At 64.8% G+C, this 53,417-nt stretch carries 62 protein-coding genes (1 of these 62 only partly in view); 28 read left to right on the forward strand and 34 right to left on the reverse strand.

Features of this window, described 5'->3' with window-relative positions:
• The 4 genes from U9R80_RS12700 to U9R80_RS12715 form a co-directional block, all read right to left on the reverse strand.
• A protein-coding gene (locus tag U9R80_RS12700) for an MFS transporter (RefSeq protein ID WP_301842390.1) crosses the window boundary here: on the reverse strand, positions 1–59 show its beginning. 1,492 nt of this gene lie to the left of the window's left edge; the window shows 59 of its 1,551 coding nt (coding positions 1–59); its start codon is at positions 57–59; its stop codon lies beyond the left edge, outside the window.
• A gap of 26 nt (positions 60–85) precedes the next feature.
• Positions 86–1,177 (reverse strand): HlyD family secretion protein, encoded by a 1,092-nt coding sequence (locus U9R80_RS12705; RefSeq protein ID WP_301842355.1) that lies wholly within the window; start codon positions 1,175–1,177, stop codon positions 86–88.
• Positions 1,178–1,249: 72 nt separating this feature from the next.
• Positions 1,250–1,663: a cupin domain-containing protein gene (locus tag U9R80_RS12710; protein WP_301842356.1), complete on the reverse strand. Its 414-nt coding sequence runs from the start codon at positions 1,661–1,663 to the stop codon at positions 1,250–1,252.
• 35 nt (positions 1,664–1,698) lie between these two features.
• Positions 1,699–2,454: an SDR family oxidoreductase gene (locus U9R80_RS12715; RefSeq protein WP_301842358.1), complete on the reverse strand. Its 756-nt coding sequence runs from the start codon at positions 2,452–2,454 to the stop codon at positions 1,699–1,701.
• A gap of 241 nt (positions 2,455–2,695) precedes the next feature.
• On the opposite strand from U9R80_RS12715, the gene U9R80_RS12720 reads away from it, so the two are divergent.
• The 4 genes from U9R80_RS12720 to U9R80_RS12735 all read left to right on the forward strand — a co-directional run bounded on the left by U9R80_RS12720 (position 2,696) and on the right by U9R80_RS12735 (position 6,208).
• Positions 2,696–4,261, forward strand: a complete 1,566-nt coding sequence (locus U9R80_RS12720) for a winged helix-turn-helix domain-containing tetratricopeptide repeat protein (protein WP_301842359.1) — start codon at positions 2,696–2,698, stop codon at positions 4,259–4,261.
• Positions 4,262–4,487: 226 nt separating this feature from the next.
• Positions 4,488–5,006: a cysteine hydrolase family protein gene (locus tag U9R80_RS12725; RefSeq protein WP_301842360.1), complete on the forward strand. Its 519-nt coding sequence runs from the start codon at positions 4,488–4,490 to the stop codon at positions 5,004–5,006.
• 167 nt (positions 5,007–5,173) lie between these two features.
• Positions 5,174–5,641 (forward strand): GNAT family N-acetyltransferase, encoded by a 468-nt coding sequence (locus U9R80_RS12730; protein ID WP_301842362.1) that lies wholly within the window; start codon positions 5,174–5,176, stop codon positions 5,639–5,641.
• A gap of 213 nt (positions 5,642–5,854) precedes the next feature.
• A complete protein-coding gene (locus U9R80_RS12735; protein ID WP_301842364.1) occupies positions 5,855–6,208 on the forward strand; it encodes a DUF1428 domain-containing protein in 354 nt (117 codons plus the stop codon).
• A 42-nt stretch (positions 6,209–6,250) separates the two neighbouring features.
• On the opposite strand, the gene U9R80_RS12740 is transcribed toward U9R80_RS12735, so the two are convergent.
• Both U9R80_RS12740 and U9R80_RS12745 read right to left on the reverse strand, forming a co-directional pair.
• The gene (locus U9R80_RS12740; RefSeq protein WP_301842366.1) at positions 6,251–7,876 is read right to left on the reverse strand and encodes a methyl-accepting chemotaxis protein; all 1,626 of its coding nucleotides are present in this window, start codon (positions 7,874–7,876) and stop codon (positions 6,251–6,253) included.
• Between the two features lie 140 nt (positions 7,877–8,016).
• Entirely contained in the window at positions 8,017–8,928 is a 912-nt protein-coding gene (locus U9R80_RS12745) for an AraC family transcriptional regulator (RefSeq protein WP_301842368.1), read from the reverse strand.
• A 105-nt stretch (positions 8,929–9,033) separates the two neighbouring features.
• Here U9R80_RS12745 and U9R80_RS12750 point away from each other — a divergent pair, with 105 nt between their 5' ends.
• From U9R80_RS12750 to U9R80_RS12775, 6 genes are all read left to right on the forward strand, one after another.
• Positions 9,034–9,591 carry a carboxymuconolactone decarboxylase family protein gene (locus U9R80_RS12750; RefSeq protein WP_301842369.1) on the forward strand — a complete coding sequence of 186 codons (558 nt, stop codon included), beginning with the start codon at positions 9,034–9,036 and terminating at the stop codon, positions 9,589–9,591.
• A 50-nt stretch (positions 9,592–9,641) separates the two neighbouring features.
• Entirely contained in the window at positions 9,642–10,703 is a 1,062-nt protein-coding gene (locus tag U9R80_RS12755; protein WP_301842370.1) for an acyl-CoA dehydrogenase family protein, read from the forward strand.
• Entirely contained in the window at positions 10,700–11,545 is an 846-nt protein-coding gene (locus U9R80_RS12760) for an ABC transporter ATP-binding protein (RefSeq protein ID WP_301842371.1), read from the forward strand. The genes U9R80_RS12755 and U9R80_RS12760 overlap by 4 nt, the downstream gene beginning before the upstream one ends.
• Positions 11,511–12,710: an ABC transporter substrate-binding protein gene (locus tag U9R80_RS12765; RefSeq protein WP_301842372.1), complete on the forward strand. Its 1,200-nt coding sequence runs from the start codon at positions 11,511–11,513 to the stop codon at positions 12,708–12,710. Before U9R80_RS12760 ends, U9R80_RS12765 begins: the two co-directional genes overlap by 35 nt.
• The gene (locus U9R80_RS12770) at positions 12,710–13,465 is read left to right on the forward strand and encodes an ABC transporter permease (protein ID WP_301842373.1); all 756 of its coding nucleotides are present in this window, start codon (positions 12,710–12,712) and stop codon (positions 13,463–13,465) included. The genes U9R80_RS12765 and U9R80_RS12770 overlap by 1 nt, the downstream gene beginning before the upstream one ends.
• Before the next feature lie 188 nt (positions 13,466–13,653).
• Positions 13,654–13,842, forward strand: coding sequence for a hypothetical protein (locus U9R80_RS12775; protein ID WP_301842374.1), 189 nt, complete (start codon positions 13,654–13,656; stop codon positions 13,840–13,842).
• A gap of 4 nt (positions 13,843–13,846) precedes the next feature.
• Here U9R80_RS12775 and U9R80_RS12780 read toward each other — a convergent pair whose 3' ends face one another.
• The 3 genes from U9R80_RS12780 to U9R80_RS12790 all read right to left on the reverse strand — a co-directional run bounded on the left by U9R80_RS12780 (position 13,847) and on the right by U9R80_RS12790 (position 16,128).
• A complete protein-coding gene (locus tag U9R80_RS12780; RefSeq protein ID WP_301842376.1) occupies positions 13,847–14,893 on the reverse strand; it encodes a class I SAM-dependent methyltransferase in 1,047 nt (348 codons plus the stop codon).
• 97 nt (positions 14,894–14,990) lie between these two features.
• The gene (locus tag U9R80_RS12785; protein ID WP_301842377.1) at positions 14,991–15,587 is read right to left on the reverse strand and encodes an eCIS core domain-containing protein; all 597 of its coding nucleotides are present in this window, start codon (positions 15,585–15,587) and stop codon (positions 14,991–14,993) included.
• Positions 15,574–16,128 (reverse strand): TetR/AcrR family transcriptional regulator, encoded by a 555-nt coding sequence (locus U9R80_RS12790; RefSeq protein WP_301842379.1) that lies wholly within the window; start codon positions 16,126–16,128, stop codon positions 15,574–15,576. The genes U9R80_RS12785 and U9R80_RS12790 overlap by 14 nt, the downstream gene beginning before the upstream one ends.
• A 90-nt stretch (positions 16,129–16,218) precedes the next feature.
• Here U9R80_RS12790 and U9R80_RS12795 point away from each other — a divergent pair, with 90 nt between their 5' ends.
• From U9R80_RS12795 to U9R80_RS12810, 4 genes are all read left to right on the forward strand, one after another.
• Positions 16,219–16,950: an SDR family oxidoreductase gene (locus tag U9R80_RS12795; protein ID WP_301842381.1), complete on the forward strand. Its 732-nt coding sequence runs from the start codon at positions 16,219–16,221 to the stop codon at positions 16,948–16,950.
• 33 nt (positions 16,951–16,983) lie between these two features.
• Positions 16,984–17,574: a 2-hydroxychromene-2-carboxylate isomerase gene (locus U9R80_RS12800; RefSeq protein ID WP_301842382.1), complete on the forward strand. Its 591-nt coding sequence runs from the start codon at positions 16,984–16,986 to the stop codon at positions 17,572–17,574.
• A 106-nt stretch (positions 17,575–17,680) separates the two neighbouring features.
• Positions 17,681–18,301 carry a LysE family translocator gene (locus tag U9R80_RS12805; protein WP_301842384.1) on the forward strand — a complete coding sequence of 207 codons (621 nt, stop codon included), beginning with the start codon at positions 17,681–17,683 and terminating at the stop codon, positions 18,299–18,301.
• 17 nt (positions 18,302–18,318) lie between these two features.
• Positions 18,319–19,188, forward strand: coding sequence for an alpha/beta fold hydrolase (locus U9R80_RS12810; RefSeq protein WP_301842385.1), 870 nt, complete (start codon positions 18,319–18,321; stop codon positions 19,186–19,188).
• Positions 19,189–19,299: 111 nt separating this feature from the next.
• Here the strand turns inward: U9R80_RS12810 and U9R80_RS12815 are convergent, their stop codons facing one another.
• Positions 19,300–20,208: a LysR family transcriptional regulator gene (locus U9R80_RS12815; RefSeq protein ID WP_301842392.1), complete on the reverse strand. Its 909-nt coding sequence runs from the start codon at positions 20,206–20,208 to the stop codon at positions 19,300–19,302.
• 96 nt (positions 20,209–20,304) lie between these two features.
• Here U9R80_RS12815 and U9R80_RS12820 point away from each other — a divergent pair, with 96 nt between their 5' ends.
• From U9R80_RS12820 to ycaC, 3 genes are all read left to right on the forward strand, one after another.
• On the forward strand, positions 20,305–21,195 hold the full coding sequence (locus U9R80_RS12820; RefSeq protein ID WP_301842386.1) for a pirin family protein: 891 nt from the start codon (positions 20,305–20,307) through the stop codon (positions 21,193–21,195).
• Between the two features lie 88 nt (positions 21,196–21,283).
• The gene (locus tag U9R80_RS12825; protein ID WP_324805090.1) at positions 21,284–21,970 is read left to right on the forward strand and encodes a hydrolase; all 687 of its coding nucleotides are present in this window, start codon (positions 21,284–21,286) and stop codon (positions 21,968–21,970) included.
• Between the two features lie 55 nt (positions 21,971–22,025).
• Entirely contained in the window at positions 22,026–22,652 is a 627-nt protein-coding gene (gene ycaC / locus U9R80_RS12830; protein ID WP_038611574.1) for an isochorismate family cysteine hydrolase YcaC, read from the forward strand.
• Positions 22,653–22,658: 6 nt separating this feature from the next.
• Here the strand turns inward: ycaC and U9R80_RS12835 are convergent, their stop codons facing one another.
• Entirely contained in the window at positions 22,659–23,075 is a 417-nt protein-coding gene (locus U9R80_RS12835) for a low affinity iron permease family protein (protein ID WP_301837987.1), read from the reverse strand.
• 102 nt (positions 23,076–23,177) lie between these two features.
• On the opposite strand from U9R80_RS12835, the gene U9R80_RS12840 reads away from it, so the two are divergent.
• The gene (locus U9R80_RS12840; protein ID WP_301837985.1) at positions 23,178–24,101 is read left to right on the forward strand and encodes a DNA-3-methyladenine glycosylase family protein; all 924 of its coding nucleotides are present in this window, start codon (positions 23,178–23,180) and stop codon (positions 24,099–24,101) included.
• On the opposite strand, the gene U9R80_RS12845 is transcribed toward U9R80_RS12840, so the two are convergent.
• From U9R80_RS12845 to U9R80_RS12855, 3 genes are all read right to left on the reverse strand, one after another.
• Positions 24,098–24,325 (reverse strand): DUF6555 family protein, encoded by a 228-nt coding sequence (locus tag U9R80_RS12845; protein ID WP_301837984.1) that lies wholly within the window; start codon positions 24,323–24,325, stop codon positions 24,098–24,100. The two genes, U9R80_RS12840 and U9R80_RS12845, sit on opposite strands and share 4 nt — an antisense overlap.
• A 92-nt stretch (positions 24,326–24,417) precedes the next feature.
• Complete coding sequence (locus U9R80_RS12850) at positions 24,418–24,978, reverse strand: ATP-dependent Clp protease proteolytic subunit (protein ID WP_301837983.1); 561 nt, start codon at positions 24,976–24,978, stop codon at positions 24,418–24,420.
• A 49-nt stretch (positions 24,979–25,027) separates the two neighbouring features.
• Positions 25,028–25,219: a KGG domain-containing protein gene (locus U9R80_RS12855; RefSeq protein WP_301837981.1), complete on the reverse strand. Its 192-nt coding sequence runs from the start codon at positions 25,217–25,219 to the stop codon at positions 25,028–25,030.
• 308 nt (positions 25,220–25,527) lie between these two features.
• Between U9R80_RS12855 and U9R80_RS12860 the strand changes: the two genes are divergently transcribed.
• Positions 25,528–25,788: a DUF1652 domain-containing protein gene (locus U9R80_RS12860; RefSeq protein ID WP_301837978.1), complete on the forward strand. Its 261-nt coding sequence runs from the start codon at positions 25,528–25,530 to the stop codon at positions 25,786–25,788.
• Between the two features lie 22 nt (positions 25,789–25,810).
• On the opposite strand, the gene U9R80_RS12865 is transcribed toward U9R80_RS12860, so the two are convergent.
• Positions 25,811–26,425 carry a Yip1 family protein gene (locus U9R80_RS12865; RefSeq protein ID WP_301837976.1) on the reverse strand — a complete coding sequence of 205 codons (615 nt, stop codon included), beginning with the start codon at positions 26,423–26,425 and terminating at the stop codon, positions 25,811–25,813.
• Positions 26,426–26,631: 206 nt separating this feature from the next.
• Between U9R80_RS12865 and U9R80_RS27325 the strand changes: the two genes are divergently transcribed.
• Positions 26,632–26,739 (forward strand): hypothetical protein, encoded by a 108-nt coding sequence (locus tag U9R80_RS27325; protein ID WP_442964973.1) that lies wholly within the window; start codon positions 26,632–26,634, stop codon positions 26,737–26,739.
• 300 nt (positions 26,740–27,039) lie between these two features.
• Here U9R80_RS27325 and U9R80_RS12875 read toward each other — a convergent pair whose 3' ends face one another.
• Both U9R80_RS12875 and U9R80_RS12880 read right to left on the reverse strand, forming a co-directional pair.
• The gene (locus U9R80_RS12875; RefSeq protein ID WP_301837974.1) at positions 27,040–27,333 is read right to left on the reverse strand and encodes a hypothetical protein; all 294 of its coding nucleotides are present in this window, start codon (positions 27,331–27,333) and stop codon (positions 27,040–27,042) included.
• 14 nt (positions 27,334–27,347) lie between these two features.
• Positions 27,348–27,851: a DUF4142 domain-containing protein gene (locus U9R80_RS12880; RefSeq protein WP_301837973.1), complete on the reverse strand. Its 504-nt coding sequence runs from the start codon at positions 27,849–27,851 to the stop codon at positions 27,348–27,350.
• Between the two features lie 194 nt (positions 27,852–28,045).
• Between U9R80_RS12880 and U9R80_RS12885 the strand changes: the two genes are divergently transcribed.
• Both U9R80_RS12885 and ku read left to right on the forward strand, forming a co-directional pair.
• Positions 28,046–28,954, forward strand: coding sequence for an SDR family oxidoreductase (locus U9R80_RS12885; protein WP_301837972.1), 909 nt, complete (start codon positions 28,046–28,048; stop codon positions 28,952–28,954).
• Positions 28,955–29,025: 71 nt separating this feature from the next.
• Complete coding sequence (gene ku / locus U9R80_RS12890) at positions 29,026–29,892, forward strand: non-homologous end joining protein Ku (RefSeq protein ID WP_301837971.1); 867 nt, start codon at positions 29,026–29,028, stop codon at positions 29,890–29,892.
• A gap of 3 nt (positions 29,893–29,895) precedes the next feature.
• Here ku and U9R80_RS12895 read toward each other — a convergent pair whose 3' ends face one another.
• Positions 29,896–30,291, reverse strand: a complete 396-nt coding sequence (locus U9R80_RS12895; RefSeq protein WP_301837970.1) for a DUF4440 domain-containing protein — start codon at positions 30,289–30,291, stop codon at positions 29,896–29,898.
• Positions 30,292–30,293: 2 nt separating this feature from the next.
• Positions 30,294–31,496, reverse strand: a complete 1,203-nt coding sequence (locus U9R80_RS12900; protein WP_301837968.1) for an MFS transporter — start codon at positions 31,494–31,496, stop codon at positions 30,294–30,296.
• Positions 31,497–31,607: 111 nt separating this feature from the next.
• Between U9R80_RS12900 and U9R80_RS12905 the strand changes: the two genes are divergently transcribed.
• Complete coding sequence (locus U9R80_RS12905) at positions 31,608–32,528, forward strand: LysR family transcriptional regulator (RefSeq protein ID WP_301837967.1); 921 nt, start codon at positions 31,608–31,610, stop codon at positions 32,526–32,528.
• Here U9R80_RS12905 and U9R80_RS12910 read toward each other — a convergent pair.
• From U9R80_RS12910 to fusA, 7 genes are all read right to left on the reverse strand, one after another.
• A complete protein-coding gene (locus U9R80_RS12910; protein WP_301837966.1) occupies positions 32,482–33,162 on the reverse strand; it encodes a glycosyltransferase in 681 nt (226 codons plus the stop codon). The two genes, U9R80_RS12905 and U9R80_RS12910, sit on opposite strands and share 47 nt — an antisense overlap.
• Positions 33,159–33,758: a class I SAM-dependent methyltransferase gene (locus tag U9R80_RS12915; protein ID WP_301837965.1), complete on the reverse strand. Its 600-nt coding sequence runs from the start codon at positions 33,756–33,758 to the stop codon at positions 33,159–33,161. The genes U9R80_RS12910 and U9R80_RS12915 overlap by 4 nt, the downstream gene beginning before the upstream one ends.
• Positions 33,755–34,507: a PIG-L deacetylase family protein gene (locus U9R80_RS12920; RefSeq protein WP_301837964.1), complete on the reverse strand. Its 753-nt coding sequence runs from the start codon at positions 34,505–34,507 to the stop codon at positions 33,755–33,757. The genes U9R80_RS12915 and U9R80_RS12920 overlap by 4 nt, the downstream gene beginning before the upstream one ends.
• A complete protein-coding gene (locus U9R80_RS12925; protein WP_301837963.1) occupies positions 34,504–35,544 on the reverse strand; it encodes an acyl-CoA dehydrogenase in 1,041 nt (346 codons plus the stop codon). The genes U9R80_RS12920 and U9R80_RS12925 overlap by 4 nt, the downstream gene beginning before the upstream one ends.
• On the reverse strand, positions 35,541–35,801 hold the full coding sequence (locus U9R80_RS12930; protein WP_301837962.1) for a hypothetical protein: 261 nt from the start codon (positions 35,799–35,801) through the stop codon (positions 35,541–35,543). The genes U9R80_RS12925 and U9R80_RS12930 overlap by 4 nt, the downstream gene beginning before the upstream one ends.
• Positions 35,798–38,242 (reverse strand): DNA ligase D, encoded by a 2,445-nt coding sequence (gene ligD, locus U9R80_RS12935; RefSeq protein ID WP_301837960.1) that lies wholly within the window; start codon positions 38,240–38,242, stop codon positions 35,798–35,800. Before ligD ends, U9R80_RS12930 begins: the two co-directional genes overlap by 4 nt.
• A gap of 257 nt (positions 38,243–38,499) precedes the next feature.
• Positions 38,500–40,605, reverse strand: a complete 2,106-nt coding sequence (gene fusA, locus U9R80_RS12940) for an elongation factor G (protein ID WP_301837958.1) — start codon at positions 40,603–40,605, stop codon at positions 38,500–38,502.
• Between the two features lie 179 nt (positions 40,606–40,784).
• On the opposite strand from fusA, the gene dsdA reads away from it, so the two are divergent.
• Both dsdA and dsdC read left to right on the forward strand, forming a co-directional pair.
• The gene (gene dsdA, locus U9R80_RS12945; protein WP_301837957.1) at positions 40,785–42,137 is read left to right on the forward strand and encodes a D-serine ammonia-lyase; all 1,353 of its coding nucleotides are present in this window, start codon (positions 40,785–40,787) and stop codon (positions 42,135–42,137) included.
• A 2-nt stretch (positions 42,138–42,139) separates the two neighbouring features.
• The gene (gene dsdC / locus U9R80_RS12950; RefSeq protein ID WP_301837954.1) at positions 42,140–43,102 is read left to right on the forward strand and encodes a DNA-binding transcriptional regulator DsdC; all 963 of its coding nucleotides are present in this window, start codon (positions 42,140–42,142) and stop codon (positions 43,100–43,102) included.
• On the opposite strand, the gene U9R80_RS12955 is transcribed toward dsdC, so the two are convergent.
• The 4 genes from U9R80_RS12955 to ppnN all read right to left on the reverse strand — a co-directional run bounded on the left by U9R80_RS12955 (position 43,063) and on the right by ppnN (position 46,149).
• Positions 43,063–43,302 carry an Ada metal-binding domain-containing protein gene (locus tag U9R80_RS12955; protein ID WP_301837952.1) on the reverse strand — a complete coding sequence of 80 codons (240 nt, stop codon included), beginning with the start codon at positions 43,300–43,302 and terminating at the stop codon, positions 43,063–43,065. The genes dsdC and U9R80_RS12955 overlap by 40 nt on opposite strands.
• Positions 43,299–43,820 carry a methylated-DNA--[protein]-cysteine S-methyltransferase gene (locus U9R80_RS12960; RefSeq protein WP_301837951.1) on the reverse strand — a complete coding sequence of 174 codons (522 nt, stop codon included), beginning with the start codon at positions 43,818–43,820 and terminating at the stop codon, positions 43,299–43,301. The genes U9R80_RS12955 and U9R80_RS12960 overlap by 4 nt, the downstream gene beginning before the upstream one ends.
• A gap of 95 nt (positions 43,821–43,915) precedes the next feature.
• Positions 43,916–44,599 carry a TIGR04211 family SH3 domain-containing protein gene (locus U9R80_RS12965; RefSeq protein ID WP_301837950.1) on the reverse strand — a complete coding sequence of 228 codons (684 nt, stop codon included), beginning with the start codon at positions 44,597–44,599 and terminating at the stop codon, positions 43,916–43,918.
• 176 nt (positions 44,600–44,775) lie between these two features.
• Positions 44,776–46,149, reverse strand: a complete 1,374-nt coding sequence (gene ppnN / locus U9R80_RS12970; RefSeq protein WP_301837949.1) for a nucleotide 5'-monophosphate nucleosidase PpnN — start codon at positions 46,147–46,149, stop codon at positions 44,776–44,778.
• A 222-nt stretch (positions 46,150–46,371) separates the two neighbouring features.
• On the opposite strand from ppnN, the gene U9R80_RS12975 reads away from it, so the two are divergent.
• A complete protein-coding gene (locus U9R80_RS12975; protein WP_301837948.1) occupies positions 46,372–46,995 on the forward strand; it encodes a glutathione S-transferase family protein in 624 nt (207 codons plus the stop codon).
• A 4-nt stretch (positions 46,996–46,999) separates the two neighbouring features.
• On the opposite strand, the gene ampC is transcribed toward U9R80_RS12975, so the two are convergent.
• Together ampC and U9R80_RS12985 are read right to left on the reverse strand one after the other, a co-directional pair.
• A complete protein-coding gene (gene ampC / locus U9R80_RS12980; protein ID WP_301837946.1) occupies positions 47,000–48,169 on the reverse strand; it encodes a class C beta-lactamase in 1,170 nt (389 codons plus the stop codon).
• Positions 48,156–48,998: an AraC family transcriptional regulator gene (locus U9R80_RS12985; RefSeq protein ID WP_301837945.1), complete on the reverse strand. Its 843-nt coding sequence runs from the start codon at positions 48,996–48,998 to the stop codon at positions 48,156–48,158. The genes ampC and U9R80_RS12985 overlap by 14 nt, the downstream gene beginning before the upstream one ends.
• A gap of 79 nt (positions 48,999–49,077) precedes the next feature.
• Here U9R80_RS12985 and U9R80_RS12990 point away from each other — a divergent pair, with 79 nt between their 5' ends.
• Together U9R80_RS12990 and U9R80_RS12995 are read left to right on the forward strand one after the other, a co-directional pair.
• On the forward strand, positions 49,078–50,079 hold the full coding sequence (locus U9R80_RS12990) for a bile acid:sodium symporter family protein (RefSeq protein WP_301837944.1): 1,002 nt from the start codon (positions 49,078–49,080) through the stop codon (positions 50,077–50,079).
• Positions 50,080–50,127: 48 nt separating this feature from the next.
• Positions 50,128–51,297: a DUF1624 domain-containing protein gene (locus U9R80_RS12995; RefSeq protein ID WP_324805105.1), complete on the forward strand. Its 1,170-nt coding sequence runs from the start codon at positions 50,128–50,130 to the stop codon at positions 51,295–51,297.
• 7 nt (positions 51,298–51,304) lie between these two features.
• Here U9R80_RS12995 and U9R80_RS13000 read toward each other — a convergent pair whose 3' ends face one another.
• Both U9R80_RS13000 and srmL read right to left on the reverse strand, forming a co-directional pair.
• Positions 51,305–52,030, reverse strand: a complete 726-nt coding sequence (locus U9R80_RS13000) for a DUF899 domain-containing protein (protein WP_301837942.1) — start codon at positions 52,028–52,030, stop codon at positions 51,305–51,307.
• 129 nt (positions 52,031–52,159) lie between these two features.
• On the reverse strand, positions 52,160–53,290 hold the full coding sequence (gene srmL / locus U9R80_RS13005) for a PheS-related mystery ligase SrmL (protein ID WP_301837941.1): 1,131 nt from the start codon (positions 53,288–53,290) through the stop codon (positions 52,160–52,162).
• Between the last annotated feature and the right edge of the window lie 127 nt (positions 53,291–53,417).

Below are 53,417 nucleotides of genomic sequence, written 5' to 3' on the forward strand. Positions count from 1 at the left end.
CCCAGGGCCAACACGGTGCTGGCGATTGCCTCGGTGAGCGCGGCAAGGACGATGCCCATCAGCAGCAGGGCACTGGCAACCCGGTTCACGATCCACCCCCAAGGGCCACCTCGACCCGCGCCGACAGCCCCGGCACGATACGCCCCGGCAGCGGGTTATTGGCCAGGGTGATCTTGACCGGCACCCGCTGCACCACCCGGACGAAGTTGCCGGTGGCGTTGTCGGTGGGTAGCAGGCTGAACGCCGAGCCGCTACCCGGAGCAAAGCTGTCCACCACCCCTTCAAGCCGGTCGTCGGGGAAGCCATCGACGGTGATGCGCACGCGCTGGCCGGGTTGCAGCTGTTCAAGCTGGGTTTCCTTGAAATTGGCCACCACCCACACCTCGTGAACCGGCACGATGTCGAGCAAGGCAGCACCGGTTGTCACGTAGCGGCCCACCCGTACCTGGCGGTTGCCGACAACGCCGTCCACCGGCGCCCGGACCACCGTGCTGTCCAGGTCGATCCGGGCCAGCTCCCGTGCAGCCTGCGCCTGCATCACGGCGGCCACGGCGGCGTCGCGCTGGGCCATCAGCACGGCAACGGTCTGCTGCTGCGCATCGACAGACGCCGAGGTGGCCGACACGCTCGCCACCGCCTTGGAGCGTGCTGCGCCCGTTTCATCGACCAGGGCCTGGCTGACCGCATGGCTGACGATCAGCTTGCGGCTGCGGTCATGGGTCTTGCTGGCCAGGCTCATGTCGGCGGCGGCCGAGCGGTGCTGCGCCTGTGCCTGGCGTATCAGGGCATGCTGCAAGCGGGTCTGGGCATCGATATGGCTCAAGCGCGCCTGGGCAGCACTGACATTGGCCTCGGCCTGGGCCAGGTGCGCTCGGTAATCCTTGTCATCAATGCGAAACAGCACCTCCCCGGCGCGCACGGCCTGGTTGTCCCTGACGTCCACCGTGGTGACATAACCGGCCACCTTGGCGGCAAGCGAGGTGACGTCGCCGCGTACATAGGCGTTGTCGGTCGAGAGGCTGCTGCTGGCGAACCCCATCACCCAGCCGCCCACCAGCACAGCCAGGGCACTGGCGCATAACAACAGGCCGACGGCCTTGCGCTTGCCCGGGCGCGGTGGGGCAGGTGCCACCTGGGCGCGGGGGGCGCTGTCGACACTGTCAGGGGCGGCGTTCATGTTCGTGTGTCCTGTGCAAGGCCGGCGCCCTCGGCAACGCTGGGTTGGCGAGGGTCGCGCGGTGAGTGGGGGTCAGGGCTTGACCGGCTTGACCAGCTCCTTCTCGCTGCTGTCGAGCACGAACACCGCCAGCAGGCGGGCAGGCTCGGTGGTGCTGGCGTTGGCGCTGACGGCATGGAAGGCGCCAGGCTCTTCGACAAAGTTTTCGCCGGCCTTGTAGACCTTCTCTGGCGCGTCGCCGACCTTGCTGCGCACCGCACCCTCCAGCACCGTGGCATAGATAAAGGCCGACTTCGGATGCAGGTGGGCCGGGGAGGCGCCCCCGGGGGCGTATTCCACCAGCACACCCTTCATGCTCTTGCCCGGCACATTGGGCAGGGCGCGGTCGAATACCACCGTGACCTTGCCCGGCTGCGGCTCGGCGGCCCAGGCGGTGCTGAGGGTCCAGGCCGCAAAGGCGGCGACCAGTACAGTTCGGCTAAACATGGCAATGCTCCTGTTCAGGTAGATGAGAGGGCGACTCAGCGCCCGGCCTGGGCTGCGAGCCAGTCCTCGAAACGGATGGCACCCAGGCGCGGATTGTTGCTGCCCGGGGTCAGCGATTGGTCGTCAAGCTCCGAACCGAAGTAGCGCGCATGGACGTCCGGAACCACCTTGCGGGTGTCCTGGGTGGCGCGGAAAAAGCGCCGTACCAGCTCGTCCATCGGCATGGCCTCGGGGCCTGCGACTTCTGCCGTGCCGTTGAGCGGTGCGGCCAGGGTGACGTCGGCCAGCGCCGCGACGACGTCATCCGATGCCAGCGGCTGGATCAGCGCCGGTGACAGGTGGACCTCTTCGCCCACCGTGGCTGACTCGGCGATGCCGCCGACAAACTCGAAGAACTGCGTGGCGCGCAGGATGCTGTACGGCATGCCGGCGGCCTTGATGAGGTTCTCCTGGGCGACCTTGGCGCGGAAGTAGCCGTTCTCGGGCTGGCGTTCACAGCTGACGATCGACAGCGCCACGTGATGGCGCACACCCGCGGCGGCTTCGGCGGCCAACAGGTTACGGGTCGAGGTTTGAAAAAATTCCATGACCGCCTGGTCGTCCCAGGCGGGGGCGTTGGCGACGTCGACGACAATGTCGGCGCCATCCATCGCCTCGGCCAGCCCTTCACGGGTGATGCTGTTCACACCTGTATTGGGGGAGGCGGCGAGCGCCTCGTGGCCGCGTTGGCGCAGGGTGTTGACCAGTTTCGAGCCGATGAGGCCGGTGCCTCCGATAACGACGATCTTCATGGCGTTTCTCCGCTTGCCGACGGCAACGGTTGCTGTCGATGTACAGAGCGTGCGCCCGTGGCGGGGGGAAGTCCTTGTGCCGGCCTTGGGTTTGTCTTCGGGTGCGCTTGGTTTTCTGTCCAATTTCGCTGGCAGCCTTGCTGGACGGTGCAGCGGCAGGCAGGCTGCCGTATCATCGAAAGCACCCACCAATGCCCGCTCGGACACGGAGTCGAGAGCACTCGACCAAAGGATCCGTACCTTGCAATTCGTGTTTGAAGACTACGTGCTCGACCAACAGCGCCGGGAGCTGACCTTGCGCGGGCACGTCGTGGCCGTCGGCCCTCAGGTGTTCGACCTGCTGCTGCAGCTGGTCAGCAACGGCGAGCGTGTCATGAGCAAGGACGAGTTGCTCAAGGCGGTGTGGGGCGATCGCATCGTTTCCGAATCCACCATCACCAGCCACATCAATGCGGTGCGCAAGGCCATCGGCGACACCGGCGAGGAGCAACGCCTGGTGCGCACGGTGGCGCGCAAGGGCTACCGCTTTGTCGGCCAGCTCAAGGTCGAGGAGGGCGAGCCGCTGAGCCTCGAATTGCCTGCACCGACCGTGGCGTTGGCGCTGGCGCTGCCAGACAAACCCTCGATCACCGTGCTGCCGTTTCACAACCTCTGCGGCGACCCGCAACAGGACTATTTCGCCGATGGCGTGGTGGAAGACATCATCGCGGCCCTGTCGCGCTTGCGCTGGCTGTTCGTCATTGCCCGCAACACCAGTTTTACCTACAAGGGCCGGGCGGTGGACGCGCGCGACGTCGGCCAGGAGCTGGGCGTGCGTTACGTGCTCGAAGGCAGCGTGCGCAAAGCCGGCAACAAGGTGCGCATCACCGGCCAGCTGATTGATGCAAGCACCGGCACGCACCTGTGGGCCGAGCGCTTCGAGGGCCTGCTCGATGACATCTTCGAGTTGCAGGACCAGGTCACCGAAAGCGTGGTGGGCGCCATTGCGCCGCAGCTGGAGCGTGCGGAGATCGAGCGGGCCAAGCGCAAACCCACCGACAGCCTGGACGCCTACGACTACTACCTGCAAGGCGTCGCCAAGCTGCACAACGGCACCCGCGAGGCCATCGACCAGGCCTTGCTGCTGTTCTACAAAGCCATCGAACTGGACCCTGAATATGCCTCGGCCTACGGCATGGCTGCCTGGTGTCACTTCTGGCGCAAGCTCAATGGCTGGATGAGCGAGCGCAGCGTGGAGATTGCCGAGGGCGCACGGCTGGCGCGCCTGGCCGTGACCCTTGGCCGCGATGATGCCGTGGCGCTGACGCGCGGCGGTCATGCACTGGCTCACCTGGCCGGTGATGTCGATGGCGGCATCGCCTTGCTCGACCGGGCCCGGCTGCTCAATCCCAACCTGGCGCCGGCCTGGTTCCTGGGCGGGATCTTGCGGGCGTTCCGGGGTGAAACCGATGCCGCCATCGCCAACCTCACCCATGCGGTGCGCCTGAGCCCGCTGGACCCGGAAATGTTCCGGATGCAGATCGGCATGGCGCTGGCGCAGTTCTTCGCCGGGCACTTCGATGCCGCCTGCACCTGGGCGGAAAAGGCCCTGGGCAACCTGCCCAACCTGCTCGCGCCGGTTGCCCTGGCGGCGGCCAGCTACGCGCTCAGCGGGCGGATGGACAAGGCGCAGCAGGCCGCCGAGCGCCTGCGCCAGCTGGACCCGTCGATGCGCGTGTCGAACCTGAGGGAGTGGCTGCCGATCCAGCGCCCGGAAGACCTGGCGCGGTTTGCCGAGGGGTTGCGGCTGGCGGGGTTGCCGGAGTAGGGCGCAGGTCCCGCCCCGGGATGTTGCCAGCGTTCGTCCACGCAGTTATTGTCAACGCCATGAACGATTTCCGCCTGGCCTCGACCACCACCCCGACCATGACCGCCACAGGCGGGCCGTGAGCGGTGTCGTGAGCCAGTAACGCACGAACCCAAAGGCCCGCCCATGATGGACAGGGCCTTTTTCTTTGCCCTGGCGTCACGGGCTCCACAGCAAGGAAAGCAGCATGTACGCACTGTTGATTCTCGATATGCAGGTCGGCTTGTTCCACGGCCCGGAAAAGCCCTGGCACGGTGAAGCGTTGCTCGGCACCGTCAACACCCTGATGAGCAAGGCACGCACGGCGGGAGCGCCGGTCTTCCTGGTTCGCCATGTTGGCCCGGTGGGTTCGCCCATTGAGCCTGGCAGCCCGCTTACCGCGTTTGAGCCAGCACTCGCTGTAGAGGGGCAGGACATCATCATCGAGAAAACCCGCCCCAACGCCTTCGCCCACACCGACCTTGCATCGCAGTTGCAGGCACGGGGTGTCGAGGGGGTGGTGATTGTCGGCATGAAGACCCAGTACTGCGTCGACAGCACCTGCCGTGCTGCGCGGGATTTGGGGTTTGAAGCGGTCTTGATTGCCGATGGGCATACCTGTGCCGACACCCCGCAGTTTACAGCCGAATCAATCGTCGCCCACCACAACGCGACCCTGGCGGGCGCGTTCTGCCGCGTACTCCCCGCCCACGACTGGACCTTCTGACACCTCCGGTAGGAGCGGGCTTGCCCCGCGATAGCGATCTACCTGACCCACCGCTATCGCGAGGCAAGCCCGCTCCTGCAGTCTGTATGCCGTGTATGGCCTCGATCTGTATCTACTCGGCTGGACTCACCCGGCTTAGCATCAAACGCTCCGCCCAGGTGCTGGCCATGAACATTCCCGCTTTGACGACCCGTCGGCTGCTGCCGAGCGACCTTGAAATGATCTGCACGCATCGCCAAGCGATGTTCCTGGAAGCGGGCGGTGACCCTGCGCAGTTGCGGCTGATGAGCGAACACTTCCGGCCCTGGCTCGAACCACGCCTGCGCGATGGCCGCTACTTCGGCTTTGCCTTGATGGACGCCCACCAGGCTGTGGCGGCGATCGGCCTGATGTCCCTCGATTGGCCACCGCATCCCTCTCACCCGACCCAAGGTGAGCGGGGTTACGTGCTCAACGTGTTTATCGAGCCTGCCTACCGGCGTCGGGGCCTGGCCACAGCATTGATGCAACTGGCGCAGGCTGAATTCACTCAGCGCGGCATCAGCTTCGCCGTACTGCACGCGACCGAGGCGGGCAGGCCGGTGTATGAAGGGCTGGGGTGGAGGCCGACGGCGGAAATGGCGAAGGCGTTCTGAGCACCTGCCGGGTAATCCCCGCCCAGCGCCGGACCTTCTGACACCCCCCGGTAGGAGCGGGCTTGCCCCGCGATAGCGATCTGCCTGACCCACCGCTATCGCGGGGCAAGCCCGCTCCTACAGCCGTTGGTCGAGGATCGACAGGTGATGTCGATTCCACCGCCGCCAGTTCGACTACTTCGCAGACCACCCCCCACTGCAGGAGTAATCACCATGGCTTACGTCGAAGGTTTTGTAATCGCAGTCCCCACCGCCAACCGCGATGTATTCAAGGAGCACGCCGAAAAAGCAGCCGTCGTGTTCAAGGAGGCCGGCGCCCTGAAGGTCATCGAGTGCTGGGGCGATGATGTGCCGGACGGTAAGGTCACTTCGTTCCCGATGGCGGTGAAGTGCAAGCCCGATGAAACGGTGGTGTTTTCCTGGATTCTCTGGCCTTCGCGAGAAGCGCGTGATGCCGGGTTCAAACAGGTGATGGAAGATCCGCGCTTGCAGCCGGACAAGAATCCGATGCCGTTCGATGGGCAGCGGATGATCTTCGGGGGCTTCGAGGTGCTGGTGGATGTCTGAGGCCCCTTGCGGGGCAAGCGCCACCTTGCCCCGCAACCCGGGTCAAACCCTGAAGCGCCCCACCAATCCGGTCAACTCTTGCGCCAGCCGCGACAATCCCTGGCTGGCCTCCCGCGTTTGCTGGGCACCCGAGGCCGAACGGCTCGACAGTTCACGGATGTTCAGCAGGTTCCGGTCCACTTCCCGCGCCACCTGGGCCTGTTCTTCGGCTGCACTGGCAATCACCAGGTTACGTTCGTTGATTTCGCCGATGGCGCTGTAGATGCCTTCGAGCACCTGGCCCGAGGCCTGGGTGATGTCCAGGGTCGACTGGGCTCGCAGGGTGCTGGTTTGCATCGACGTCACCGCCGCTTCGGTGCCCTGCTTGACGTCGGCGATCATCTGTTCGATTTCCTGGGTCGATTGCTGGGTGCGATAGGCGAGGGTGCGCACCTCGTCGGCCACCACGGCAAAGCCTCGCCCGGCCTCACCGGCGCGGGCAGCCTCGATGGCGGCGTTGAGGGCCAGCAGATTGGTTTGCTCCGACACTGAGCGGATCACTTCCAGCACCTGGCCGATGTCACGAATCTGTCCGGCCAGTTGCTGCAGGCGCTCGCTGCTGGTGTGCACCTCGGCGGCCATGGCGCGGGTGCCGTCCAGGTTCTCGCCCACTTGCTGGCGGCTCTGTTCGGCCAGTTGGTTGGAGGCGTTGGCCGCCTGTGAGGTGGACACGGCGTTGCGCGCCACTTCCTCCACGGCGGTGGTCATTTCAGTCACGGCGGTGGCGGCCTGCTCCAGCTCCTGATCCTGCTGGCGCAGGCTGTGGGTGCTCTGTTCGGTGATGTTGTCCAGTACCTGTGCCGCCTGCTCCACTTGCACGGCATAGGCGGTGAACTGGGCCAGGGTGGCACGCTGGCTGTTCTGCATGTGGGCGAGGTTGGCGAACAGTTGGCCGATCTCGTCGCGGGTGGTGACTTGCACGGTGACGCTCAGGTCATCCTGGGCGAAACGCTGGAAGTGCCCACTGGCCTCGAGCAGCGGGCGCAACACGCGGCGGGCGATAAACCCCCAGCACAGCACGGCCAGCAACAGCGTGACCACCACCAGGGCGACACTCAGTGCCTTGGCAGCCTGCAGGCGGCGGTCGGATTCGCGCATGATCTGCTGGCTGCGCTCGCTCAAGGCCGCCACCAACTGCTGACGCAAGGCCTGCAGGCGGGCCATGGCAGTGCCGGCGTCGGTGTTGACGCTGAAGTAGCGCTGCAAGTCGTTCATGCGCATCGCTTCGCGCTGGCCGGCCACGGCCTGGGCGTATCCATCGAAGGTGCGCTGAAGCTCCAGGGCCAGGGCGTTGAAGGCAGGTTCCCGGGCATTGGCGACCAGCTCGGCAAACAGCCCACGGCTGTTGTCGATCAGTTGCTCGGACATCGCCATGCGCTTGGAGGCGCTCTCCACGTGGCCGCCGCTCTGCTCGATAAAGCCCGAAGACACGTTGGCACTGGCGCGGATTGCCATCAGCAGGGCGTTGTTCAACCGGTCCGACTGGTGTGCGGTCTGGTCCAGTTCGGTGATCTGCTGATCGCTGCCCACCGCCGCGCGCCAGGCGCTCAGGGTGGAAAACAGCAAGGTGAGGGTGAACAGCGACAGCACCCAGAACATGCCGGTGCGGATTTTCAAGTCGGCGAACATGCAGGCAGTACTCCTTTGTAGTTGTTATCAGCGCCACCCCGCGCCGGCATTTCGGCACGGGGTGGTCTGCTATCGGAGTGGCTGCAGGGGGACTTGAGGGCTGAACTGCGCTTGTGTTCGATTACCGCACGGTGTTTGTTTCAGCGCCCCTCATGCTGGCGACGATAGGCGCCGGGCTGCACGCCCACGGCCTTGCTGAAGGCGCGGGTGAAGGCGGCGATGGACTGATAGCCAACAGCGGCGCACACCTGCTCGACGGTGTTGTGGGCCTTGAGCAATTGGCAGGCGTGACGCATGCGCAGGGCCAGTAGCACTTGCCCTGGGGACTGCCCGGCAAGCTCGGTGAAGCGCTTGAAGAAGGCCGAACGGGAAAGCCCCGTGCAGGCCGCCATGCTTTCCAGCGGCCAGGGGTGTTCGGGGTGGGCGATCAGTTGTTCGACCAGGGGGGCGAATTGCGGGTGACGGGCCAGGGCCACCAGGCCGTGCATGCCGGTGTCGCCTTGCACCTGTTGGCGCAGCACGTAGAGGAACAGCAGGTGGCTCAGGCGCTCGAGCAACGCCGAGGACGGCGCCGGCTGGCGCTGGCACTCGGCAAGGATCAGCTCGAACAGCGCGGTGGCGGCGCTCAGGGCAGGGTCGCCGGCGCGCAGGATGATCCAGTCGGCCAGGCCTTCGATGATCAGAGACGACAGCCCCGGCTGAAAATGAAAGAACCCGCACACCAGGCCCACGCCGTCATTGGCGTCGATGTCCAGGGGCAGCATGGCCCGGCGCGGTTGCGCGCGGGCAAGCTCGTCGTCAGCGGTGCCGGCCAGGCGATAGGGCAGGTCGCGGAGCAGGAACACCGCGTCACCGGCTTCAAGGGCAATGGCCTCGGGGTGGCCGTCGATGTGCAGCCAGCAATGACCCTGCACGATCAAGTGAAAACTGGCCCGCGCCAGGCCCTGGGTGCTGGCGTGCCAGCCCCCGCAATAACGCCCGACATGGAACAGCGTGGCGTCTAGCTCAAGGCTTTCTAATAACCAATCGACAAGTGGGCTGGATGAAATCATCTAATGGAAAGACTCAGAAGCAAGTAATAGCGACTCTAGAATATGGAAGGTATTTCTTATAACCAACAGACTGGCGGCACACCCTAGTATGCAGGAGTCCACTCCATGTCGCGCGTCACTCTCCACACCGTGCAAAGCGCCCCCGAGGCTGCCCGTCCATTCCTTGAAAACGCCCAGAAGAATTCCGGGTTCATCCCCAACCTGCTCGGCGTGCTGGCCAACGCCCCGGCGGCGCTGGAAACCTACGTGACGGTATCGGCGCTCAACGGCAAGGCCGAACTGAGCCTGGCCGAGCGTGAAGTGGTGCAACTGATCGCCGCGACCAACCACGGTTGCGACTTCTGCGTGGCCGGCCACACCGCCGTTGCCCTGAACAAGGCCAAGCTGCCGCAAGAGGTGGTCGACGCCCTGCGTGCACGCGGCGAACTGCCGCAGGAAAAACTCGAAGCCCTGGCGGCGTTCACCCGTGAGGTGATCGCGACCCGAGGCAATGTCAGCGATGCCGGTTACAACGCCTTCCGCGAAGCGGGTTACAGCGAAGGGCATGCCCTTGAAGTGATTTTGGGCGTGAGCCTCGCGACGTTGTGCAACTTTGCTAATGTGTTCGCCCAAACCCCGCTCAATGACGAGCTGAGCAAGTACCGCTGGCAGCCTTCGGCATAACGATTCGATGGCGCCAGTGTTCACTGGCGCATTTTTAAAGGAGTAAACCCATGCTCGATCCCGCATTTGCTCAGTGGCTCGATGCCCAGGCCGAAGCGCTCGACCAGGGTCAGTGCGACCCGCAGGCCGTCCTGGGTCAATTGGCGTCGGCCCACGTGCTGCGCATCGGCATCGACCGGAACCTCGGCGGCAGCGCAGGCACAGTTGCCGACGCGATCGAAGCCGTGGCCCAGGTGGCCAGCCACTCGCTGGCGGCGGCCTTTGTGTTCTGGGGCCAGCGCGCCTTTATCGAGTACCTGCTGCAAAGCCCCAACGCCGCCTTGCGCGAGCGCTTGCTGCCGCCCTTGCTCAGCGGCGAGCTGGCCGGCGCCACGGGCCTGTCCAACGCGATGAAATTCCTTTCGGGTATCGAGGCGCTGCAGGTCAAGGCCAGCCCCGAGGCGGCCGGCTGGACCCTGGACGGTCGCCTGCACTGGGTGACCAACCTGCGCAAGGGCGGCTTTGTGGTGGCGGCGGCCATCGACGAGGAGGGCGCACCGCCCTTCGTGCTGGCCATCCCCGACGACGCGGCGGGCCTGACGCGTTCCGACGACCTTCAACTGATGGGCCTGCAGTCGAGCAACACGGCAGCGCTTGCGTTCGAGCAGGTGGCCGTCAGCCGTGACTGGTTGCTGCACGAAAACGCCAAGCAGTTCTTGCCGGCGGTACGCCCTGCGTTCCTTGGGTTGCAGTGCGGCATGGCGATCGGGTTGGCGCGGCGCTCCTTGCGCGAAGTCGAGGCGCACTTGCAAGGCGCGCGCTCGTTCCTGGCCGACGCCTTGAACCTGCTCGACGAGCGTCTGGAAACCACCGTGCGCGAGCTCAAGGACGGTGTGCTCGATGGCCGCTTCCTGGCGCAGCCGGCTGCCTTGTTCAAGCTGCGTATCCTGCTGGCCGAAACGGCTGCCGACGCGGTGCAATTGGAATTGCAGGCCAGCGGCGGCAAGGCTTACCTCACCGCCTTCGGTGCAGGCTTTGCCCGGCGCTGGCGTGAGTCGGCGTTTGTGCCGATTGTCACCCCGAGCCTGGTGCAACTGCGCGCCGAGCTGCATCGCCAGGCGTCGGTAGCATGACCAAGGTGTTACTCGAAGCACGCGCAATCAGCCTCGGCTATCCGCGTGAGCAAGGCTGGCAGAGCGTGCTGGAAGACTTTGACCTGCAGTTGGCGCCGGGGGAGGTGATTACCATCCTCGGTCCCAGCGGGGTCGGCAAATCCAGCCTGCTGCGGGTGCTGGCCGGGTTGCAGCAGGCGCGCGGGGGCAGTGTCAGCCTGCTCGGTGAGCCATTGCACGGGCCACACCCGAGGCTCGCGGTGGCCTTCCAGGACCCGAGCCTGCTGCCCTGGCTCAGCCTTGAGAAGAATGTCGCCTTCGGCCTGGACTTTGCCCGTCAGCCCAAGCTTGCCGCCAGCGAACGCCGTGCCCGCATCGATCACGCCATCGAGGCGGTCGGCCTGCAGCATGCCCGCGATCAGTACCCGGCGCAGCTGTCCGGCGGCATGGCCCAGCGCACCGCGCTGGCCCGCTGCCTGGCGCGCCAGCCCCAGGTGTTGTTGCTCGATGAGCCTTTCGGCGCCCTGGATGAAGTGACACGCGCCGACATGCAGCAACTGCTGCTGCAATTGATCGCCCGGCACAATACCGCGGCGATCCTGATTACCCACGATATCGACGAAGCCTTGCTGTTGTCTGACCGGGTACTGCTACTGGGCAACCACCCGGCGCGTACCCTGGGCCAATGGCACATCGACCTGGCGCACCCTCGCGAACAGCGGGTCGAGGAGCTGGGCGCGTTGCGTATCGACATCCTCAAAACCCTTCGGCGGGCCAGCCGCACCGAACCCACTCCTGAACCATTGCCGCTGCCGTCGGAGACTGCCCATGTGCCTGGACGACTTCACCCACACTCGTCGTGATTTCATCAAACTCAGCGCCTTGCTGACGGCGGGCGGCGCCATGCCGCTGCTCAATAGCCTGCAGGCGCGCGCTGCCAGCGACCCCGATGCGCCGGTGCGTATCGGCTACCTGCCGATCACCGATGCCACGCCGTTGCTGGTGGCCCACAACAACGGCCTGTTCGAGGCCGAAGGCATCAAGGCCGAGCGCCCGGTGCTGCTGCGCAGCTGGGCCCAGGTGATCGAGGCGTTCATCTCCGGGCAGGTCAACGTCATTCACCTGCTCTCGCCGATGACGGTGTGGGCGCGCTATGGCAGCAAGGTCCCGGCCAAGGTGGTCGCCTGGAACCATGTCGGCGGCTCGGGCCTGACCGTGGCGCCGGGCATCAGCGAGGTCAAGCAGCTGGGTGGGCAGACCGTGGCGATTCCGTTCTGGTACTCGATCCACAACGTGGTGGTGCAGCAGTTGTTCCGCGACCATGGCTTGCAGCCGGTGTCCAGGCCGGCAACGGCGCCGCTTGCGGCCAATGAGGTGAACCTGCTGGTACTGCCGCCGTCCGACATGCCGCCGGCGTTGGCCAGCAAGCGCATTGCCGGCTACATCGTCGCTGAACCCTTCAATGCCCTGGCCGAAGACTTGAAGGTGGGTCGGGTTCAGCGCTTTACCGGGGACATCTGGCGCAACCACGCCTGCTGCGTGGTGTTCATGCACGAGCATGACTTGAACAATCGTCCGGAGTGGTCGCAGAAAGTCGTCAACGCCATCGTCAAGGCCCAGCTCTGGACCCGCGACCACCGTGCCGAGGCGGCGGCGCTGCTGTCCAAGGCCGGCCCCAACCGTTACACGCCGCACACCCCGCAGGTGCTGAGCAAAGTGCTGGCGCCGTCTGCCGACGACCGTGCGGCCTATATCGCCAGCGGTGCGATCGAGCATGCGCAGTGGGACGAGAAGCGCATCGACTTTCAGCCTTACCCGTTCCCCAGCTACACCGAGGAGCTGGTGCGTCGTCTGCAGAACACCCTGATCGAGGGCGACAAGGGCTTTTTGGCCGGGCTGGACCCGCAGCAGACTGCGCGTGACCTGGTCGATGACCGTTTTGTCCGCAAGAGCATCGAGGCGGTCGGTGGGCTCAAGGCGTTCGGCTTGCCGGACAGTTTCGAGCGCAGTGAGGAGTTCGCGATCTGATGGGCAAGCATGTAGTTCATGGCGCGCTGGGCGCCGCCGGCTTGCTCGGCTTGTTGCTGTTGTGGTGGCTGGGTGTGCACCTGTTCGGTGAGGCCGATGGCCTGTCGGCGCGCTTCTCGCCACAGGCCACCCTGAGTAGCCTGATCGAGCTGCTGGGCCAGCATGAGGTGTACGAACATGCGTGGGTGAGCCTCAAGCGCATCCTTGTCGGCTTGTTGCTCGCGCTGCTGATCGGCGTGCCGCTGGGGTTGCTGGTGGGCAGCTACCGTCATCTGGAGGCGGCGACCACACCGGCCTTCCAGTTCTTGCGGATGATCTCGCCGCTGTCGTGGATGCCGGTGGTGGTGATGCTGATGGGCGTGGGTGACCAGCCGATCTATTTCCTGCTGGCCTTTGCCGCGTTGTGGCCGATCTTGCTCAACACCGCAGCCGGCGTGCGCCAGCTCGATCCGCGCTGGCTGCAACTGAGTCGCAGCTTGAGTGCTACACGCTGGGAAACCCTGCGCAAAGTGATCATTCCGGGGGTGCTGGGGCATGTATTGACCGGCGTGCGCCTGGCGATCGGCATTTTGTGGATCGTGCTGGTGCCGTGCGAAATGCTTGGGGTCAGTGCCGGGCTTGGCTACTTCATTCTCGACACCCGTGACCGCCTGGCGTATTCGGAGTTGATGGCCATGGTGCTGTTGATTGGCGTGCTGGGCTACATGCTCGATGCACTGGCGCGGGGGCTGCATAGACGCTGGGTGCATGCCTGATGCGCAGGATGCTGAAGGCGGGGGAGATCCCGCGTTCGTAGCCGCTGGCGCCAGCCTGCGATCGGCCGCGCAGCGGTCGTGGTTCAGGCTGAGGGGCCTCTCGCGGGGCAAGCCCGCTCCTACCCGTAGGAGCGGGCTTGCCCCGCGAGCGGTCTATAGTGAGGACATAATCGCCTCGGACTCCGCCCATGCAACTGATCAGTCGAGAACCCTGGTGGCGCGAGCCGCCCAAGCCCGGTCAACGTGAGCAGGACCTGCACTGGGGCTACCTGGAAATCTACAAGGACGGCCACGCCGTGTTCGTCGACCAGCGCCCCAGTGACAGGGAGCTGGCCGAACGCAAGAGTTGCCGCAATTTCCCCGACGCCGAAGACTGACGCGCTATTTGCGCGCCTCAAGGATCAGGTTGAACGGGGTTTCCGTCGCCCGCCTGAAATGGCTGAAACCGGCTTCCTGGAACACCGCCCGCAACCGTGCTTCCCCCGCCTGGGCACCCAGCCCCAACCCCACCTCCTGGGACAGTGAGTTGGGGGTGCAGATAAAGGTCGACGCTGCGTAGAACAACCTCCCGACCGGGGTGCTGTTCTCATCGAGGCTGTCGTTGGCGAAGGGTTCGACCAGCATCACCGTCCCACCGGGCTTGAGCGCCTCGAAGGCATGGCGGGCAGCGCCCACCGGGTCGCCCATGTCGTGCAGGCAGTCGAAATAGCAGATCAGGTCATAGTCATCGCCGGGAAAGTCCTTGGCACTGGCCTGGAAGAACTGCGCGCGCTCTGCCACCCCACCTTCGGCAGCGCGCTGGGTGGCCACGGTGATTGACGGGGCGTGGTAGTCGAACCCGAGAAACCGCGACGCCGGGAAGGCCTGGGCCATGATCACTGTCGAGGCGCCGTGGCCGCAGCCAATGTCGGCGACCTTGGCGCCGGCCTGGAGCTTGTCGACTACGCCTGCCAGGGTCGGCAACCATTGCGCCACCAGGTGCGCACGGTAGCCGGGGCGAAAGAAACGCTCGGTGCCGCTGAACATGCACGGGTGGTGATCGCCCCAGGGCAGGGCGCCGTCATCGCGCATGGCGGCGACCAGTTTGTCCTTGTCGTGGTAGAGGGCGGCGATGACCGATGCGCCGCCGGCGACATACACCGGCGAGTCTTCGATGGCCAGGGCCATGGCCTGCTCCTCGGGCAGGCGAAAGCGGCCATCCTGGTGTTCCATGTAGCCCGACGCCGCCTGGGCGCTGAGCCATTCGCGCAGCAGGCGGGCATTGCAGCCGGTCTTGTGCGCGAGTTCGTCGGGGGTGATGAATTGACTGTCGGCCATGGCCCGGTACAGGCCCAGTTCATCGCCGAGGATCAGGTTGGCCAGCATGGCAGCGGCGCCCATGTCGTTGACCAGCTTACCCATGAAGTCATTGAGCTTGGCTTCGTCCATTGCGTGTTCTCCTGCAAGAAGTCCAACGTCAACGGGGTCGTCACAGCAATCGGCAACCTCGGGCCATTTCCCGTGAGGGGGGACCTTTAAGTGTAGTTCAGCGCGCCTGCCCGGACGCGCGCTCGCGCAGGGCCTTGCTGACCTTGGCCTGCACCTCGTAGGCCGGTGCTTCCACGGCGTCGAAGTCGCGGCTGTAGCGCCGGGCGAATTCCTCCACCCCCCATTGCTGGTATTGCTGGACATGGTGCAGTTCGTGGGCCCAGAGCGCGACGTTGTCCTGGGCATCGGCCTCGTTGCGAAAGACGATGATGTCGATCAGGGTCACGGCGTTGACGTCCGGGTTCTGCAGCAGGGCGTTGGCGCTGTCCAGGGCCTGCTGGTCGCCGACCTTGTAGCGCGCGGCGTCGAGGACCTGAAAGTCGTAATAGGCTTCGAGTTGGGCGCGGATGTGCAAGGGGATCGGCAGTACCTCGCCCGCCGCAGCCGTGTTGCGCGCCTGCTGCAAGGCCAGGGCCAGGGAGCTGCTGGCCATGCGCCCGAGGTCATCGAGCACGGTACCGGCCTGGCCCGGGTCGAACGGCGAGCAGATGCAGGTGCCCAGGCAGATTTCGTACTGCCCGGCGGGGCAGGCGGCCAGGGCATTCAGGGGCAAGAGCAGGGCGAGGCCAAGCAAAAAGGCATCACGGGTGTTCATGCAGGGCCCCGGCAAGAAACTCACGGGAGGCCTTGAGCACGTCCTGCTGGCGGCTTTCGCTGGCCAGCATGCGCGCGATCACCAGCGCACCGACGCACTGGCTGAGCAGGGCCCAGGCCAGGGCCGGGTCTTCGAGGGTCTCGGCCCAGGCGTGCTGCAGGGCACTCAGCCAGTGCTCGGCTTCTTCACGCACGGGCAACGGCGCCTGGGCGATTTCGGCGCCCAGGGCCGGAATGGCGCAACCGCCTTCGCGGTTGTGGACATGGGCGAGGGTCAGGTACTGGTCCAGGCAACGCTCGAGCCGCGCGCGGTTCATCGGCTGCTGGGCCATGGGGCTGTGGGACAGCTCGCGGCGTACCACTTCGGTGAACAGGTCGTCCTTGGAGGCAAAGTGGTTGTAGAACGCGCCGCCCGTCAGGCCGATGGCTTTCATCAGGCCGGCAACGCCGGTGGCATTGAAGCCCCCGCGCTTGGCCAGGGCGCCGCTGCTTTCCAGCAGTTTTTGCCGGGTTTGTTCTTTGTGGGTGGTGGAGTAGCGCACGCTGGCGGGTCCCGTTTTCTACCTTGACGAAGCCTGGATCATAGCATAGCGTTCGTTAACTAAATGATCGTTTACCAATGGAGGCGATGGATGACTCAGGGCAAGAAAGTGGTGCTGGTGGTAGGGGCCGGTGATGCGACCGGCGGGGCGATTGCCAAGCGTTTTGCCCGCGAGGGTTATGTCGCCTGCGTAACCCGGCGCAGCGCCGACAAGCTGCAGCCGTTGGTGGACGAGATCCGCGCTCGCGGTGGCGAGGCCCATGGCTTTGGCTCCGATGCGCGCAAGGAAGAGGAGGTGACCGCGCTGGTGGAGCAGATCGAGAGCGATATCGGCCCGATCGAAGCCTTTGTGTTCAATATCGGCGCCAACGTGCCGTGCAGCATTCTTGAGGAAACCGCGCGCAAGTACTTCAAGATCTGGGAAATGGCCTGCTTCGCGGGCTTCCTGACCAGCCAGGCGGTGGTGCGCCGCATGGTTACCCGCGAGCGCGGCACTGTGCTGTTCACCGGCGCCACCGCCGGCCTGCGCGGCGCTGCCGGCTTTGCCGCCTTTGCCGGCGCCAAGCACGGTATCCGGGCCCTGGCCCAGAGCATGGCGCGTGAACTGGGGCCCCGAAACATCCATGTCGCCCACGTGGTGGTGGACGGTGCCATTGATACCGCGTTCATTCGCGACACCTTCCCCGAGCGTTACGCGCTCAAGGACCAGGACGGTATCCTCGACCCTGCGCACATCGCCGACAGCTACTGGTACCTGCACAGCCAGCCGCGGGACGCCTGGACTTTCGAGCTGGACCTGCGGCCGTGGATGGAGCGCTGGTAAGTCCCCTACAACAACAAAAAAGGAAGCTGAGCCATGAGCAAGACCGTTGAGTTTTACTTTGACCTGGGCAGCCCTGCCAGTTATCTGGCCTGGACCCAACTGCCGGCCCTCTGTGCCCGTCACGGGGCGCGACTGGTGTACCGGCCGATGCTGCTGGGCGGGGTGTTCCAGGCCACCGGCAATGCGTCACCGGCGATGGTGCCGGCCAAGGCCCGCCATGTGTTTATCGACATGCAGCGCTTTGCCCGGCGCTACGGCGTGACCCTGGCGTTCCCGCCGGGCTTTCCGATCAACACCCTCAATCTGATGCGTGGCGCGGTGGCGGTGCAGCTGCACCAGCCGCAGCATTTTGATGCCTACGTCACGGCCATGTTCCAGGCCCTGTGGGTGCAGCAGCGCAACCTGGCCGACCCGGCAGTGGTGGCATCGGTGCTGCGGGAGGCGGGTTTTGATCCGGAGCAGTTCCTGGCCTGGACGACCGATGCCCAGGTCAAGACAGCCCTGAAGGAGGCTACCGAAGAAGCCGTGCGCCGGGGCGTTTTCGGTGCGCCTAGCTGCTTTGTCGGCGAGCAGATGTTCTTCGGCCAGGACCGCCTGGACTTCATCGCCGAGGCGCTGGCGTAAACAGAACAGTCAAGTGTAGCGGCGATATTTTCGCCAACTGTATGGTGGGGGCAGGGCGGAGCTCCGTTAGTGTCAATACAGCCCTGATCCCCTTGGAATACCTGCCATGCTCAGCTCACTCGACCTGATAACCGCCTTCGTGCTGTTCGCCTTCGTGTCCTCGATCACCCCGGGGCCCAACAACACCATGCTGTTGGCCTCCGGGGTGAACTTCGGCGTACGCCGCTCGATTCCCCACGCCCTGGGTATCAGCGTGGGTTTCATGGTCATGGTGCTGGCGGTGGGCTTTGGCCTGGGCGAGGTGTTCAAGGCCTACCCGCCGATCTATACCGTTTTGCGCTACGTGGGGGCGGCGTACCTGCTGTACCTGGCGTGGAAGATCGCCACCTCCGGACCGTTGTCGGTCAGCAATTCCGAGAGTCGCAAACCCTTGGGCTTCTGGGGCGCAGCGGCATTCCAGTGGGTCAATCCCAAGGCCTGGGTGATGGCGGTCGGGGCGATCACCACCTACACACCCGCCCAGGGCTATGTCACCAACGTGATCGTCATTGCCACCGTGTTTGCCTTGGTCAACCTGCCCAGCGTCTGTGTGTGGGTGATGTTCGGCAGCGCCTTGCGCAGCGTTTTGCAGAAACCGCGCTGGCTGATGCTGTTCAATGTCCTGATGGCCGCGTTGCTGGTGATATCCCTGTACCCGCTGCTCTTTGTAGAATCGAGCTTTTCCTGACAAGAGCAAGCGGGCACATGCAGCTGATTCCCTGGTCCCATGACACAAGTGCCGGCTTTACCTTGCGCGGCTGGCGCTCACCCGCCAGCGGCAAACCCCTGCTGCACTTTCTCCACGGCAACGGCTTTTGCAGCCTGGTCTACCAGCCCTTGCTGGCGCGCCTGGCCGAACAGTTCGACCTCTGGTTGTGCGATGTGCAAGGCCATGGCGACAGCGATCACGGTGGCCCCTTCGTGGGCTGGAATCGTACGGCCGAGCTGGCCATCGAGGCCTTCGAGGCCGGGCGCGGCGAGTATGGCGAGGTTGCACGCTTTGCCGTCGGCCACAGCTTTGGCGGCGTGCTCACGGGGCTGATCCTGGCGCTGAAACCTCAGTTGTTCCAGCGCGCCGTGCTGCTGGACCCGGTGTTGTTCAGCCGCCGGATGATGGGGCTGATGGGCGCTGCCAGGCTGGTGGGTTTGCACGAGCGTCACGCCCTGGCGCGCAAGGCGGCGACACGACGCAGTCACTGGCCGGATCGTACGGCGGCGCGGGCGTCGCTGGAGGGCAGGGGGATTTTCAAGGGCTGGAGCGAGCCTGCGCTCCAGTCCTATATCGAACACGCCCTTGGCGATTGTGGCGAGGGTGTGGTGCTCAAGTGCCGGCCGAGTCGCGAAGTTGAAATCTTCAGCTCGTTTCCGCGGCGGATGTGGGCGTCGCTGTCGCGGGTGCAGACGCCGTGCCTGGTGGTGTATGGCGAGGATACCTATCCGTTTGTGCCGCAGTCGGTGCAGCGTTGGGCGCAGAGTAATCGTCAGGTCACGGCGGTACAGGTGCCGGGTGGTCATTGCTTCATGCAGGAAGATCCTGCCGCCAGCAGCGAACGCATACAGACATTCCTCCTGTAGAAGCGGGCTGTTGCAGGGGCTGGACGTGCGCAACCGGGATTTCCGGTAGGAGCGGGCTTGCCCCGCGATAGCGGTGTATCCGTCACATCGCATCGCGGGGCAAGCCCGCTCCTACGCGATATCGCTGGCTTCAAATTCCGCCGCCAGGAAGTCCAGCAAGCTGCGCACCGACGGCAGCAACCCCCGCCGCGACGCAAACACCGCATGCACCACGCCACATTCCGGCGCCCAATTCGGAGTGGCGCGCACCAGGCGGCCGGCATCGATGTCTTCGCGTACCACCACCAGCGGCAGGTGTACCACGCCCACGCCGGCTACCGCCGCCTGGCGCAGTACCACCAGGTCGTCGGTCACCAGCCGCGGGGTGTGGCGAATGCTCGCGCTGGCGCCATCCGGGCCCAGCAGGCTCCACTGGTAATCACGTTGCGGGTTGCCCCAGTGCAGGCTGGGCAGGGCGCTCAGGTCGGCCGGGACCGGGCGCTCCGGCAGTTGCTTCATCAATTCGGGTGCGGCCACCAGGTGCTGGGTGCTGCGCGCCAGTACCTTCATTACCAGGTCGCTGCTTTCCAGCGGCGGCACCCGCACGCGCAAGGCGATGTCGATGCCTTCCTGGATCAGGTCGACATGGCGGTTGGTGCTTTCGATGTGCAACTGCACCAGCGGGCACTGGACCATGAAGCGGGTCAGCATGGGCCCCACCCAGAAGTCCAGCAGGGCCGTCGGGCAACTCAGGCGTACCACGCCCTGGGGCTCGGCACGGTTGCGCTCGATCAGCTCGGCTGCGCCCTCGGCTTCCACCAGCATGGCCACGCAATGGCGGTAATAGGCCTGGCCGATTTCGGTGACCGAAAAGTGCCGGGTCGAGCGCTGGATCAGGCGCACGCCCAGGCGTTCTTCCAGGCCGGCAATACGCCGGCTGAGTTTTGACTTGGGCATATCCAGGGCGCGGCCAGCGGGGGCAAAGCCGCCGTGATCGACCACCTGGGCAAAGTAGTAAAGGTCGTTGAGGTCTTCCACCAGTGTTCTCCATATGGAACGCTGAGGGCAGTTTAACTGATCTACCGCGGATGTCGTTGCGCTCGTAAGGTATATCCATACACGAGAGGAGGCATTCTCATGAAAAAGATCCAAGGCGTTTACAGCAGCCCCAATCCACATTGGGTCGGTGATGGCTTTCCAGTCCGTAGCTTGTTCACCTACGACAACCTGGCCCAGCACATCAGCCCGTTCCTGTTGCTGGACTACGCAGGCCCCCACGATTTCACCCCGACCACGGCCCGTCGTGGCGTTGGCCAGCACCCCCATCGCGGTTTCGAGACCGTGACCATCGTCTACCAGGGCGAACTGGAGCACCGCGACTCCACCGGTGCCGGCGGCCAGATCGGCCCGGGCGATGTGCAGTGGATGACGGCGGCCAACGGCATTCTGCATGAAGAGTTCCATTCGCCCGCGTTCGCAAAATCGGGCGGCACCCTGGAGATGGTGCAGCTGTGGGTCAACCTGCCTGCCAAGGACAAATCGGCACCTGCCGGCTACCAGACCTTGCTGGCCAGCGACATCCCCACCGTGCCCCTGGGCGCCGGCAGCGGCAGCCTGCGGGTGATTGCCGGTGAGTACCGTGGCCACAAAGGCCCGGCACACACCTTCACGCCAATGGATGTCTGGGACCTGCAACTCAAGCCGGGTGCTCCGGTGCGCCTGCCCAGCGCGGCAGGGCGCAGCACGGCACTGGTGGTGCTGCGCGGCAAGGTGCTGGTCAACGGTGAGCGTGCGGTAGGCCCGGCGCAGCTGGTGCTGTTCGACCGTGCCGGTGACGAGCTGTTGCTCGAAGCGCAAACCGAATCCCTGGTGCTGCTGCTCAGCGGCGAGCCGCTGGATGAGCCGATCGTGGGCTACGGCCCGTTCGTGATGAACAGCGAAGCCGAGATCGCCGAGGCATTCGAGGATTTTCGCGCCGGGCGTTTTGGCCAGATGAACGGCCCGAGCGGTCCGCGACACGACAGCTAGTCTCATTAACCCGAAGGCCGCCCCTCGGGGCGGCCTTTGACCCGGAAGGCAGGCACAACCTGCACTCCAACCTCAAGGAGAATGTGTCATGAGTACATTTGCCAACGTTGCCAATTTCAATGGCCAGGTCCCGCGTATCGATCCTGATAACGCTGCAATGCTGCTGATCGATCACCAGAGTGGTCTGTTCCAGACGGTCAAGGACATGCCCATGACCGAGCTGCGGGCCAATGCCATTACCCTGGCCAAGATCGCCAGCCTGGCGAAGATCCCGGTGATCACCACCGCCTCCGTTCCTCAGGGTCCCAACGGCCCGCTGATTCCGGAAATCCACGAAGCGGCGCCACACGCCAAATACGTCGCACGCAAAGGTGAAATCAACGCCTGGGACAATCCCGAGTTTGTCGCCGCCGTTGAAGCCACCGGTAAAAAGCAGCTGATCATTGCCGGCACCATCACCAGCGTGTGCATGGCCTTCCCGAGCATCAGCGCCGTCAATGCCGGCTATCAGGTCTTTGCCGTGATCGATGCCAGCGGCACCTATTCGAAGATGGCCCAGGAAGTGACCCTGGCCCGTGTGATGCAGGCAGGTGTGGTGCCGATGGACACCGCTGCCGTCTGCTCGGAAGTACAACGCACCTGGAACCGTCCGGATGCCCAACAGTGGGCCGAGGCCTACAGCGCCGTGTTCCCGCACTACCAACTGCTGATCGAGAGCTACCTCAAGGCGCAACAAGTCGCCAAGGAAAACGAACAACTGGATTCGTCCCGCTGATCCCTCATGTCGGATGCCCGAACGGCATCGACTTACCCACGCAAGGAGTTAGACCATGAGCAAGCCCTACGTCCGCCTGGACAAGAACAACGCCGCGGTCCTGCTGGTCGACCACCAGACCGGCCTGCTGTCGCTGGTGCGTGATATCGACCCGGACAAGTTCAAGAACAACGTGCTGGCCGTCGGTGACCTGGCCAAGTACTTCAACCTGCCAACCATCCTCACCACCAGCTTCGAAACCGGCCCCAACGGCCCGCTGGTGCCCGAGCTGAAGGCGCAGTTCCCAGAGGCGCCGTACATTGCCCGTCCTGGCCAGATCAACGCCTGGGACAACGAAGACTTCGTCAAGGCCGTCAAGGCCACCGGCAAGAAGCAACTGATCATCGCCGGCGTGGTAACTGAAGTCTGCGTGGCTTTCCCGGCACTGTCGGCCCTGGCCGAAGGTTTTGAGGTGTTCGTGGTGACCGACGCCTCGGGGACCTTCAACGCCCTGACCCGTGACTCGGCCTGGGACCGCATGTCGCAAGCCGGCGCGCAACTGATGACCTGGTTTGGCCTGGCGTGCGAGCTGCACCGCGACTGGCGCAACGACATCGAAGGCCTGGGTACACTGTTCTCCAACCACATCCCGGACTACCGCAACCTGATCACCAGCTACAACACCCTCACCAACGGTAAGTAACACCGTTCACTGCTCTGCAGCCGGACGCTCACGGCGTCCGGCTGCAGTGTCTTGTCCAGGCTCCAGCGCTTTATCGCCATTGGCGCCGATATTCTTGTATTCCTGCAACAGGCTCTTGAGCTGCCGGGCGTCCAGGTCGTCCAGGTTGAGCATGGCCTTGTGCGCCGCCTGGGTGGCGCGCAGCAATTCGTCGATCTTCAGGTGCAGCACATCGTTGTCGCGGTTCTGGGTGTTCTGGATCAGGAAGACCATCAGGAACGTGACGATGGTGGTCGAGGTATTGATGATCAGTTGCCAGGTGTCGTTGTAATCGAACCAGGGCCCGGTGAACGCCCAGACGACAATCAGCAGCAACGCCAGGACGAACGTGTGCGAACTGCCGGTGCGCCGTGACATGGCCTGGGCGAAACGCTCGAATTTCATGGTGGCAGCTCCAGCAGACGGTTACCGAATAGACACCGGCGCAAGCTTGAAATTCTTTGTAACATCACAGTCGACTCCCAGTTTCCACAACCGGCACGGCCAATGACCCAGACGACTGCCCTCCATGCCTATCGCTGCAACGTACGCGGCCAGCCGGTGCTCACGGTCTGGCTCAAGTACCGCGCGCCGTACCATTGGCCGTCGATGCTGGGGTTTCTGGCGGCGCGCTCGATCAGCGGCGTGGAGGTCATGCAGGCAGGTGTCTATCGGCGAACGGTAAGGCTCGGTAACCGCCAGGGCATGATCGAGTGCCGGCCGGCGAGGGGACAGTGCCTGGCCTTGAGCCTGTACGGGCTTCCCCGGCAGGCCTTGCCGGGGTTGATCGCCCGGGTGCGGCGGGTATTCGATCTGGATGCCGATCCCGGCCTGATCGAGGGGCAACTGGCCCGGGACCCGCTCATGGCGCAGCTGATTGCTGCGCGACCGGGGTTGCGCGTTCCCCGTGGCTGGGAGGCGTTCGAGCAAGTCATGCGCACGGTGCTGGGCCAGCAGATCAGCGTGGCGGGGGCCATGGCCCTGGCGGGCCGGTTGGTGCTGCGTCACGGTCAGCCATTGCTGGCCCCCCACGTCATCGAGCCGCGTCTTACCCATGTGTTCCCGCTGGCCAAAGCCATCGCCCAGGCCGACCTCAGCGGCATGGGCATGCCCGGTTCACGGGCGGCGACGTTGTCGGGCATGGCGCTGGCCATGCTCGCCGACCCCAAGCTGCTGCGTGCCGATGTCGATCTGCAGGCCTGGGTCCAACGCTTGTGCCGGCTGCGCGGCATCGGACCGTGGAGCGCGCACTACCTGGCCTTGCGTCAGCTCGGCGCCGCCGATGCTTTTCCGCTGGGGGATGTCGCCCTGGTCAAGGCCCTGCGCCTGCTGGAAAGCGCCGAGGTGCAGCTGGCCGACCGCGCCCTGGCCTGGCGCCCGTGGCGGGCCTATGCGGCCCAGCATCTTTGGGCGTCGCTGGCAGGCGCCTAGCCGGTCTGGCGCCAGGTCACCCCGGTGATGCCATAACGTTCGGCCAGGGGCTTGCTGATCTTTTTCACCTGTTCCCGGCCATAACGGCCAATCCTGCCAACACCCGCGTCGCAACTGGCCCAATGCCAGGCTTCGGCGTTGTCCATCTTCTCTGCACGGATGATGAAAGACTTGGGGGAGCCATGCAGTTGGTAGTCGATCACGAAGAGTTTTGCGTCGTTCATGGGCCTTTGACGATCCTTTCAGTGCAGTCGCTGGAAAAATCCTTCTACTGCAATGACTGAGTCTCGGCGCGGCAAAAAAATTCAATCGGATTTCAGTCTTCGCCGCTGATCGTCAGGTGTCGGTCGTCCTTGGCGAACACCACTTGCTCCAGGCGGTGGGCGATGCCGCAGGCGAGGGAGTCATAGGCGGGGATGACTTTCTCTTCGGCCGACAGGCACTGGAAGATATCCAGCTTGCGTTCGGCCTGCAGGGTCTCCAGCTCGAAGATGCGCACGTAGCGTTCCAGATCGTTGTTCAGGCTCGACAGGTATTCGCGCAGGCGCGAGTGGTCGACCGCGCTCTGGCTGAAGTGCCAGGTCATGGGGTGGATCAGAAAGCGCGAGTGTGGCGCGGCAATGCGCACACCGGCGGCCAGGTACAGGATGATGCCCATCGACTCGATGTTGCCGGCGTTAACCGCGCACACCGGCACCGGTAACGATTTGATGAAGCTGTAGAGGGAGAACCCGAAGTTGGTGCTGCCGCCGGTGGTCGACAGATACAGCAACAGCTGGCTGGCGCCCTCGTCGATGGCTTGCAGGCACCGGTCGCGAAAGCGTTCGGTGGTGCGCTGGTCGATCTGGCAATGAAAATGAATCACCTGCTGACTCATTGCTGTGCCTCAAGACCGACGCCCCGAAGGTGCGCCGGTCGTTCGTCTATCAGCTACGGCCGCCGCCACTTGGCTTGCGGTCAGTCTTGTTACCCATGCCGGGCTTGTTGCCCATGTCTGGTTTACGGGTCTGGTCACCGGCGGTGCCACCGGAGGCCTGGCCGCCTTTTTTGCCGGCGTCGGAGGCTTTCTGGCGGTCGTTGGCGAAGTTGCCTGGGTTGGAAGTGTCTTTGTTAGCCATGATGTGCTTCCTCACTGTGCTAGGGAAGTGCAAGGCAGTGTTGCCCTACACAGGTTGGGCGACAACAGGCGCGGCAAAGTTTGAAATTTGTTCGCCGGCAGATGACGAACGGTGTGGCCGGTCCGTTCATCGCACACTCGGGTAGTTGCACTGAACTTCGCTGAGGCTGCGGCCTTCTTCTTGGAGAGTCCCCAGGTGATTGTCAGGGTCCATGAGGCAAGCGGCACGGCATCGTCATTATCAATTGGCCGTGCTCAACCTGGCGGTGGTAACTGAGAAGTCGGGTTTTCTGACACGAGGACCGCACCATGTCACTGATTGGCGTTTCCACCCTTGAACTGCGCCAGCTTCTCGAGCAGGCGTTTCTGCCCGACTACTGTGAAGTCACCTGCACCGATGGCGTCTGGCTGACCATACGCCTGGGGCAGGGCGACGACCAGATCGTCACTGAAACACGCCTCGATAGCCTGACCACCTGTCACGACCTGTCCATCCTGGTGGCCCAGGTGCGAGAGGAGCAACGCGTGGGGCGCAGCCACGCTGGCCTCAAGCCCAGCAACGTCGCCTGAGCCCGAGGCCCCTGCACCCGGTTCAGCCCAGGGCTGCCGGGCGCATGTATTCCGGCCCCAGCACGTCGAACCAGAACAGGATCATCGACACCAGGATGGTCACCAGCACCAACAGGCCCACCGCCCAGACACTGGTCGAATACAACAGGCCCTGCTCCTTGCGCAGGCGCAGGAAGGTGGGCAGGCCGATGAACAGCAGGAAGGTGGCATAGGCCGAGGCCGCCAGCAGTGCGATCAGCGCCAGCCAGCGGCCTGGGTACAGCCCGGCGATACCGGCTACAAAATACGGCGTGGCGCCATAGGCGGCAAAGCCGATGCAGTGGTCCAGGCTTGGACGGGTGTCGAAGGTGCGCGACATCCAGCGAATGAATCCCCCCATGATTACTACGCCGAGCAGCATGGTCAGGTACAGCAGCACACCTAACTGTGCCGCACTGGCCACGCTCAGGCGCACCCGCTCGGTGCCGGCCAGGCTCCAGCCGAAACTGGTGGTGCCGATGAACAGGCACAAGGCGGGAATCAGGGCGAACACCAACAGATGGGGCAGGTAGTGGCGCGGGTGCTGTTCTTCTTCGTGGCGGATGTCGATCCAGGCATCGCCTGGGTGGGTGAAGAGCTTGAGCAGGTGGGTAGCCATGGTGACCTCCAGGCTGAACAGAAGGCGGAATTGCCGCTCCTTGTTCTATTGAGGTCGGCGGGGCACCGGGGGTTCATCTTTTTTGAACCATCGCAGGTGGCGCCGAGTCGCACGCAGTGACGACCACAACCTCAGGAGTCAAAGCCATGAACGAGCAAACCTGTGCGTGTCCCGGGTGCAATTGCAAAGTAGGCGCCAACCCAGTGATGCGTGAAGGCAAGGCGTATTGCTGCCAGGCCTGTGCGGATCAGCATCCGTCCGGCAAACTTTGCACTGCCAGCGGCTGTGGGTGTGCCAGCAAGGCTGCGGGGTGATCGCATGACGCCGAACGGCCCGGTAGGAGCGGGCTTGCCCCGCGATCAATCGTTCAGGCAATAGCCATTTTGTTGGCTGCACGGACCTCTCGCGGGGCAAGCCCGCTCCTACCTTGAGCCGGCGACCGCTGTGCGGTCGATCGCAGGCTGACGCCAGCGGCTACAGGCGGTTTGACCGGGTATGCGCCGATCGGCCCGGTGGGAGCGGGCTTGCCCCGCGATCAATCGCTCAGGCAGCGGTCATTTTGTTGGTTGTACGGGCCTCTCGCGGGGCAAGCCCGCTCCTACCTCGATATAGCCCTACTGCAACTCCAGCTGCAGCTGCAGCTGCAGCCCACCATCGTCACAGCGCCGGTGGTAGTGCACGATGCCCCGGTAGGTGCGGCCCTCCCAGGTAAACGCCACGCTATGGGAGCGTTCAAGCTTGTCCGGTACCGGTGCGCGCACTTGCATCTGCAATCCCGGCAAGCCGTTGAGGTTCAGCGGCGCCAGTTGCACCTCGCATTCGGCACGGCGGGCCACCGGGCCGAACAGGGTGTCCTGGACGAAGTCGATCTGCAGGCAGGTCGCGCAGGCGCGGTTTGCCATTCTCATGCCTGGGTCCTCCTTCATTCAGCAGCGCGGTACTCGTTTTCCAGTTTCTTGGCCTCTTGCAGGTGATGCTGCAAGGCCGGCAAGGCATTGGTGGCAAAGTTGCGCAGGTCGGCCGGGGCCGAGGTGGACTGGCGCTGCTCATCAAACAGGCGGATGGCCTGCTCATGGGCATCGACCTGATGACTCGCATAGGCGGCATTGAACGAGGCACCGTCCTGCACCTGCAACATCAGTTTACGAGCCTTGTCGGCCAGGGCGGCATCGTTTGGCGCCGGGAGGTCATGCTTTTTTGCCAGTTCCAGCAACTGCTGATTACTTTGGGTGTGATCCTTGATCATCAGCCGGGCAAACGCCTTGACGTCCGCGGCGTCGGATTTCTCCAGGGCCAGCTGGCTGGTCTGGATTTCGGCCATGCCGGCGCTCATGGCCTCGTCGATGAAGGTGTTGTCACCGGCCTGTGCCTGCACGGCCAGCAGGGCGCATACGCCGAGCGCAAAGCGGAAGGGAAGGCGATTCATGGGCATAACTCCTGTGAGGCGTCGATCCACTGTTCTACTTACGAGACGCCAGCAGGCGTGGAGTTCAGCTTATTTGCCCCCGGGACCGCTGGTCGGCATTGCAGCGCTTCGGTTCAAACCTTGGTCATGGCCCTCCTTCCAAGTAGAAACGGGCGCAGGTTCAGTGGCGCCGCATTCGCAACCGGGAGGCCACCATGTCCAGCGACAAACCGCGCAATCAGTACCAGATGCAGAACCCCCTGACCCAGTACCCGCCCCCCCCGTTTGCGGCCCAATCCCAGCCAGCGCCGGGGCTGGACCTGCACATGCGGCCTAAGCCCGACCATGGCGAAACCACCTATCAGGGCTTCGGCCGCCTCGCGGGTCGCAAGGCGCTGATCACCGGCGCCGACTCCGGCATCGGCCGCGCCGTGGCCATTGCCTTTGCCCGTGAGGGGGCCGACATCGTCCTCAACTACCTGCCCATCGAGCAGCCCGATGCCCGGGAGGTGATCAAACTGATCGAGGCCGAAGGGCGCCGCGCCATTGCCTTGCCGGGCGATATCAAAAGCGAAGCGTTCTGTCGTGAGCTAGTGGACCAGGCCCACGAACAAATGGGCGGGCTCGACATCCTGGTCAACGTCGCCGGCAAGCAGGTGGCGTGCAAGGCGGTGGGGCAGATCAGCAGCGAGCAGTTCGACGCCACGATGAAAACCAACATCTATGCGATGTTCTGGCTGTGCAAGGCCGCGGTGCCGTTGATGCCGGCAGGGGCGACCATCATCAACACCGCCTCCATCCAATCCTACGACCCGTCGGCCACCTTGCTCGACTACGCCACCACCAAGGCGGCGATCGTGGCCTTTACCAAGGCCTTGGCCAAGCAGGTGATCGAGCGCGGTATCCGCGTCAACGCAGTCGCCCCCGGTCCGATCTGGACGGTATTGCAACCCAGCGGCGGGCAGCCGGACGAAAAGATCCCCGACTTTGGTGGCCATACCCCGATGAAGCGTCCCGGCCAGCCAGCCGAATGCGCACCGGTGTATGTGCTGCTGGCCAGCCAGGAGTCGAGCTACATCACCGGGGAAGTGTTCGGCGTCACGGGGGGTAATCCGACGCCGTGAGTCGGCCGGATCAAACCTTCGCCACCGGCGGCAGTCGCATGCAAGACAGCGTCCCTTAAAGGAGTCCGGCCATGGCCAGAGCCATCTGGAAAGGTGCCATCAGCTTCGGTCTGGTGCATATCCCGGTTTCGCTCAGTTCCGCGGTGAAGAGCGACCGGGTCGATTTTGACTGGCTCGACGGGCGCAGCATGGAGCCGGTGGGCTACAAGCGGGTGAACAAGGTCACCGGCAAGGAGATCAGCCGTGAACATATCGTCAAGGGCGTGGCGTACGAGAAGGGCCGCTACGTGGTGATCAGCGAGGAGGAGATCCACAAGGCCCCTCCCGAGGCGACCCAGACCATCGACATCTTCTCCTTCGTCGACAGCAGCGAGATTCCGCTGCAGCAGTTCGAGACGCCGTATTACCTGAGCCCCGACAAACGCGGTGGCAAGGTCTACGCCTTGTTGCGCGAAGCGCTGGAGCGCAGCGGCAAGGTGGCGCTGGCCAAGGTCGTGCTGCACACCCAGCAGCACCTGGCGCTGCTACGCCCCCTGGACGATGCACTGGTGATGATCACGTTGCGCTGGCCCGAGGAAGTGCGCAGCCTGGAGACCCTCGAACTGGACAAGAGCGTGCGTGAGGCCAGCCTCGAAAAACGTGAGCTGGACATGGCCAAGCGCCTGATCGACGACATGAGCGGGCAGTGGGCGCCGGACGAGTACCGCAACGAATTCAAGGACACCATCATGGAGCTGGTCGAGGAGAAAGCCAGCCAAGGCAAGATCGCCACGGTCGAGCCGCTGGAGGGCGAAGGTGAGCAGAAGAGCGCCGACATCATCGACCTCACCGAACTGCTCAAGCGCAGCCTGGGCGGGCGCAAGGCGCCGGCGAAAAAGGCGGCGGCCACGGAGAAAAAAGCACCCGCCACCCCGCGCAAAGCCCGCAAGAACGCCTGACCCTCAGGGGCAAGGCGTTTCATGCAGGCGCAGCCAGCGCAGGCTGCCGCTCTCCCGTTGCTCGAACACCGCCGTCGAGCGCCGCACACTGTGCAGCACCTGGGCATCGTGCTGGTGCTCGCGGTAATGCACCACCGTCAGGCCCCCGGCCTGGGCAATCACTTGCAATTCGTCGATACGGATCTCAAGGCCCGGGCGGGTGCCGTGGGCCTGGCTGAACACGCCGTGCAGCCCGGCGAGGTCCAGTGGCCGCCCGGACAACCCGATCATTGAAAACCCCGGGCTGAAGTGCGCCAGCAGCGCGGGCAGTCGATCGGTGTGGGCCCCGCCGGCCAGCCATTGCTGGATCAGTACATGGAGGTCGATGACGGCGGCAAAACTCGCCTGTTCGGTAGGCATGATCAGGATTCCAAAGCGCGTGAGGAAAGCCCCAGGGCCTGCGCCCCGGGCAGTTTGAGTACCGCTGGCAAGGCCAGCAGGGAGAGTGCGGCGGCCAGCACGAACACCTGGGTGTAGGCCGTGGGCAGGGGCAGCAAGGCGTTGAGCAGGGCCCCGAGCACGGCAGCCCCCAGGCCGAAGCTCAGTTGCCGGTTGAGGTTCCACAGGGCGCTGGCCGCGCCCATGCGCTCGGGCGCGATGGCAACAAAGGCCAGGCTTTGCGCGCTACTGCTGCACAGGCTGCTGCCCAGGCCCAGCAGCAGGAAAATCAGCACCTGTACCGCCCTTGGCTGCGCAAGTTCCGGGATGGCCAGCCCCAGCAGCGCCAGGCTTTGCAGCAGGATGCCGGCGCACAGAAAAGGCCGGGGGCCCCATTGCCGGAAGCGACTGCGCACCAGGCTGATCGCCGCCAGGGCACCCAGCGACCAGGGCAGCATCAGCGCGCCGGTGGTGGTGGCGCTCAGCCCCAGTGGCCCTTGCAGGTACAACACCGCCACCAGGTTGGCACCGATGAACACGCCCGGCACGCACAGGTACACCAGCATCGCGGCGCGCAACAGCGGCTGGCGCAGCAGGCCGAGGTCGAGCAAGGGGCCGGGGCTGGGCCGGGGCGCGCGGGCCGGCAGCCAGGCGAGGGTGAGCAGGGCGGTGAGCATGGTCAGCGGCAGCAGGGCGAAGAAGATCCAGCGCCAGCTGGCGTGATCCACCAGCACCCCTCCCAGGGCAGGCGACAAGGCCGGTACCAGCAGGGCAACCGTCATCACCCGGGCGGTCAGGGCGTGGCGCTGCTCGGGTGGGTAGGCGCGGTAGGCCATGGCTTGCCCCACCGGGATCAACAGCCCGCCGCCCAGCCCCTGCAGCAAGCGCCACAGCAGCAGGCTGTCGATGCCACCCGCGCTGCCGGCAAGCGCCGTGGCCAGGCCAGACAGCAGCAGCGACAGCAACAGGGTCTGGCGCTCGCCGATGCGCCGGGCCAGCCAGGTGCCCAGCGGGATCGCCAGGGTCAGGCCTAGCAGGTAGAGGTTGCCGACCCAACTCAACTGGGCCACCGACGCCTGCAGTTCATGGCCCAGTTGGGGGTAGGCGCTGCCCAGGGCGAACAGGTTGAGCAGGTCCAGGGCGAAGCCGAGCAGGTAGATGAAAGCGACTTTGGAAGAGCTGGGCATTGTCGGTGGCGCATCAAGGAAAGGCGCAGTCTAGAGGGCACAAGGCGCTTGAATAAGCCCGTAATATCCGCCAGATTGTTCGACTTAATTTGACAATCAAGGGTGTGTTGCATGGTCAGCCTCGACCGCTTCGAGCTGTTCTGCGCGGTGGTCCAGACCGGCTCCTTTACCGGCGCAGCCGCACGCCTGGAGCAAACCCGGGCCGCGGTCAGCTTCAGCATCAAGCAACTGGAGGCCGAGCTGGGCGTGACCCTGCTGACGCGCACCACCCGGCGTATCGCCCTGACCGACGCGGGCGAGCGCTTCTACGGGCACTGCCTGGAGGTGGTGCACGCGGCGCAGGTGGCCATTGATGAGGCGCGCGCCGAACACAGCGGCCTGCAGGGCAGCCTGCGGATCACCTCCACGGTGGAATATGGCTTGAGGGTGCTGGCCCCGGCCCTGCACGGGTTTTGCCAGCAACATCCGCAGTTGCAGGTGCAACTGCAAACCCATACCGCCCAGGCCGACTTGGTGCGCGACGGCTTTGATGTCGCCATTCGCCTGGGCCAGGTGCAGGACTCCAGCTACCGCGGTGTGTGCCTGGACAGCTATGCCCTGTGCCTGGTGATGGCGCCGGCCTTGCTGGCCCCCGGGCAGGATGGGCTCGACAACCTGGAGCGCGTGGGGCAACTGCCGCAATTGCGCCACAGTCGTTTCCAGCAGCACGACAGCTGGCCGGTCGAGGATGCCCGTGGTCATCCCGGGCAGTACCAGGGGCGCGGGCCGGCCGCCATGGTGGCGGACAACGCCTCGGTCCTGCGGACCTTTGCCTTGCAAGGGATGGGGGTGGCGCTGCTGCCGCTCTGGTTGGTCGACGCGGACCTGGCCAGCGGGGCGCTGATCGATGCCCTGCCTGGTTATCGTTTTGCCCGGCAAAGCGTGTACGCGCTGTACCCCGACACCCGGCATGTACCGCGCAAGGTGCGCGCCTGGATCGACTACCTCAAGGCCTATCTTCAGGACCCGGCACGGGCTCGCCCTGGCGCTTGAGAAAGTCGCCGAAGCCGCCGCTGACCCGGCTGTCGCTGCGGCTGCTGGTGGACACGCTGTTGCGTGCCGTCCAGACGATGTAGGCGCCGATCGCAGTCAGGGCGCCGACCAGCTGCACATCCTCATGCACCGCCAGGGGCTGAAAGCCGCCGGCGCGCTCATAGGCCCTGGCGCAGACGCCAAGGTTGGCGCCATGAATGTGGCCGTGGCCCTCCCGGGCCTGATAGTGCGCCAGGTAACGTGCGCGCAGGGCGGCGTCCTGATGCGCCTGCCAGTGCGCCACATGCACGGTGCCGCACACCGCATCGGCGGCAAAGTCCAGCTGGCAGACCAGCCAGTCCACCGGCACACAGCTGTCGGCGTCAGTGAACGCCAGCCAGCGCGCCCCGCGTTCGAGCATCAGCGCCGCCCCCGTGCGCCGGGCATAGCCGACATTGCGTGCACGGACCTTGAGCACCTCGACCCGATGCGCCCGTGCCACCTGCTCGCTGGCATCGCTGCAGTCATCCAGGACCACCACGATCTGCACCGCTTCGCCCAGCGCTTTCACCGCCCGGCGTGCGCGCAGCAGGGCACGCAGGCAGGGCCCGAGCAGGTGCTGCTCGTTATGGGCCGGGACGATCACGGCGATCACAGGCAGTCTTCCTCAAGGTCGATGGCACTGGGTTGCAGGCTCCAATACTCCAGCAGGAAGTCGGCTTCTTCATGGCGCACACAGCGGTATAACGCCAGGCGCCTGGCCAGCAGCGCATGGACTTGATGGCCGGTTTGCGGGCAGCCCTCGATGGGGTGCAGCCAATGGCAGGCCAGCAGCGCGCCGTTGCTGTCGAGGCAGGCGAGGGCGTGCTCCAGTACCTCCAGCCACTGCACGGGGTCCAGGTAGTAGCCGATTTCACTGAGCACGATCAGGTCGAACTCCCCGCCAGGCCAGTCACCCGGCAAGTGGCCCTGATCGACCCGGACATGGGGCCAGGGCTGCAGGCGCTGGCGTGCCAAGGCTACGGCGGTGGCATCGAGGTCCTGGCAGAGCAGGTGCTCGCAGCGTTCGGCCAGTGCCGCGCTGAGCTCACCGTTGGCACAGGCCGGCTCGAATACCCGCCGGTAGTACTGGCGCGGCAGGCACGCCAGTAGCAGGTCGCGTTTGCGCTTTTCATACCAGCGGCTGCGAAAGGCCCAAGGATCGTCGCTGTGGGCGAACAGTTGCTCGAAGTACTCGGCCGGTACGCTCATGTGAACACCAGTTCAAACGGTTGCAGCAAGCGCGCCAGGGTGGACGGCAGCAGCACCGCCGGGGTGGCGCCGTCGGCCAGCAGTTGGCTGGTGTGCGCGGCAATCGCCTGCTGCTTGAGCACCCGCACGCCGGGGTCGAGAAACAGCTTGTGGGCACGCTGCCAGGGCAGGCGCGGATCATTGGGCCGGGCCCAATGCCAGGCCCAGATCGGCACCTCCAGCAGCTGCGCACCCACGGTTTCACACGCCCGGGCGCAGGCACGGCCCACGGCGTCATGGTCGCTGTGGCCATCCAGGCGCCAGGTGGTCAACACCCGGTCACGGGGCCGCAGCAGCCCGACCAGGTGTTCCGCCAGCCAGCGCTCGTGCTGGGCCACGCTGGTGTCGGCCAGGCCCAGGCGCAGCCACTGTATCCGTGCAAGGTCCAGGCCCAGGCGCCGCAAGGCTGCCGCGCTTTCCCGTGGGCGCTGTTCGCGCAAGCGTTCCTGGCTCCATTGCCGGGAGTGCGGATGGCTGGCTTCACCATCGCTGACCGACACCAGCAGCAGCGCCTGCTCGCGCCCGCGCAGGGCGGCCAGCAGGCCACCGCAACCGAGCACTTCGTCATCCGGATGGGGCGCCACGACCACCAGCCGACAGCCCGCCGGGAGCAATTGCTCGACACTGATGGCCGGCACCGCCTGCAGCTGGGCCGAGGCTTGCCACTGGGCCAGCGGGGTGCCTGGGTCGTGCGCCTGGAAGGTGCTCATAGCGACCACTCCGGCGCTGGCGCAGTGGCTACCAGACGGCCCAGTTCGGCCAGGTCGCGCTCGGCGTGGCTCTGGCGCAGGAACACCGGCAGGTCGGCGCTGAGCCTGGCGAAATGCGCGTTGCGACAGTAGGGCGTAGCGCCCAGGGCACGGCCGACGTGGGCCAGCACGGCGGTGACGGCTTCTTCGACCTGGGCCCGCAGGCGGCGCACGGGAACCTTGGCGTCGGCACCCGGATGACCGTCGATCCACTGCGCGGTTTCGCGCAGGGCCGCCGCCGCACCGGCCAACTGCGCATCCACCGCGCCCAGGTGGGCCAGGGCATGGGGCTCCGGGTGGCCTGCGCAGTGTTCGTGCAGGTAACCGGCCAGCGCCGACACCGCGCCATACCAGCAGGCGGCAATGCCACCGCCGCCATGCCAGAAGCCCGGACGGTTCAGGTACTGCCCGTTGTCACCGACCTGCAATCCTGCGCACAACTCGAAGGCGACCTCGACACTGGCGGTGCTGCCCATGCCTACGGCCTGCCAGCCGGTGCCGAGGATCCGCAGGCCGGGGTCGTCGAGTTTGACCGCCACCAGCTGCGGGCGCTGCTGTTCGTCCCAGGCGGTCAGCAGCGCCCGGTCGATCTGCAGGGCGCCGGAGCACCAGGCCTTGCGTCCTTGCAGGCGCACTTCGCGGCCATGGCGGGCGACGATCTGCACCCTCGCATCCGGTGGCTCGGCCGCCCACACGCCCCAGGTACCCCGGGTGTCCAGGTCAGTGGCAGCGCACTCGCCGATGATTGCCAGGGCATCGGTGTGGCCCTCGTAGAGTTTGGCCAGGGCCAGGTCGGCGCCTGCCACCTGGGCCAGTACCTGCCACCGCTGCAGGGTACGGCCATGGCCGGGCAGCGGGAGCTGGTCCAGGCCGTTGGCACGGCATTGGGCCAGGCACGTCTGCAATTGCCGGTCGGTATGGGTGTCCAGGGGACGGGTTCTCACCTGTTCGAGCCAGGGGGCCAGGGCAACGGACAGGTCGGTGTTTGCAATGTTCATGTGCGGTGCTCCTGGGCGGGGTTGGTTTTCTTCAGCCCGCGCAGGTTCATGGCGCACAGGCAGATTTGCAGCACGATCAGCGCCCAGGCCTGGGCATGCCATCCCCAGATCGCCCAGAGCAGGTTGCTGGCGAGAAAGCAGGCAAAGCCGATACGTCGGCGCCCGGGCTGGCGCGAGCCGATCCACCAGGCGGCCAGTACGGTGGCGAGCATGGCTGGCCACTGCAGCCAGTCGATCAGGTCCAGGTCGCGCATCATGCCAACCCCAGGCGCCGACGCATGTCCTTGGTAATCGACTGGCGCACCTTGGCGTAGCCGGCCCAGGGGTCGTCGGCCTCGGCCAGACGCTCGGCGAGGGTGTGAAGGGTCCATTGGTTGGCGCCCTTGAGCGCGGTCAATTCCTCGCGGCGAATCGGTACCGAGACCGGCAGGCCTTCGCGGGCCCGCAGTGAGTAGGCGCACACGGTGGTAGCGCCTTTGCCGTTGCGCAGGTAGTCGATGAAGATCCGCCCGACGCGGTTTTTCGGCCCGGAGACCGCCGACAGGCGCTCGGGAAACAACCCGGCCAGGTGCTTGACCATGGCATGGCTGAAGGCCTTGACCTCGTCCCAGCCTGCGCGGCGGGTAAGGGGCACGACGATGTGCATGCCCTTGCCGCCGCTGGTCTTGAGAAACGCCTCCAAACCCAGTTCATCCAGCAGCGCCAGGGTCAGTTGGGTAGCTTCGAGCATGGCTTTCCAGGGCAGGGCGGGGTCGGGGTCCAGGTCGAGCACCAGCCGGTCCGGCTTGTCGAAGTCCTGGGCGGTGGCGTTCCAGGTGTGCAGTTCGAGGGTGTTCATCTGCACCGCGCCGAGCAGGGTGTTGGCCTGGTGAATGATCATCACAGCCTGGCCTGCCTCGGCCTTGTCGTGGCTTTCAACATTGGGAAGGTTCATCGGGGCGGCGTTTTTCTGGAAGAACAGCTCACCTGCCAGGCCGTCGGGCGCGCGCACCAGAGCCACCGGCCGGCGCTTGAGGTGCGGCAGCATCCAGGGCGCCACGTGGGCGTAGTACTCGGCGATGGCGCGCTTGGTGGTGCCGGTGCTGGCGTCGATGATGCGCTCGGGGTGGGTCAGGTGCAGGGCTGCGGTGTTTGGCGGCGTGTTCACTGGTTGCTCCAGGCGGATGGCGCGGGCCGGTTTGTCATCGCGCAGGCCGTGGAACACCGCGTGGCGCACGCTACCGTCGCGGGTCATCTGGGCGTAGGCGACTTCGGCCAGCACCTGGGGTTTGAGCCAGTGCACGCCGCGCGCCTCGGCTGCGGTGAGCGGGTGGGCCAGCGGGGCTTTCTCGACTTGCAACGGCGTCAGGCGCTGGTGAATGCGTGTGAGGCTTGCGCTGTCGAAGCCGGTGCCGACTTTGCCGGCATAGTGCAGTTCGCCGCTGTCGGCATCGTGCAGGCCCAGCAGCAAGGCGCCGAACGCTTCGCGGCTGCCTTTGGGGTCGGTGAAACCCACCACCACGAATTCCTGGCGCTGTTTGCACTTGAGCTTGATCCAGTCGCTGCTGCGCCGGCTGACGTAGGCGCTGCCTGCGCGCTTGCCGATCAGGCCTTCGAGTTGCAGGCGGCAGGCGCTGTCGAGCAGGGCCTGGGGCGGTTGGTCAAAGTCGGCGGAAAAGCGCAGGCAGCTGTCGTCTGCAGCCTCCAGCACCTTGGCCAGCGCCGCCCGGCGCTGCTCCAGCGGGGATTGGCGCAGGTCGATGCCGTTGAGGTAGGGCGCATCGAACAGGTAGTAGAGGATGGACGCGTCGCTGGCGCTGTCGAATGCGTTCTGCAGGGCCTGGAAGTCGGCCACGCCTTCACCGTTGTTGACCACCATCTCGCCATCAAGCCAGGCCGACTCAAGCTTCAGCGCCTTGAGTGCGGCGGCCTGGCGGGCCAGTTTGCTGGTCCAGTCGTGGCCGTTGCGGGTGAACAGGTGCACCTTGCCATGGTCGATGCGGGCGAGGATGCGGTAGCCGTCGAACTTCACCTCGTAGTGCCAGTCGCCGTCCGGGGGGGAATCCACCAGGGTGGCCAGCTGGGGCTTCAGGCTGCCGGGGAGGGGGGCTTTTTTCCCTTGCGCTCTACGGGGCTTTTGCGCGTTGGCCGGCTTGTCCGTGACCAGGGTGCGGTCGCTCAGGACGCTGTCGGGCTCGGCTTGCAGCACATCGTATTCGGCTTCGGGGCGGGCCTGGGCGTCGGCCGACTTGACCAGCAGCCATTGCTCTTTCTTGCCGGCCAGGTGGGTGCGAAACAGGTTCCAGATGCCGGAGAGTTTCTCGCCCTGCAGGCGAAAGCGCAGCTTGCCCTTGGCATAGTCCTTGTGCGGGTCGCCTTCGGGCAGCCACACGCCACGGTCCCAGACGATGACATCGCCGGCGCCGTAGTGACCTTCGGGGATATGGCCTTCAAAGCTTGCGTAGTCCAGGGGGTGGTCTTCGACATGAACGGCCAGGCGCCGCACCTTGGGGTCCAGCGACGGGCCCTTGGGGATGGCCCAGCTTTTCAGGGTGCCATCGAGCTCCAGGCGAAAGTCGTAGTGCAGGTGGCTGGCGTCGTGTTTCTGGATGCAGTATTGCAGGGCGCCGGTTGATTCGCGGGGCGAGCCCGCACCGGCCGGTTCCGGGGTGGCGTCGAAATTGCGCTTGTGCGCGTATTCCTGCAACGGCTTGGGCATGGCGGTGACCTGCGGCTTTTCGGCGGCTTGTTAGCTTGGGAAAAGCGGCGGGTGCGGGAGTTCAATCGCAATGTAGGAGCGGGCTTGCCCCGCGATAGCGATCTGACTGCTGCATCGCATCGCGGGGCAAGCCCGCTCCCACTGAATTGTGTAGCAGTTGGCTTGAAGGTATTACCGGGGTCTGTAGGAGCGGGCTTGGCCCGCGATAGCGATGTGACTGGAAGATCGCTATCGCGGGGCAAGCCCGCTCCTACCGTTCAGCCTTGTTTCTTGATGATGGTGTCGGCAATGCTCGCCGGGGCCTCGGCGTATTTGGTGAATTCCATGGTGTAGCTCGCCCGGCCCTGGGTCATGGAGCGCATCTGGGTGGAGTAGCCGAACATCTCGCCCAACGGGACTTCGGCCCGTACCACTTTGCCTGCCGGGGTCTCGTCGCCATCCTGGATCATGCCGCGGCGCCGGCTCAGGTCGCCCATGATGTCGCCCTGGTATTCCTCGGGTGTCACCACTTCGACTTTCATCACTGGCTCCAGCAACACGGCCCCGCCTTTTTCCTTCAGTTGTTTGGTCGCCATCGAGGCGGCAACCTTGAAGGCCATTTCGTTGGAGTCGACGTCATGGTACGAGCCATCGAACACCGTCGCTTTCAAACCAATCAGCGGATACCCGGCCACCACACCGTTCTGCATCTGCTCTTCAATGCCTTTCTGGATCGCCGGGATGTACTCGCGCGGCACCACGCCACCGACCACTTCGTTGACGAACTCCAGGCCTTCCTTGCCTTCCTCGCCCGGGGCGAAGCGAATCCAGCAATGCCCGTACTGGCCACGGCCGCCGGACTGACGCACGAACTTGCCTTCGATTTCGCACGTCTTGGTGATTTTCTCGCGGTAGGCCACCTGGGGCTTGCCGATATTGGCCTCGACCCCGAACTCGCGGCGCATGCGGTCGACGATGATGTCCAGGTGCAGCTCGCCCATGCCGGAGATGATCGTCTGCGCGGTTTCTTCGTCGGTGCGCACCCGGAACGACGGGTCTTCCTGGGCCAGCTTGCTCAGGGCGATGCCCATTTTTTCCTGGTCGGCCTTGGTCTTGGGTTCTACCGCCACCGAAATCACCGGGTCCGGGAAGTCCATGCGTTCGAGGATGATCGGTTTGTTGATATCGCACAGGGTGTCGCCGGTGGTGACGTCTTTCATGCCGATCAGCGCCGCAATGTCACCGGCGCACACGTCCTTGATTTCGGCGCGTTGATTGGCGTGCATTTGCACCATGCGCCCGATCCGCTCCTTTTTGCCCTTGACCGAGTTGAGCACGGCATTGCCCGAGCTCAGTACGCCGGAGTACACCCGGGCGAAGGTGAGGGTACCGACAAAGGGGTCGGTGGCAATCTTGAACGCCAGGGCCGAGAACGGTTCGTTGTCGTCGGCGTGGCGCTCCAGGTGTTTTTCTTCGTCGTCCGGGTCGGTGCCGTGGATCGCCGGGATTTCCGAGGGGGCCGGCAGGTAGTCGATCACTGCATCGAGCATCAGCGGCACGCCCTTGTTCTTGAACGAGGAGCCGCAGATGGCCGGGACAATTTCGTTGGCCAGGGTGCGCTGGCGCAGGCCGGCCTTGATCTGTTCGTTGCTCAGCTCCTGGCCGTTGAGGTACAGCTCCATGAACTCGTCATTGGCCTCGGCGGCCGCCTCGATCATGTGCGCGCGCCACTCATTGGCCAGCGCCTGCATCTCGGCGGGGATGTCTTCTTCGCGATAGCTGGTGCCCTGGTCGTCTTCGTTCCAGTAGATGGCCTTCATCTTCACCAGGTCGACCTGGCCGACGAAGTGTTCCTCGGCTCCAATCGCCAACTGGATCGGCACCGGGTGATGGCCCAGGCGCTGGTCGATCTGCTTGACCACCTTGAGGAAATCGGCGCCCTGGCGGTCCATCTTGTTGACGTAGGCCATGCGCGGTACGTGGTACTTGTTGGCCTGGCGCCAGACCGTTTCCGATTGCGGCTCCACCCCGTCGGCCCCACTGAACACCACCACCGCGCCGTCGAGTACCCGCAGCGAGCGTTCCACCTCGATGGTGAAGTCAACGTGGCCGGGGGTGTCGATGATGTTGAAGCGGTACTTGTCGGGAAACTGCTTGGTCGAGCCCTGCCAGAACGCCGTGGTCGCCGCCGAGGTGATGGTGATGCCGCGCTCTTGCTCCTGGGCCATCCAGTCCATGGTCGCGGCACCGTCGTGCACCTCGCCCATCTTGTGGTTGACCCCGGTGTAGAACAGGATGCGTTCGGTGGTGGTGGTCTTGCCGGCATCAACATGGGCGACGATGCCAATGTTGCGGTAAAGCTCGATGGGGGTGGTGCGCGCCATGAGGGGTCACCTGTGCAAATGCGGAGAAGGAGGGTAATCCCAAGGTAGCAGAAGTGGGCCGGCTTGCACGGCGGCGCACGGTTGAACAGGGATCATCCATGCCGTGAGCAACCATCGGTTGTAAAGCCCCCGGTGCCTGACGCTTAATCGTTCTATCCGATTGCCAAGGGAGTACCGCAATGCCGCTGGAAAAGACTGTCGACGCCTGGTGCCAGACTCACCCGCTGATCGCTGACCTGGTCGCGTTACAGGCAACCGCCTGGTTCAACCCGGCCATCGCACCCAGCGCCCAGGCCCTGGGCGATGTGCCGCTGGGCGCAGAAGACGTCCGCGAGGCCAGCGCGCGCTTGCAGCGGTTTGCCCCGTTCATAGCCTCGGCCTTTGCCGAAACCCGCGCGAGCCAAGGCATCATCGAATCGCCGTTACTGGCGCTGCCGGCCCTGCAGGGTGTGTTGCGCGCCGAGCATCGGTTGCCCGAAGGCGGCGCGTTATGGCTCAAGGCCGATAACCTGCTGCCGATTTCCGGGTCGATCAAGGCCCGTGGCGGGATCTACGAGGTGCTCAAGCACGCCGAAGACCTGGCCCTGGCCGGCGGCCTGCTGCAGCCGGGCGACGACTACGCCAAGCTGGACAGCGACGCGGCACGGGCATTTTTCAGCCAGTACAGCATTGCCGTGGGCTCCACCGGCAACCTCGGGCTGTCGATCGGCATCATCAGTGCGCGCCTGGGGTTCAAGGCCACGGTGCACATGTCGGCCGATGCCCGGCAATGGAAGAAGGATCGCCTGCGCGCCCACGGGGTCGAGGTGCGCGAGTACAGCGCCGACTACAGTGTGGCCGTGGAGCAGGGGCGTCGCGAGGCCGAAGCCGATCCACGCTGTCATTTCGTCGATGACGAGAATTCACGCAACCTGTTCCTCGGCTACGCCGTGGCCGCCGAGCGCTTGCAGCGCCAGTTGCAGGCCCAGGGTATCGAAGTGAATGCCGAGCATCCGTTGTTCGTCTACTTGCCATGCGGCGTAGGCGGTGGGCCTGGCGGCGTGGCATTCGGCCTGAAACTGATGTTCGGTGACGCGGTGCACTGCGTGTTTGCCGAGCCCACGCATTCGCCGTGCATGCTGCTGGGTGTCTACACCGGCCTGCATGACGAGGTCTCGGTGTACGACTTCGGCATCGACAACCACACCGCCGCCGACGGCCTGGCCGTGGGCCGACCTTCGGGCTTTGTCGGGCGGGCCATGCAGCGCCTGATCGACGGCTACTACACGGTGGACGACGCCACCCTGTACCGCTTGCTTGCACAGATGCAGGCCTGCGAAGGCCATGAACTGGAGCCATCGGCACTGGCCGGTGTGCCGGGCATGGTGCAGGTGCTGCAGGAACAGCAGGGCTATCGCCAGCGCCTGGGGCTCACGGACGCGCGCATGGCGCAGGCCACGCATCTGGTCTGGGGCACGGGCGGCAGCATGGTGCCGCGGGCGGAAATGGACGCCTACCTGGCCAAGGGCCGCATTGAATTGGCCGGGCAGTGACCGTGCTGACGTTGCCGCCGCGCCTCAGCGCCCGCTTGACCGGGGCGCAGTTCGCCAACCTGCATACCTTCGCCGTCGCAGCGAGGCACCTGAGCTTTACCCTGGCGGCCGAGGAACTGTGCCTGACGCCCAGTGCCGTCAGCCACCGCATCGCCCGCCTGGAGCGGGCGCTGGGGATGCGCCTGTTCGAGCGCCTGACCCGGCGCATACGCCTGACGGCGGAAGGCGAGCGCTTGTACCGGCTGGTGCAGGGGCTGGTGGAAGACCTTGAGGAAGCCCTGCAACCGGACTCGACCTCCAGCGTCAGCGGTACATTGACGCTGTATGCGCGACCGTCGATCACCCAGTGCTGGTTGGTGCCGCGGCTGGCGGATTTCCAGCAGCGCTATCCGCAGATCAGCCTGGACATTCGTACCGGCAACGAGGCGGTGGACTTTCGCGCCCGGCATATCGACCTGGCGTTGCTCTATGGCGACGGCGAGTTTCCCGGCCTTGCCAGCCATCTGTTGATGACCGAGCACGTGGCGCCTGTGTGCAGCCGGGCCTATGCCGAGCGCCACGGCCTGATCGACGCACCGGATCGCCTGAACCACTGCACCCTGTTGCACGATGCCCTGGCCTGGGAGCACGCAGCCTTCGATGCCGAGTGGCAGCGCTGGGCCCGCCAGCACCGGGTGCAGTTGCCAAGCGCTGGCCTGACCTTTGATCGCGCCGACCTGTGTGCACTGGCTGCCAGCAACCATGCCGGCGTGGCGATGGGGCGCCAGCGGTTGGTACAGCCGCTGCTTGATCAGGGCTTGCTGATACTGCCGTTGGGCGGCTTCGAGCCCACGGCCGGGCAGGGTTACTACCTGGTACACCCGCCGCGCGAGCCGGTACCGCTGCGCGTCAAGGTGATGATCGAGTGGTTGCAGGCGTGCGCGGCTCAGCCGCAGGCGGGCTTGCACACCTTGCAGGGCCGATAGCCCGCGGCGCGGGCCGTCTGTGCATCGAGGAAGAACACCCGCTGCTGCACATAGCCGCCCCGGGCGATAGCCCGTAGCGCGCAGGGGCAATCCAGGCGGCCATAGATCTTGCTGCGGCGATGCCCGCCCAGTTGCCCGGGTTGATCGCTCAGGTACAGGGCGCCATCGGCGCCCAACAGCCGCCACGGTCCGCCGCTCACGGGCAGCCCCTGCGTTCATGCTCCAGCAGCCAGCGCTTGCGTTCAATGCCGCCGCCATAACCGGTCAGCGCGCCGGCGCTGCCGATCACCCGGTGGCAGGGAATGGCCAGGCTGATCGGGTTCAAGGCATTGGCCAGGCCCACCGCCCGCGCCGCTGTGGGGCTGGCGATGGCGGCGGCTATTTGTCCGTAGGTGCGGGTGGTGCCCAGGGGGATCTGCCGCAATGCCGTCCAGACCCGCTGTTGAAAGGCGGTGCCGCCAGCGTCAACCACCAGGGCGTCGAGGGCTTGCAGGTCGCCGTCGAAATAGTCCTGCACCGGGGTGCTGAACGCCGTAAGGCTCGCCGTTTCGCGCAGTCTGAGGCCGCTGCCGAAGCGTGTGTGGAGCAGCCGCAGCAAGCGCTTCTCAGGCTCGTCGAACTCCAGGCCGATCAGTGCGTGCCCGTCGCTGACGATCAGCACCTGGCCGATCGGGGCGGGCAGGGTGAGGCGGTATAGCAGCAGTTCACCGGGTGACATCGTGCAACCCTCGATCATTCCTGAATAAGTCCAGGCAGATTAAGGGCAAGCCGCAGCGACGTCACTCCGGTGTTTGCGGTTGAATTGCCGAGCGATCAGAACCAGCGATCATTGCGCTTACGGCCACGGGTCAGGGCCGGCAGAATCAAGCCCATCAGCAAGCCGGCACCGGCGATCCCGCCGCCATACACCATGTAGCGCATCAGTACCTGTTTGTTCTCGTCGCCCAGGCGCGCCTGGGTGCTGCGCAGTTCCGCCTGGGTGTCGGCCAGCTCGGCATTGAGCGCCTTGTTGCGCGCTTCCAGTTCATCGATCAGCGCCTTGCGCGAATCCAGGGTTTCCTGCATCCCTTGCACGCGGGCCTTCCAGCTGTCGTCGATGGTCTTGAGCTTCTCGCTCAGTTGGCTGACCTGCTCGGTCAACTGCGGTACGCGCTCGGCCTGGCCGGGGACGCTTTGCAGGTCGCTGCTGGGAATCCACACGGTATCGCCGGACTCGCCACGCACCTGGCTGTAGTTGCCCTGGGTGGTGAGCAGGGTGACTTTCTGCCCGGACTTGAGGTTGCCGACGATGCGATGGCCATCGGTAGGGCCGCTGCGCACGTAGGTGGTCAGGCTGTCACTGACCCAGCGCTCGTTGCCGGTGGTTTCTTCGGCGTGCAGCACGCCAGAGAGGCTCAGCAAGGCGCCGAGCATGCCGACGGCCAGCCTGTTGCGCGGGCGGTTGAAGAAGGAGGGGCGGGAGGCGAGCGCCGCAGAAGCAGGACGGGAGATAGGCATGGTGGTCTTCGCGTGAAATAAAAATAAAAGCCCGCTGACTGGGCCGGTGAACAGGGGCGTGCGCAAGCCGCCAGCTCAAAGACCACTTTTATGTGGGCTGGTTCACTGAAGAGTTTAGGAAAATGGCAGCAAATATTGCGGACACAGGCTGTGTCCGCAATAAACCGCAGGAAGGGTCAGCTTACGACGCGGTAGCAGGGCACATATTCTGCGCCCCCCGGCAGCTTCATGCGGTGTTGGGCAACGAAGGCCTCCAGCAGTTTGCCCAGGGGCTGCATCACCACCGGATCACCGTGGATTTCGTAGGGGCCTTTTTCTTCGATCAGGCGGATACCGTTGTCCTTGACGTTGCCGGCGACAATCCCGGAGAACGCCCGGCGCAGGTTGGCAGCCAGTTCATGGGCAGGCAGGTCGCGGCGCAACTGCAAGCTGGCCATGTTCTCGTGGGTCGGGTCGAAGGGGCGCTGGAAGCCTTCTTCGATCTTCAGCAGCCAGTTGAAGTGGAAGGCGTCGGCGCGTTCGCGACGGAACTGCTTGACCTCCTTGAGCCCCTCGACCATCTGTCGGGCCACTTCGGTCGGGTTGTCGATGATGATCTGGTAGTGGCTTTGCGCCTCTTCGCCCAGGGTGGCGCCGACAAAGGCGTGCAGCTGTTGCAGGTACGGCTCGGCGCTCTTGGGCCCGGTGAGGATGACCGGGAACGGCAGGTCGCGGTTGTCCGGGTGCATGAGGATGCCGAGCAGGTACAGGAACTCTTCGGCAGTACCGGCGCCACCGGGGAAGATGATGATGCCGTGGCCGACACGCACAAAGGCTTCCAGGCGCTTTTCGATATCGGGCAGGATCACCAGCTCGTTGACGATCGGGTTGGGCGCTTCGGCGGCGATGATCCCAGGCTCGGTCAAGCCCAGGTAGCGGCTGCCGCTCATGCGCTGCTTGGCATGGGCAATGGTCGCGCCCTTCATCGGGCCCTTCATCACGCCAGGGCCACAGCCGGTGCAGACGTCCAGTTTGCGCAGGCCCAGCTCGTGGCCGACCTTCTTGGTGTACTGGTATTCCTCGGTGCTGATCGAGTGACCGCCCCAGCACACCACCATTTTCGGCTCCACGCCCGGGCGCAGGGTGCGGGCGTTGCGCAGGAGGTGGAACACGTAGTCGGTGATGCCCTGGGAGCTTTCCAGGTCGATGCGCTGGCTGGCCAGCTCGCTTTCGGTGTAGACGATGTCGCGCAGGGCGCTGAACAGCATCTCGCGGGTGCTGGCGATCATCTCGCCATCGACAAAGGCGTCGGCCGGTGCATTGAGCAGCTCCAGGCGCACACCGCGATCCTGCTGGTGAATACGCACCTCGAAGTCCTTGTAGGCTTCGAGGATGGTCTTGGCGTTATCGACATGGGCGCCGGTGTTGAGAATTGCCAGGGCGCATTGGCGGAACAGGGTATACAGGCTGCCGGAACCGGCTTCACTCAGTTGCTGAACTTCACGTTGAGACAGTGTTTCAAGGCTGCCTTTGGGGCTTACAGAGGCATTGATGACTTCACGTTGGGGCATTCTAGGCTTCCTGTGAGCGGGTAAACATCCATCTTCCGAATACCACCATACCGACAAATTGTCGCAGCAACGAGAGGCTTTATGCGCAAGCGCGGCTCGAAGCCTTCCAGCCGACGGCGAGCAAGGCTTCGAGCCGCCGTTCGGGCCTGAGTGGCGGTAACGATGGATTCCAGCTGGCGACTTGTGCTCATATCCAGACCAACAAACCCACAGGAGTGAGTGATGCTGCGGATATTGGGCAAGGCTTCATCGATCAACGTGCGCAAGGTGTTGTGGACGTGCGCGGAATTGAACCTGGATTTCGAGCGTGAAGAGTGGGGCTCGGGGTTCCAGTCTACCCAGGACGCGGCCTTCCTGGCGCTCAACCCCAACGCCATGGTGCCGGTGATCCAGGACGGTGATTTTGTGTTGTGGGAGTCCAACAGCATCATCCGCTACCTGGCCAACCGCTATGGCGGCGAGCACTTGTACCCGGCCGCGCCGCAACTGCGGGCGCGGGTTGACCAATGGATGGACTGGCAGGCCACCGACCTCAATGGGGCGTGGAGCTACGCCTTTCTCTCGCGGGTTCGCCAGTCGCCCGCGCATCAGGACCCTGAGGCCCTGGCGGCGGGCTGTCGCAATTGGGCGCGCACCATGACGATTCTGGATCGTCAGCTGGAGCGCACCGGAGCGTATGTCAGTGGCGAGGCATTCAGCCTGGCCGACATCCCCATCGGACTCTCGGTCAATCGCTGGTTCCAGACCCCGATCGACCATCCTCCGCTTGCCGCCGTGCAGGCCTACTACGACCGCTTGAACGGGCGTGAAGGCTACCGACTGCATGGGCGCAACGGCACGCCTTGAGGCCTTAACGGCCCACTGCGCCGAGAATCGCATGGGCCGCTTTTACCCGTTCGGCGTTGGGGTAGTTCTTGTTCGCCAGCAGCACAATGGCGATGTTCTTCGACGGTACAAACGCGACATAGGCGCCAAAACCATTGGTCGAGCCGGTCTTGTTCAGCCAGGTGTCGGGCTCTGGGGCACGGGGCGGCTTGAGCCAGGTCACCCGCTGCGGCTGCAGGGCGATGTCGTTCGAGTTGCCCTCGAGCAGATGATCAAGGGACACAGGGTAGCGATACATTTCCCAGCCCAGGCCCTGAATCATCTCGCCGACCTGGTAGTAGCCGGTCTGGGTAATCCCCAGGGTGCGCTCCAGCACCGGGTTCTGGGCCTTGGGCCGCATGTTCACTTCCAGGTAGTGCAGCAGGTCGGCCGATGTGGTTTTCACGCCATAGGCTTCGGCGTCCAGCGGCCCAGGGCCGACGCGCACGGGCTGATCGTCCTTGTTGTAGCCCTGGGCATAGTTGCCCAGTTGCTCGGCGGGCACCTGGACGAAGGTGTGCTGCAGGCCCAGTTGTGGCAGCAGCTGCTTTTGCATGAGGTCCGTGAACGGCGCCTTCAGGCTGCGGGCCGCGAGGTAGCCGAACAGGCCCAGGCTGGGGTTGGAGTACAACCGGTGGGTGCCGGGTGCGTAGTCGGCTTTCCAATGGGTGTAATAGCCGGGCAGGTCGGACGGCGTCTTGACCGGGTCGGGAAACTGCAAGGGCAGGCCGCCCGCACTGTAGGTCCCCAGGTTGAGCAGGGTGATGCCATCGAACGCGGTGCCCTTGAGCGCCGGCCAGTGCTTGCTGGCGGTATCGCTGAGCGACAGCGCACCGCTGGCCTGGGCGTAAGCGGCCAGGGTGGCGGTGAAGGTCTTGCTCACCGAGCCGATCTCGAACAGGGTCTCAGGGGTGACCGGCTGAGCCGATTGCTTCGATGCAACGCCAAAATTGAAGTAATGCTGTTTGCCGTCTACCGAGATCGCCACGGCCATGCCGGCAATCCCCTGTTGCTGCATCAGCGGGCGGATGATGGTGTTGACGGTCGATTCGAGTGGGGCATCGGCGAGCGGCGCAGCCAGGGCGGGGGCTGCACCGAGCATCAGGGTGGCAGCTGCCAGGATCGCCGGGATGGCCCGGGTTTTAACGTGTTTCATCGGGCAAGGCCTCATGTAGAGCGATTTCGGTGGTTTGGGCGCGAAAGAACGCCCCCGGCGGCAAACCGAACTGTTTGCCGAAGGCTGCAATGAACGCCGACAGTGAATCGTAGCCGCAGGCCAGGGCAACATCGGTTACCCGTTCGCCGCGCTCCAGCGCCGGCAGCGCGCTCAACAGGCGCATGCGCTGGCGCCAGTGGCGAAAACTCAGGCCGGTCTCGCGCTGGAACAGGCGGCTCAGGGTCTTTTCCGAAACACCCTCGCGCAATGCCCAGTCGTTGAGCCCGGTCGGCGCGTCAGGCTGTGCCTGAAGGTGAGCACACAGGGCGCGCAGGCGGCTGTCGTGGGGCAGGGGCAGCATCAGTTGCTGCTCTGCGGCGACTTGCAGTTGATCGACCAGTACCTGCACCAGGCGGCCATCGGCCCCCTGGGGATCGTAATGGACCGGCAGTTCGCTGAAGGTGCGGATCAACTCGCGCAACAGGGGATTGATCGCGAGCACCCGGCAGCGGGTGCTCGACCAGGCGCTGGGCGCGTGTTCCAGGTAGAGGCTGCGCAGGCGGGTATCGTCGGCGCAGCTGACGCGGTGCGGGACCTGTGCCGGTACCCAGACCGCCCGCTGCGGCGGGACAAGGTAGAAACCGTCGTCGGTATGCACTTCGAGCACGCCGCCGATGGCATAGGACAACTGCCCCCAGGGGTGCGCGTGGCGGTAGCCCAGGGCGATGTTCGGCAGCGTCTGGCGATGGCCGTAGACCGGGCGCGGCAGCTCGGTCAGGTGTTCGAGGGCCTGGGGCTCGGGCTGGATGGGTTGTCCGTTTGGCGACACTGCAGGGGTTCTGGCGTTAGTGAAGAATGGGCGCAGACCTTATCGTCTGCCGCGCCACAATAACAAGTCAGGATCGACCATGAAGTACCTGCGGATGTTGTTCGACAATTTCACCCTGGCCCTGCTCGGGGTGATCCTCATAGCCACCCTGTTGCCCTGCGAAGGCACGGGCGCCGTGCTGTTCGGCGGCCTGACCAACCTTGCCATCGGCCTGCTGTTCTTCCTTCACGGCGCCAAATTGTCTCGCGAGGCGGTGGCGGCCGGCGCCGGGCACTGGCGCCTGCATGTGCTGGTATTTGCCTGCACGTTCGTGATGTTTCCGCTGCTGGGCATGGCGCTCAAGCCGCTGTTGTTGCCGCTGGTGGGTGATGAGCTGTACCTGGGTGTGCTCTACCTCTGCGCCTTGCCGGCGACGGTGCAGTCGGCCATTGCCTTTACCTCGCTGGCCCGCGGCAACGTGCCGGCCGCCATTTGCAGCGCGGCGGCCTCCAGTTTGCTCGGTATTGCCCTGACGCCGTTGCTGGTGGTGCTGTTGATGGGCGTGGAGGGTGATACCGGCTCAAGCCTGGATGCGGTGCTCAAGATTGTCCTGCAGTTGCTGGTGCCCTTTGTTGCCGGGCAACTGGCGCGGCGCTGGATCGGCCATTGGGTGGCGCGCAACGCACGCTGGCTGAAAATCGTCGATCAGGGGTCGATCCTGCTGGTGGTCTACACCGCCTTCAGCGATGCGGTGGTCAGCGGTCTGTGGCATTCGGTGGCGCCGGCGCGTCTGGCTGGCCTGGTGCTGGTCTGTTGCCTGTTGCTGGCGCTGGTGCTGTGGTGCACGGCCGCGCTGGGGCGGTGGCTGGGGTTCAGTGTCGAAGACCGCATTACCATCCTGTTTGCCGGCTCGAAAAAGAGCATGGCCACCGGCGTGCCCATGGCCCAGGTGCTGTTCGTCGGCGGCGGCATTGGCGCGATGATCCTGCCCTTGATGATCTTCCACCAGATCCAACTGATGGTCTGCGCGGTCCTGGCCCAGCGCTACGCCGCCCGCAAGGATGTGCCGTCTGCCGCGCAGGCGGATCAACCTTTGGTGTAAGGCAACGGTGTACGGACAGGTAAAGCGGTAACGATATAGTGTTACATTATGCCGTTACCCTTTACCGTGAGCCTGCGTATGCCCCCCAGCCACTCCCGTCTGCAGTCGATCGACGCCTTGCGCGGCCTGGTGATGTTGTTCATGTTGCTCGACCACGTGCGCGAGACGTTCTTCCTGCACCGCCAGGTCAGCGATCCCATGGACGCGCTGACAATCGCCCCCGAGCTGTTCTTCACCCGTTTGCTCAGTGCCCTGTGCGCCCCGGTGTTCATCTTCCTGACCGGCCTGTCGGCCTGGCTCTACAGCCAGAAGCACAGCCGTGCCGACACCTCGCGGTTTTTGCTCAAGCGCGGGGTGTTTCTGGTGCTGCTGGAGCTGACCCTGGTCAACCTGGCCTGGAATGGCACCTTGCTGCCGCAGACCCTGTGGCTGCAGGTGATCTGGTGCATCGGCGTGTGCATGATTGCGCTGGCGGCGGCCTTGCATCTGCCGCGCGCGGCGTTGCTGCTGATAGGCGCCGTGATCGTGGGCGGGCACAACTTGCTCGATGCGCTTGTACTGGCCCCCGATTCACCCTGGTTCGCACCCTGGGCGATCCTGCACCAGCGCGACTTCATCGACCTGGGCGTTACCCGCGCGCGCACCACCTACCCGGTATTGCCCTGGATCGGCGTGATTCTGCTGGGCTGGGGGATTGGCCCCTGGTTTGCGCAAACCAGGGACGCCAGACGCCGCCTGGCGCGGCTGACAGGGTGGGGGTTGGGTTTGCTGGTGGCGTTTGTCGCCCTGCGCCTGCTCAATGGCTACGGCGAGCAGCCCTGGGTGGCCACGGGCGATGCCGTGCGCACCACCATGAGTTTTCTCAGCGCGCGCAAATACCCGCCTTCGTTGATGTTCCTGCTGCCCACCCTGGGAATGTGCCTGGTGCTGCTGGCGCTACTCGAGCGCTACCAGGCCCGGCGCTGGGTGCCGGTGCTGGCGCTGTTCGGCGCCGCACCGATGTTCTTCTACCTGCTGCACCTGTATGTACTCAAGGCCCTGTATCTGGTGGCCGTGGCCGTGTGGGGCCTGAACCAGGGGCAGTACTTTGGTTTCGAGCAGGTCAGCGCCGTATGGCTCTGCAGCCTGGTGCTGGCGCTGCTGCTGTATGCCCCGACGCGCTGGTTCGCAGCGCTGAAACAGCGACGTCGAGACATCGCCTGGCTCAAGTACTTTTGAGCCAGCGTCAGTCGTGGCAGCAATGGGAGGTGTCGCTTGCCCCTTCATAGCGGTCGTGATGACGGACCCAGTCCATGGTGCCTTCTTCGTTGCGGCCCTTGGGCATCAGGTCGAGGAAATTGTAGGCGCCCACCAGGATATCCAGGCCGCGGGCGTAGCTGGAATAAGTATGGAAAATTGTGCCGTCGGCATCGCGATAGAACACGCTCAGGCCTGGCAGTTCGGTTTCCTCGCCCGAGTAGGGTTCGTAGTTGTACTGGCTGTTGCCGTCGTCGCTGACGCTGACACCAAAGGCCTGGTTGAAGTGGCTGCCATGGGACGAGACCCAGGGAAACTTCCAGCCCATGCGTTGCTTGAAGCCCTGGAACTCGCCGAAAGGCGCACGGGATACGGCCACCAGCGACACATCGTGATGAGCCAGGTGCAGGTTGGCGCCGTCGAAGTGATCGGCCAGGAACGAGCAGCCGCCGCAGCCTTCGTCCCAGCCGTCGGCGAACATGAAGTGGTACACCAGCAACTGGCTGCGACCGGCGAACAGATCGGCCAGGCTCAGGCGGCCTTGCCCGCCTTCAAAACTGAAATCCTGCTCGACCCGCACCCAGGGCAGGGCGCGGCGGGCCTTGCTCAACTCGTCGCGCTGGTGGGTCAGGGCTTTTTCATGCAGCAGCAGCTGGCGGCGGGCGGCGAGCCACTCGCTACGCGAGACCACTTGTGGGTTGCGGTAGTTGTCCATGGGTACGCTCCGGTGGGGGAATGTACTGATGGTCGTTCGCGGGAAGGATGAATCGACATCGCGAGATCGGGGGCTGATGAACGGTTCCAGTGGACACCACGACCTTGCACAGCATCGGTTGGCGAACATTCACAGTCGATAGCCACCCCCGGCAGCCCCTTCGTGCAACGCAGCTTGCAGATGCGCATACAGTGCATTGGCTTCCTCTGTTGCAATGGACCGGGAGCTATCGCGCAACACTACCCGAAGCAGCACATTCTCCTGGCCCGGCAGCAGCCCCAGGCGTTCGATGGCCTGGCTGGGAAGCTCATCCACCGACCAGCGTCCCTTGACCTGCATTTCTTCGATCCAGCCGGCCTTGTCCGCGGCTGCGTGCAGCATCTTCTCTGTCAGCGCTTCTTCTGTCTGGCCGGGTGTGACGGCAAGCGAAATATCCCGCGTGATCGACGGCAAGCGTGAAACCGGTTTCCACGGCAGCAAGTCATGCATCTGCGCGCGGACCCTTGGATGCTCATCACGCAGCAGGCGAATATCGGGAATGCCCTTGCGAAGCATGGTCAGTCGGTCCAGGCCCATCCCCAGGGCCAGCCCGCCATGTGTGCTTGAGTCGATGTTCAGCCGATTGAGGAGTGAGGTGGCAATGCAGCCACACTCAAGGACTTCGACGGGCTGCCCTTGAGTCATCAGGTTCACCTCGATCCCTCCGTCGGTGTAGTGATGCGGGCTATCGCTATGGGTCCAGGCCGCATCAGGCACAGCGATCTTCACGATATCCCCGACCAGTCGCAGCAGCTCAGAGCGAGATGACAGGCAAGGATCGCCCAAGACCCAGATGTCCATTTGATGAGGTTCGGCACAGTGCCAGCGATCGCGGGTATCACGCCTGAAGGTGATGCCCGGGGCGGCGATCATGAGGGTTTCACCCGGCTTCCTGGCCTGTGCCGCGGCCTGCAGTGCCGGTGGGATCTGGCTGGTGGTCTGGGTGCGCAGCAACGAGCGGTCGTCGACCCACCGCGTATGGGCGCTGCCCAAGGTTGTTTCGTCCGGGCTGTACCCCAGCAAGCCGTAGTTGTCTTGCGCGGACACGATGCGCGGGCCGGTTACCAGCTGTGCCGTTGGCCAACCCAATAACTTCAAGCCGCTGACGATCTCGCTCATCAAGAGGTAAATGGCGTGAGGGGTAGGAGTGGCTTCTGTCAGGTCGCTTAGTCCGAGCGCTTGATTGAGTTTTTCGTTGGGAATGAAGTTTTTTATAGGCATGTAGAACCCGGGCGCACGGGGGCGCACTTTGTCTGAGTGGTGGGCTGTTTGGTTGTTTGGGTTGAGGAATCTAGGTGTCCGGACTCTCAAAGACAACGGAGGGGCGTAAAAAAGGAAGTTTCGTTCA

It is taken from the genome of Pseudomonas sp. JQ170C, assembly GCF_035581345.1.
In the GTDB taxonomy this organism is placed as follows: domain Bacteria; phylum Pseudomonadota; class Gammaproteobacteria; order Pseudomonadales; family Pseudomonadaceae; genus Aquipseudomonas.

Coding starts and splice junctions, on each gene's coding strand:
- U9R80_RS12705 (WP_301842355.1), bottom strand. CDS start 1,177: ATGAACGCCGCCCCTGACAGTGTCGACAGCGCCCCCCGCGCCCAGGTG.
- U9R80_RS12710 (WP_301842356.1), bottom strand. CDS start 1,663: ATGTTTAGCCGAACTGTACTGGTCGCCGCCTTTGCGGCCTGGACCCTC.
- U9R80_RS12715 (WP_301842358.1), bottom strand. CDS start 2,454: ATGAAGATCGTCGTTATCGGAGGCACCGGCCTCATCGGCTCGAAACTG.
- U9R80_RS12725 (WP_301842360.1), top strand. CDS start 4,488: ATGTACGCACTGTTGATTCTCGATATGCAGGTCGGCTTGTTCCACGGC.
- U9R80_RS12730 (WP_301842362.1), top strand. CDS start 5,174: ATGAACATTCCCGCTTTGACGACCCGTCGGCTGCTGCCGAGCGACCTT.
- U9R80_RS12735 (WP_301842364.1), top strand. CDS start 5,855: ATGGCTTACGTCGAAGGTTTTGTAATCGCAGTCCCCACCGCCAACCGC.
- U9R80_RS12740 (WP_301842366.1), bottom strand. CDS start 7,876: ATGTTCGCCGACTTGAAAATCCGCACCGGCATGTTCTGGGTGCTGTCG.
- U9R80_RS12745 (WP_301842368.1), bottom strand. CDS start 8,928: ATGATTTCATCCAGCCCACTTGTCGATTGGTTATTAGAAAGCCTTGAG.
- U9R80_RS12750 (WP_301842369.1), top strand. CDS start 9,034: ATGTCGCGCGTCACTCTCCACACCGTGCAAAGCGCCCCCGAGGCTGCC.
- U9R80_RS12755 (WP_301842370.1), top strand. CDS start 9,642: ATGCTCGATCCCGCATTTGCTCAGTGGCTCGATGCCCAGGCCGAAGCG.
- U9R80_RS12760 (WP_301842371.1), top strand. CDS start 10,700: ATGACCAAGGTGTTACTCGAAGCACGCGCAATCAGCCTCGGCTATCCG.
- U9R80_RS12765 (WP_301842372.1), top strand. CDS start 11,511: ATGTGCCTGGACGACTTCACCCACACTCGTCGTGATTTCATCAAACTC.
- U9R80_RS12770 (WP_301842373.1), top strand. CDS start 12,710: ATGGGCAAGCATGTAGTTCATGGCGCGCTGGGCGCCGCCGGCTTGCTC.
- U9R80_RS12775 (WP_301842374.1), top strand. CDS start 13,654: ATGCAACTGATCAGTCGAGAACCCTGGTGGCGCGAGCCGCCCAAGCCC.
- U9R80_RS12780 (WP_301842376.1), bottom strand. CDS start 14,893: ATGGACGAAGCCAAGCTCAATGACTTCATGGGTAAGCTGGTCAACGAC.
- U9R80_RS12785 (WP_301842377.1), bottom strand. CDS start 15,587: ATGAACACCCGTGATGCCTTTTTGCTTGGCCTCGCCCTGCTCTTGCCC.
- U9R80_RS12795 (WP_301842381.1), top strand. CDS start 16,219: ATGACTCAGGGCAAGAAAGTGGTGCTGGTGGTAGGGGCCGGTGATGCG.
- U9R80_RS12800 (WP_301842382.1), top strand. CDS start 16,984: ATGAGCAAGACCGTTGAGTTTTACTTTGACCTGGGCAGCCCTGCCAGT.
- U9R80_RS12805 (WP_301842384.1), top strand. CDS start 17,681: ATGCTCAGCTCACTCGACCTGATAACCGCCTTCGTGCTGTTCGCCTTC.
- U9R80_RS12810 (WP_301842385.1), top strand. CDS start 18,319: ATGCAGCTGATTCCCTGGTCCCATGACACAAGTGCCGGCTTTACCTTG.
- U9R80_RS12820 (WP_301842386.1), top strand. CDS start 20,305: ATGAAAAAGATCCAAGGCGTTTACAGCAGCCCCAATCCACATTGGGTC.
- U9R80_RS12825 (WP_324805090.1), top strand. CDS start 21,284: ATGAGTACATTTGCCAACGTTGCCAATTTCAATGGCCAGGTCCCGCGT.
- ycaC (WP_038611574.1), top strand. CDS start 22,026: ATGAGCAAGCCCTACGTCCGCCTGGACAAGAACAACGCCGCGGTCCTG.
- U9R80_RS12835 (WP_301837987.1), bottom strand. CDS start 23,075: ATGAAATTCGAGCGTTTCGCCCAGGCCATGTCACGGCGCACCGGCAGT.
- U9R80_RS12840 (WP_301837985.1), top strand. CDS start 23,178: ATGACCCAGACGACTGCCCTCCATGCCTATCGCTGCAACGTACGCGGC.
- U9R80_RS12845 (WP_301837984.1), bottom strand. CDS start 24,325: ATGAACGACGCAAAACTCTTCGTGATCGACTACCAACTGCATGGCTCC.
- U9R80_RS12850 (WP_301837983.1), bottom strand. CDS start 24,978: ATGAGTCAGCAGGTGATTCATTTTCATTGCCAGATCGACCAGCGCACC.
- U9R80_RS12855 (WP_301837981.1), bottom strand. CDS start 25,219: ATGGCTAACAAAGACACTTCCAACCCAGGCAACTTCGCCAACGACCGC.
- U9R80_RS12860 (WP_301837978.1), top strand. CDS start 25,528: ATGTCACTGATTGGCGTTTCCACCCTTGAACTGCGCCAGCTTCTCGAG.
- U9R80_RS12865 (WP_301837976.1), bottom strand. CDS start 26,425: ATGGCTACCCACCTGCTCAAGCTCTTCACCCACCCAGGCGATGCCTGG.
- U9R80_RS27325 (WP_442964973.1), top strand. CDS start 26,632: ATGCGTGAAGGCAAGGCGTATTGCTGCCAGGCCTGTGCGGATCAGCAT.
- U9R80_RS12875 (WP_301837974.1), bottom strand. CDS start 27,333: ATGAGAATGGCAAACCGCGCCTGCGCGACCTGCCTGCAGATCGACTTC.
- U9R80_RS12880 (WP_301837973.1), bottom strand. CDS start 27,851: ATGAATCGCCTTCCCTTCCGCTTTGCGCTCGGCGTATGCGCCCTGCTG.
- U9R80_RS12885 (WP_301837972.1), top strand. CDS start 28,046: ATGTCCAGCGACAAACCGCGCAATCAGTACCAGATGCAGAACCCCCTG.
- ku (WP_301837971.1), top strand. CDS start 29,026: ATGGCCAGAGCCATCTGGAAAGGTGCCATCAGCTTCGGTCTGGTGCAT.
- U9R80_RS12895 (WP_301837970.1), bottom strand. CDS start 30,291: ATGCCTACCGAACAGGCGAGTTTTGCCGCCGTCATCGACCTCCATGTA.
- U9R80_RS12900 (WP_301837968.1), bottom strand. CDS start 31,496: ATGCCCAGCTCTTCCAAAGTCGCTTTCATCTACCTGCTCGGCTTCGCC.
- U9R80_RS12905 (WP_301837967.1), top strand. CDS start 31,608: ATGGTCAGCCTCGACCGCTTCGAGCTGTTCTGCGCGGTGGTCCAGACC.
- U9R80_RS12915 (WP_301837965.1), bottom strand. CDS start 33,758: ATGAGCGTACCGGCCGAGTACTTCGAGCAACTGTTCGCCCACAGCGAC.
- U9R80_RS12920 (WP_301837964.1), bottom strand. CDS start 34,507: ATGAGCACCTTCCAGGCGCACGACCCAGGCACCCCGCTGGCCCAGTGG.
- U9R80_RS12925 (WP_301837963.1), bottom strand. CDS start 35,544: ATGAACATTGCAAACACCGACCTGTCCGTTGCCCTGGCCCCCTGGCTC.
- U9R80_RS12930 (WP_301837962.1), bottom strand. CDS start 35,801: ATGATGCGCGACCTGGACCTGATCGACTGGCTGCAGTGGCCAGCCATG.
- ligD (WP_301837960.1), bottom strand. CDS start 38,242: ATGCCCAAGCCGTTGCAGGAATACGCGCACAAGCGCAATTTCGACGCC.
- fusA (WP_301837958.1), bottom strand. CDS start 40,605: ATGGCGCGCACCACCCCCATCGAGCTTTACCGCAACATTGGCATCGTC.
- dsdA (WP_301837957.1), top strand. CDS start 40,785: ATGCCGCTGGAAAAGACTGTCGACGCCTGGTGCCAGACTCACCCGCTG.
- U9R80_RS12960 (WP_301837951.1), bottom strand. CDS start 43,820: ATGTCACCCGGTGAACTGCTGCTATACCGCCTCACCCTGCCCGCCCCG.
- U9R80_RS12965 (WP_301837950.1), bottom strand. CDS start 44,599: ATGCCTATCTCCCGTCCTGCTTCTGCGGCGCTCGCCTCCCGCCCCTCC.
- ppnN (WP_301837949.1), bottom strand. CDS start 46,149: ATGCCCCAACGTGAAGTCATCAATGCCTCTGTAAGCCCCAAAGGCAGC.
- U9R80_RS12975 (WP_301837948.1), top strand. CDS start 46,372: ATGCTGCGGATATTGGGCAAGGCTTCATCGATCAACGTGCGCAAGGTG.
- ampC (WP_301837946.1), bottom strand. CDS start 48,169: ATGAAACACGTTAAAACCCGGGCCATCCCGGCGATCCTGGCAGCTGCC.
- U9R80_RS12990 (WP_301837944.1), top strand. CDS start 49,078: ATGAAGTACCTGCGGATGTTGTTCGACAATTTCACCCTGGCCCTGCTC.
- U9R80_RS12995 (WP_324805105.1), top strand. CDS start 50,128: ATGCCGTTACCCTTTACCGTGAGCCTGCGTATGCCCCCCAGCCACTCC.
- U9R80_RS13000 (WP_301837942.1), bottom strand. CDS start 52,030: ATGGACAACTACCGCAACCCACAAGTGGTCTCGCGTAGCGAGTGGCTC.
- srmL (WP_301837941.1), bottom strand. CDS start 53,290: ATGCCTATAAAAAACTTCATTCCCAACGAAAAACTCAATCAAGCGCTC.